Below are 55644 nucleotides of genomic sequence, written 5' to 3'. Positions count from 1 at the left end.
CTGAAGATGCCGCTCGGGCACCTCGTCGACCTGATCTGGCGGTTCAAGTTCCTGCTGGTCTACCTCGGGGCCGGGCTGATCGCGGCCAGCCTGCTGATCATGTATCTGCTCATCACCGATCCGGCCGGAATGGCGGCCGTGATGCCGATTGCGGCCTGGTATGTGCTCAGCGTTCTTCTCGCGCCCTGCGGCTATGTCATCCAGGACGCGGTGGCCGATGCGATGTCCGTCGAAGCCGTGCCCAGGTTTGATGCCCATGGCGAACCGATCCCCGAGGACAGCTCGAAGGCGATGCACACCACCATGCAGACCCTGGGCCGGTTCTCCCTGATCAGCGGCACCGTGGCGGTGGCGCTTCTGAACATCTTCATGTTTTCGGGGGCCGAGAATCTCGCGCAGGAGGAAAAGGCGGCCATCTATGCGCGTGTTTACCTGCTGGCCCTTGCGATACCGGTGATTTCGATCTCGGGCGTGGTTCTGGCCGGGGTGCAACGGCGCATCCTGCGCCGCAGGCTGGTGGCGATGGGAAAACCGGTCGGCGATGTCGAGATCGCGCTCGGGCGCTCCGAGGACCCGGTCAAGCCGAACCATTGGTATTTCACCGGCGGACTGATCTTCGTGGCGCTGACCCTGACGATCGGGTTGTCGGACGTGGCCTATGCGCAGGAGATCGTCTTCGCGGGGTCGATGGCGATCGTCCTGTTCCTGATGCGGCAGCTGATCTCGGTGCTGGACCGGGACAAGGCCCGCGCCCTGGTCGGGACGGCGATCATCATCTTCGTCTTTCGGGCGGTGCCCTTGCCGGGGCCGGGCGCGACCTGGTTCGAAATCGACGTGCTCGGGTTTGACGAACAGTTCCTGTCGGTCCTGTCGCTGATCACCTCCGTGCTGACCCTGGCGGGGATCATCCTGTTGCGGCCGATGATGGCGCGCCGGCCGATTACGAGCATCGTCATCCTGCTGACCCTGGTCGGCGGCATGCTGTCGCTGCCCAATATCGGCCTCTATTTCGGTTTGCATCACTGGACAGCCGCCATGACCGGGGGCGTGGTCGATGCGCGGTTCATCGCGATCATGGATACGATGGTCGAATCGCCGCTGGGGCAGGTGGCGATGATCCCGATGCTGGCCTGGATCGCCCGCAATGCGCCAGCGCATCTGAAGGCGACCTTCTTCGCGGTCATGGCCTCCTTCACGAACCTGGCCCTGTCGGCCAGCGCCCTGGCGACGAAATACCTGAACCATATCTACACGATCACGCGGGAAGTCCGCGACCGGACGACCGGGGTGGTCGAACTGGCGGCGGACTATTCGCAACTGGGGTGGCTGCTGATCACCGTGGCGGTTCTTGGTGTCGTTCTGCCGCTCGTGACCATCGCCGCCGTGCAGATGTCGCGGCTGCATACGACCGATTAACCGGGGACGCCCGCCACGAGAGTCAGCAGGATCGTGCATTCGGCGAGTTGCTGCGCCGCCCCCAGAACGTCGCCGGTCTGCCCTCCGATCTTTCTGCGGGCCAGAACCCCCAATGCGGCAACGCTGGCCGCGGCGCACAGCGCCGGGGTGACAATTGCGAGGCCAAGAACAGCCCAACCGAGCGCCAATCCCAGAATCATGGACAGCGCGGCGACGCCCGCCGCCGGCCGGCCGACGGAATGCGACAGACCCCCGGTGCGGGCGTGGGGCAGGGCCGCCATCAGAACCGGCAGACAGGCGCGGGACAGGACGGCCGCTGCCAGCACCGGCAGGACACCGGATGGAAGCAGAAACGCCAGCGCGCTCCAGCGCAGGCCCAAAGACAGGACCAGGGCGAGAACCCCATAACTTCCGATGGCGCTGTCCTTCATGATGTCGAGCCTTCGGTCCCGCGTCTGTCCGCCCCAGAACCCGTCGGCCGTATCCGCAAGCCCATCTTCGTGCAGTGCGCCGGTCAGGACGGCCTGGGCCCCGAGCACGAGACCGGCGACGACGACGGCGGGCAGTCCCAGCGCAAGGAACCCGAGTCCGACCCCGCCCGCGACCGCGCCGATGACGAGTCCGACCAGCGGAAACGCCCACGCGGCCCGTGCCTGACGGTCAAAGGCACGCTCCGGCAGGGTCGGCAGAGGCAGACGTGTCAGCAGCACCAGCGCCACCGGAAAATCGAGCAGCGCGGCCCGGATGCAGTCTTTCAGTCGCATGGCGGGGGATCTCCGGACTTGTGGCGGACGGCCTATCGTTTAAACACCGCTGACCCGACCCATGCAACGAGGCTTTGATGCTGCCGGACCTGACCGACCTGAACACATTCCGCAGCCTGCTGAAGCAGGCGCCCGGCCCGGACCGGGAAACGCTGCGCAACGCCGCGGATCGCAATGCGCAACTGACGAAGCCGCCCGGCGCCCTTGGGCGGCTCGAAGACCTGGCAATCTGGTATGCCGGCTGGCGGGGCGATGCACGCCCTTCGGTCACCGCTCCGCAAGTGGTGGTCTTCGCGGCCAATCACGGCGTTGCGGCGCAAGGCGTGTCGGCGTTTCCCGCCGCCGTCACAGGACAGATGGTGGCCAATTTCCGCGCCGGCGGGGCCGCCATCAACCAGTTGGCGCGGGCCTGTGGCGCGCGGTTGGACGTTCTTGCGCTGGATCTGGACAGGCCGACGGCGGATTTCACCCTGGCCCCGGCGATGTCCGGCGATGACTGTCTCGCGGCGCTGCGTGCCGGGTGGGGCAGTGTCGATCCCGCATCCGATCTGCTCGTCGTGGGCGAGATGGGGATCGGCAACACGACGTCCGCGGCGGCGATCTGCCATGCGCTCTATGGTGGCGAGGCCGCGGACTGGACCGGGCGCGGCACCGGTATCGACGACGCAGGCCTGCGCATCAAGACAGGGGTCGTCGCCCGTGGCGTGGCGCGCCAGGCGGCCGGTGCGGCGGATGGGCTGGATCTGCTCGCCCGGTTGGGCGGACGGGAAATCGCGGCCATGGCGGGGGCGATCGCCGCCGCGCGGGTCCTGCGTATCCCGGTCGTGCTGGACGGGTTCATCTGCTGCACAGCCGCCGCCTGTCTGCATGATGTCTGCGCGCGCGCGCTGGATCACGCGGTCGCCGGGCATCAGAGCGACGAGAGCGCCCATGCCGCGCTGCTGGAACGGCTGGGCAAGGCGCCGCTGCTGTCGCTCGGCCTGCGGTTGGGCGAAGGATCGGGCGGCGCCCTGGCCGTCAATATCGTGAAAGCCGCCGTCGCCTGCCACAGCGGCATGGCGACCTTCGACGAGGCGGGGGTGACGGGCGGCTAGACCGGTCGGGATCAGGCGGATTTCTTGTCGTCCCGGCTTTCGCGATTGAGCAGGGCGATTTCCAGTTCCTTTTCCAGCTCGCGCGCCCTTTCGATATAGGCGGTGTTCTCGCGGGCGGGGATGTTGGGGTTCCAGACCTCGGCCAGTTGCTGAACGGCATAGCGGTCATGGGCATAGAAGGTGCGTTCCGCGCTGTCGGCCTCGAACTCGCTCAACCCGACGTTCTCGAGAACATAGCGTCCGGCGCGAAGGCTGGCGTCAAAGGTTTCCCGCACGATATCGTCCGCGCCGGCCCGGTAGAGCTGGTAGACGTGGTTCCGGTCATAGGCGCGCGCGATGATATGCAGGTCCGGCCGTTCCCGCCGGGCGTAACCGACAAGCCGCGTGACCGCATCCTTGTCATTCATCGCCGCCACCAGCACCCGCGCCTTGGCCAGCCCCGCCGCCTTGAGCAGTTCTGGCCGAGTCGGGTCGCCAAGGAACCCCTTGAACCCGAACCGCCGCATGAGCTGGATGGTTTCCATGTCGCTGTCCAGCACCACCGTCTTGAAGCCGCTGGCCTGCACGAGGCGATTGACGATCTGCCCGAAACGCCCGATGCCCGCGATGATCACCGGCCCCTGTTCGTCGATGGCGTCGGCCTCGTGACGCGTGCCGCTGTCTTTCATCCGGCTCGAAATGAAATCGTAGATGATGAAGAGCAGCGGCGTGATCAGCATCGACAGGGCGATGATCAGCAGCAGTTTTTCGGAGATCGCAATCGGGATCACGCTTCGCTGCACGGAAAACGCGATCAGCACGAAACCGAATTCACCCGCCTGGGCGAGGCTCAGCGTGAACAGCCAGCGGTCGCGGCCCTTCAGCCTGAAGGCCCGTCCCAGAACGTAGAGAATCACCCCCTTGGCGACGATGACCAGAAGCGCGAGGCCGATCAGGTCTCCCGGTTCGGAAAAGAACATCGAAAAATTGATACCCGCGCCCACGGTGATGAAGAACAATCCCAGCAGGAGCCCCTTGAACGGTTCGAGGTCGCTTTCGAGTTCATGGCGGAATTCGCTGTTGGCCAGAACGACGCCGGCCAGGAACGCGCCAAGCGCAGGCGACAGGCCGACTAGCGTCATCAGGAAGGAAATCCCGACCACGATCATCAGGGCCAGCGCGGTATACATCTCGCGCAGGCGCGAAGCGTGGATGTAGCGGAAGACCGGCCGTGTCAGGTAGACGCCGGCGAGGACGACCGCACCCACCGCCGCGATCGTCACCAGCGTGACGCCCCAGCCCGGCAGGCCTTCCACGAGCGACAGGGAATGGCCGTGCCCGCCGTCGGCATGGTCGCCCGCCAGTTCGATCGACCCGTCGGTGTTGATCTTGGCCAGCGGGGCCGAGGCGAGTAGCGGCAGCAGCGCCAGGATCGGGATGACCGCGATGTCCTGCGTCAGCAGAACCGAAAAGGCCGAACGTCCGCCGCCGGTTTGCATCAGCCCTTTTTCCGACAGGGTTTGCAGGACGATGGCGGTCGATGACAAGGACAGGGACAGGCCGATCGCCAGTGAAACCGACCAGCTTTGCCCGGTCGCCATGGCCGCGGCCATCAGGGCGAGCGTGCTGACCCCGATCTGCAAGCCGCCGAGCCCGATCAACCTGTGGCGCATGTCCCACAAGGCGCGCGGCTCCAGTTCCAGGCCGATCAGGAACAGCATCACCACGACGCCGAATTCGGCGAAATGCTGCAATTCCCGGGTTTCGCTGCCGACAAGCCCCAGCAGCGGCCCGATGATGATCCCGGCGGCCAGGTATCCCAGCACCGACCCAAGCCCGAGCCGCGCCGCGAAGGGAACCGCAATCACCGCCGCCGCGAGGTAGATCGAAGCCTGATAGAGGAAGTTTTCCATTCAAGGGCGTCCTTCGGGATAGACTGGGTCAGGTTGGCAGCGGCGCGTCGCGTTTCAGTTGGTCCATGACGATCTGGCTGTGCACCCGTGCAACCGCAGGGTGCGGCAAGAGCACGTTGTGAATCAAGCTGTTCAGCGCCGGCAGGTCGTCACAAAAGACCCGGAGAAGGTAGTCCGCATCACCGGTCATGGTCCAGGCGCTGATTATTTCGGCGCGCGTCCGCACCAGCCGCGCAAAGCTGCTGGATTGTTCGGGGCCGTGGGTCGCAAGCTGAACCTGAACGAAGCCTTGGACCCGCAGCCCCAGCCGGACGGGATCGAGCCGGGCGCTGTAGCCTTCGATGTAGCCCTCGGCCTCCAGCCGCTGGCGCCTGCGCCCGGCCTGGCTCGGCGACAGGTTCAGGATTTCGCCCAACTGCTGCGCCGTCAGGTGGGCATCTTTTTGCAATGCAGCCAGCAGGCGTGTGTCCGTTGAATCCAGCATGCGCGGGATATCCTCGAAAATGATCCGGTTGCCGCTCGTTTTGCGCGCCGTATTTTCATAACAGCATCGAAAACGCGCAGAAACCGAGGGTTCTTTGTTCATATCTAGCAGAGCGAACAGGGTCATCAACAGGAGACGCGCATATGGGCTCTTTTTCGCACAACGCCCCCAGGTCGGCGATCAGCGAGGAAAACCCGGCTGGAACGGATGGTTTTGAATGCGTTGAATTCGCGCATCCCGAGCCGGGGGAACTGCGCTTGCTTTCCACCCGCATGAGCCATGCTTTGACGGCCCGTCGCATGACCGGCAATGTCGAACTGTGGCAGCAGGGCGGCATAACCTATGTGCTCAACGTCGAAAGCATCGAGCAAGAGCAGATCGAAAGTGGCGAAATCACTGTCGAACAGGTCCGGAAATGGCAGGCCGGCGGCCCTGGAGCCGCCGGAAGGAAAAGCGCCGCAGGTGTCGGACCTGCGGCGTTTTCATGCGGCCCGGTTCCGCCGCGAAAGCGGTCAGCCGCTCGGAATCTTGAGCGTCGTGTTCCGGCCGCTTTTCTGATAGCGCAATTCGCTGTCGCCGATCGCGACGATCCGCCCGCCGTCGATGCGGTCTCCGACCTTGACCTTCTGGTAGCGCCCGCTGGGCAGCCGGACCAGCGCGCGGCGGTTCGAGGCGGTGCCGTAGACTCCGATCAGGTTGATACGGCGCAGATTGATCGCGTTGTCCAACGTCGCCTGGCGCGCCACGGATGCCGAGGACGGAATTTTCGGGGTCACGGTGCGCGGCGCGATGGTCGCGGTCGCCACCTGTTCGGACGGACCGGCTTGCTCGCGCTGCGCCTTTTGCACCTTGCCGGCGAAATCCCGCGGCCGCGCGCTGGGCACGCGTGATCGGGCAACGGCCTGTGCGGTCGGAGTCTCGTCGATCTCGGGTTGCTGCTGAACGCCTTCCGGCCGCAGTTTCGGCCTGACCCGGCCCAGTTCTTCCAGCGTCAGGCCGCCCAGTTGCGACCGTTCCGTCTGTTCCACGAGGTCCTCGGGTCTGACGCTGGGACGCAACAGCGCCAGCCGGTCGCGCCGGATCTCTGCCTCTGCCTCTGCCGGCTCGGCGTCGAACCGCGTCGGGGTCGCGGGCGGCACCACGGGCGGGCGGCCCAGGTAGACGAGGATGCCGTCCGGATTGAGCGCCCCGGCTGCGGTGGGCTGCACCAGACCGTCATCGCCCAGTTCAAAGGCGGTTCCGGCGGCGGCGGGCGGCGACAGCGCGGCGAGCGTCTGATCGGTTGCAAAGCTGGTTTGCGGCGGGATCGCGATGGCGTCCTGCGCCAGATCCCTCCGATCGATCGAAACTTCGTACAGGTCGTCCAGCGAACTGGCGGCCGGCGGATCCATCGGCTCTGGCGGCTCTGTCCAGACCCCGGACTCCGCATAGTCCGCCGCTGGATCGGCGGTATCCGGTTCTCCATCGTCCTGCAAAGCGTCCAGAACGGCGGAATCAGTGTCGGTCAGCGCACGACTGGCCGGGGTGGTATCCGTTGTGACATCTTCGTCCGTCGGCTGTTCCGGGGCGGTCGTCAACGGCATTTGATCCGGGGTCGCGTTCTGCGCCGTCTCGGTAGTCTCGGATGTCCCGTCGTCCGTAGGCGACAGTCCGGGTGCCGTGGTCTGCACGTCCGGCGCGCGCGGAGGCGGTGCCGCTGCGGCCTGTTCGTTCTCGGGCGCGGGGTCGTCACGAACCGACACCGGTTCCCCCGTGAACAGGAGTGACCAGGCCGCCACCACGGCCAGGAAGAACAGAAGTCCCGCCGTCAGGATCAATCCGAGATGCCGGGGCTTGCCGCCAACCGCATTCCGTTGCCGGGCGCCGAAAACCGTCATGCGTTCGGTTTCGTCCCTGGTTTCAAATTCGGGCGCGGGCGCGGCAGGGGGAACGCGGCGTGGCTTCGGTTGGCCGCCTTCGCCCCGTTTCCTGCGTCGGCTCAGGAATTGCGTCACGGGATTCTTCTTGACGGCCACGGTCGCCGGGATTTCGGGTTCCGCGACAGGATCGTCCGCCGGCTCCGGCGTCACGGCGGGCTTGGAACCGGCCGGATCGGCGGTGGCGCTATCGGGTTTCCGCTCCGCGCGTTGCGGGGCTGGATCGCGCGTCGCGCCGGCCAGGGCCGGAGCGGCGGTGTCCTCGTCGGGTTTCCGGCGCCGACTCGCGAAACCGGCGCTTGCCGTGCCGGTCGGCGTCGCTGTTTCGGCATCCTGCTCAGCCGCCGCTATGCCCGTCTCCCCGGCATTGTCCGGTTCGGTGGATTCCGGCGCGGATTCTGCGGCCGCCGGGCGGTCGTCGGAAGACTCCGGCCCTGCCTGGGCGGCTTCGGGAAGATCCGGCTTTTTCGGGGTCTCGACGATCATTTCCGCAGGCTCTGCGGGGGCGTCAACGGGCACCGGCTTCGCCGGTCCGAAATCCGGCTCTCCGGCAAACGGCATGTCGCCGGGGCGGGCGAAGAACCGGAGGGGCTGGAAACCATGCGTCTCTGCGAAAGCTTCCGCCTCCTGAAGCGTTTCCCGCGCCACCGCAGCTATATGGGTCCGGTCGCCGTCAAAGGAGAGGTCGAAGACAAGATCGGCCACGTCGTAGGGGGTCGCCCCTTCCAGCGCGGCCCGCGCCATTTCTCGCCGGGTTTCGCCTTCGAACGATCCTGTCTCGACGGTCAGATAGCGGATCTGGTCGTTGGGAATGACGATCCCGCAAGCCACGCCATCCGGTGAAAGCGCCAGCGCCTTGGCGCGAAGCGCAGCAAGCGCCGCGTCCAGATCCTCGGCGTCGATATCCACATCGCCAATGCTGCGCCACCCTTCCGGTTCACGAAAGAGCAGGGAGATGCCCTCGAACGACAGGGAAAGCGCAAATTCGGGTTTCATTCAGCGATTGGTCCGTTCGAATTCTGACGCCGGCATGGCGTTTCCTGCGGCGAAGTCTAGAGCAGCCAACCGCCGAGGAAAAGGAAAAGCAAGGCGACCACTTGCAGAGCCGGCGGAAGCAGGCGCAAGATCGCGCAAGACCGAAGGAGGGCGTTTAACATGCAATCGAAAATGGGGCTGGCACTCTGTGCCGCGGCAATGACTCTGGCGCTGGCCGGCAACGGTTGGGCCGACGCGCCGCCACGGCAGATTACCGTGACCGGCGAAGGGCAGGTCGAAGCCGTGCCCGACATGGCGACGCTGACGCTGGGCGTCACGAACGAGTCGGAAGACGCCGAGGTCGCGATGGCGGCAACGTCGTCCGCCGTTGCGCAGATGCTGGAGCGGCTGACGGGGATGGGCATCGCGGCGCGGGATGTTCAGACGCAGCGTCTGGCGCTCAACCCGGTTTGGTCCAACCGCGGCGGTTCCGCCTCGGGACCGGCGAAGATCACCGGTTTCGTCGCCAGCAACATGGTGACGGTGCGTGTCCGCGACCTTGACGCGCTCGGTCCGGTTCTGGACGGTGTGATCTCTGACGGAGCGAATGATTTCAACGGGTTGCAGTTTGGCGTCCAGGAAATGGACCCGTTGCAGGAACAGGCCCGCGCGGCGGCCGTGAAGGACGCCATCGCCGCCGCCGGGTTGCTTGCCGAGGCCGCTGGCGTGACGCTGGGTCCGGTCGTGTCGATCGCGGAACATGGCGGTGGCGGCAGCCGGCCCATGATGATGAACATGGCCGCAGCGCGCGAAAGTTCCGTGCCGGTGGCGGCAGGCGAGATCACGGTGTCGGCCAATGTTTCGATGGTCTTCGCCATCGCCGACTAGCCCATGCCGGGGCCGCGCGGGGCGGCCCCGCGCTGTTTCAGGCGGTGGCCTTGCTCAGGGCCTGATCCAGATCCGCGATCAGGTCCGCCGGGTCCTCGATCCCGATCGAGATCCGCACCACGCCGGGGCCGGCGCCCGCCGCTTCCTGCTGTTCGGCATTCAATTGCCGATGGGTCGTGCTCGCCGAGTGAATGACCAGCGACCGCGTATCCCCGAGATTGGCCACATGGCTGAAAATCTCCAGCGCATTGACCAGCTTCACGCAGGCGTCATAGCCGCCCTTCACCGCGAAGGTGAACAGGCCTCCGGCCCCCTTGGGACAGATTGTCTTGACCCGGTCGAAATAGGGCGATGACTTCAGTCCGGCGTAGGTCACGTAATCCACGCGCGGATCGTTTTCGAGCCAGACGGCGACCTTTTCGGCGTTCTCCACGTGGCGCTGCATCCGAAGGCTCAGCGTTTCGATACCCATGAGCGTATAATGCGCCGCCTGCGGGTTCATCGTCATGCCCAGATCGCGCAGCCCGATGGCGATGCTGTGGAAGGTGAAGGCCAGCGGCCCGAAGGTTTCGTGAAATTTCAGCCCGTGGTAGGCGGGTTCGGGGGTCGACAGGGACGGGAACTTGTCGCTCGCGGACCAGTCGAACTTGCCCGAATCGACGATGCAGCCGCCCGTGACCGTGCCGTTGCCGGTCAGGTATTTGGTGGTGGAATGGACGACCAGCGTCGCGCCGTGTTCGATCGGGCGGCACAGGTAGGGTGTGGCGCTGGTGTTGTCCACGATCAGCGGAATTCCGGCGGCGTCGGTGATCGCGGAGATCGCGTCCAGATCCGTGATGTAGCCGCCGGGGTTGGCGATGGATTCGCAGAAGACCGCGCGGGTATCGTCGTTGATCGCGGCCTTCACCGCGTCCAGATCGTCGAAGTCGACGAAGGTGGCCGACCAGCCGAACCGCTTGATCGTCTGGCTGAACTGCGTGACCGTGCCGCCGTAGAGCCGCGTCGAGGCGACGATGTTCCGCCCCGGCTGCATCAGCGGGAACAGCGCCATGATCTGCGCCGCGTGGCCGGACGAACAGCAGACCGCGCCGACGCCGCCTTCCAGCGTCGCGACGCGTTCCTGCAGCACCGCGACCGTCGGGTTCGTCAGGCGCGAGTAGATGTAACCGACTTCCTGCAAATTGAAGAGCGCCGCCGCATGATCCGCGTCGCGGAAGACATAGGCGGTCGTCTGGTAGATCGGCGTCTGCCGCGCGCCGGTCGCCGGATCGGGGCGGGCGCCCGCGTGAATCTGAAGCGTGTCAAAGCCGTAGGTCGGGCTGTCGGTCATCTGAGGTCTCCCTGATTTTCTGTATTGCGCCCAGACCTATGCCATTGTCCTGGGTCTGACAACTGCCGCGCTTTTCCTTCCTTGTGCGCGAACGATTTTGGCGGCTTGGCCCGTCAACATAGTGTGCAACTATGTTGACGGGCCGGTTGGCCTGGAGTAAAGGAACATAGACTGAACAAAGGAGGCCCGTATGGTCCAGAATTCCGAGAAATCCGCCGCCGAGGAAACCCCCGCCGCCGGTGAAGCCGCCCCTGTACGGAACAAGGCGAAGATGGCGGCAAAACGCCTGGAGAAACGCAAACGTATCGCCGAGGCGAACAAGATGTCGTTCATTCTGGAAACCGGGGTGCGGAAATTCGTGGCGGCCGAAGCCAAGGCCGCCGGAATGGATGTCGCGCCGTTCCTGCAGAAGATCGTGGAAAACCACGTCATGGAGGCCGCGCCCGCCGGCAATCCGCTGGCCGAACGCCTGAAAGCCAAGCGCGCGGTTCTGGACTACGCGGTCAACCTGGCCCGGAAGGTCGATGCGGATGGCGATTTCGACGAACATTTCATCGGGAACGTGATGAAGAAGGCCGCGCAGGACGCAGAATTCAACAGTCTTTACCAGATGGCTGTCGGCGTTGCCGACGACAATCCGAAGCGGGCGTTCCGCGCGCGCGCGCCCTTGAACCAGCAGTTGGGCCGCCTGATCAAGCGCGCCGCCGGTGCGAAGAGCAAGCGCGACGATTCCGGCAAGATCATGCGTGCACAGGTGCAGGGCGAACTGCTGTCCACATACACCCTGCTGGCGAAAGCCGCCTGAACCGCATCCTGACGCGAGATGAAAGTATCAAGACCGCCGGTTCCGGCGGTCTTTTTCGTTCGCCGGGTCAGCGCATCCACAGGCCCGCGGACTTGATCCGGTTCCGGATCGCCTGTTCGCGCCGGGGCAGGTTGTCCCGGTCGAACAGCGCCCGCACCTTGGCCCCGCGGCCCTGATAGACCATCCGCTTGATCGGTTCGTGGGATTTCAGCACTTTCTTGATCCGGTTCGGTGCGGCGATCGCGTGCAAGACCTCGATCACATGGTCGCTCTCGCGTGCATAGAGCAAGGGAAAAAGCCGGTAGTGGCAGCTGATGCTTCCGTCCAGCAGGCCGTCGGGCAACGCGTCCCGGCCGCCGCCGAAGGAATGAATCACCAGCGGCAACGTGATCTGATCGAGCCAGGGGTCGAGGCTTTGGCAATCCAGTTCGGCCGGGGGAGAATCCCGGATCGACAGCGCGTATTCCAGATACCGTTCCCCGAATCGTCTGGGGCAGGCGCCGAAGAAAAACCCGGCATTGAAATAGAGATAGCGGCCCCAGAATTCGTCGGGCTGGTCGGGATCGAGGCTGGTCTCGAAGTCCAGCCCGAATCGGTCGTAGAGCGATTTCCAGATCGCGGCATAGCCCGGCCCGTAGAGCGTGGGTTTCGGCCAGGTGCCTTCCCGGCGCAGCGAAGCGCCGGGTTTCCGGAAATCGAAAGGCACCGACATGATGTCGCCGGTCAACAACGTGTCCGTGTCAAAGAACACGAAAGGTTCGTTCTCCGGCAGGGCCAGCAGCGCCTCGATCTTGTTGCCGTAGGGATAGCTCTGGCCGAAGGCATGATTGGCAAAGGGCAGGATTTCGGCCCCCAGATCGTTCAGGACGTCCAGAACCTCGGCGCTCTGAATGCTCGGATCCCTGTCCCACGCCGGTCCGGGCTGCGGGGTCGCGACGAAGAGGCGGCCCGGAAAGCCGGCGGACCCATGGCGCAGCGAGGCCGCGAACAGGACCGCCTCGTATTGCAGCCGCCCGGCCTGACCGATGACCATGATGTTGAACGGTTGGCGAGACGCCTGTTCCTGTGCCGTGTCCATTCCAGACCTGTCCTGCCGGGAACTCTACTGTAGGGCGAATGGCGGGGGACAGAAAGCCCGACATTTCCGCCGCGGGTGGGGCCAGATCGCGACTGAGGCAAAACCGTGCTACAGCACCCCCGGCCCTGTGCGGGAAACGCGGCCCCGGATCAGACCCGCAGTCCGCAGGTTTCGAAAGCCTGTCGGATCGTGGCCTTTTCCGCATCGGTCAATTGCAGCAGGGGCGGACGCACCGGTCCGCCCACCTGACCCAGAAGTTCCTGCCAGTATTTGCCGTGCGCCTGCGGTTTGCCGCCGGGTCGGGACGCCCCGAATGCGTCGCGCACGGGTTGCAGGCTTTGCGACACCGCGCGCGCCTCGTCGAATTTACCGTCCAACGCCAGTCGCGTGTAGTCGTTCATCCTCTGGTCCACCTTGCTCTGGATCTGGTAGGGGGGCGAAGAGCAGAGGTAGAGCTTCCAGTCCAGTTCGATGATGTTGTCGAGCCATTCGGCCTCGGACGCCGTGGAGACATGGATCTTGTCGCCGACGAGGCGGGTCAGCCGCACATACATCTCGCGCGGGACGGAATACTTGATCGCCACGATGTTGGGCAGTTCCGCCACGCGGGCGCACAACTCGGGCGACATCAGGTATCCGCTGTCCGGATGGCTCCACATGGCGATGCCGATATCGACCTGTTCGCAGATGGTCTTGTAGTAGTTGTAAACCGTGTCGTCGGGATCGGTCACGAAATGCAGCATCGGCGCATGAACGACGATGTAGTCGGCGCCGCAGGCCTGAGCATGTTTCGCAAGCTCGATGACCGTGTCGAAATTCTGATCCGAACAGGACATGATCGTGCCCGCCCTGCCGGCGCATTCGTCGACCGCGATCTCGAAATTGCGTTTGCGTTCAGGGACCGACATTGAAAAGAACTCGCCCTGCTTGCCGGCGATGAACAGCCCCTGGATGTCCAGATCGTCGATCCAGTGGCGGATGTTGGCGCGCAGGCCGTCTTCGTCCAGCGTGAAGTCCGGGCGGAACGGGTTGAGCGCGGCGGCCCAGATTCCGCGCATGTGGTCGCGGGCATGATCCTTGGCGTCGAGTCGGCTGTAGTTCATGTTCCTGATCCCGTTGAAGCATCTTGCATCGCCTGCCAGACCTTGCAGGGCGTCAGCGGCATGGTCAAATCGGTCACGCCCAGCGGCGCCAGCGCATCCAGCGCCGCGTTGAGAATGGCGGCGGGCGCGCCGATGGTGCCGGCTTCGCCGACGCCCTTGGCCCCGAGCGGGTTCATCGGCGACTCCGTCCGAAGGCTGTGGATGGCGATCGGGGGAATATCCGTGGCGCGCGGCATGGCGTAGTCCATGAAGGACCCGGTGAGCAGTTGGAAGTCCTCGTCGAAACGCAGGTCTTCCATCAAGGCTTCGCCCAATCCCTGCGCGATGCCGCCGAGAATCTGTCCCCGAACGAGTTCCGGGTTCACGACCGTTCCGGTGTCGTCCACACAGGTGATGCGCTCCAGTTTGACGTGACCGGTATCGCGATCGATTGTCAGACAAACGAGATAGGCGCCATATCCCCAGGCCTGGCCATCGTTTTCATAGCGGGTTTCGACGGTGATCGGCAGCGCCTCTCCCGAATCCCTGCGGTGCATCGCCTCGCGGCAGGCGACCAGGACCGCGCTGCCGCCGATGGGCGTACTGCGGCTCGCCAGGGCCCCGATGCCCGCCGGACAGGTCTCCGTGTCGCCATAGCGCACCGTCACCGCCGAGATCGGCAGATCGAGCGCCTGGGCCGCGATCTGGGCGAAGGCGGTCTTGCGCCACTGGCCCTGCGCGCTGGACCCGCTGGCGATCTCTGCCCTGTCCGCGTGCAGTGTCACCCGCGCGCTTTCCCAGCCTTCACCCGAAGGTTCGACATAAAAGGCGACGCCGACACCGGACAGATCGCCCCTGGACCGTGCCACATCGCGCGCGGCCAGCGCGGCGGCATATCCGCCCTTTTCCGCGAGCGCATCCAGAACCGCCGCGTAACCGCCGCTGTCGAGCCTGTTGCCCGTCGCCGTGTCATGCGGGAACCGGTCCGGCGCGAGCAGGTTCCTGCGGCGCAGATCGACGGGATCGAGTCCCGTAAGCCACGCCGCTTCGTCCACCAGCCGCTCCATCAGGGCATTGGCCTCGGGCCGTCCGGCCCCGCGATAGATGCCGCGCGGCGGATGCGGCGTGATCCGCGCCAACGTGGTCACGTCGATCTCTGCGATATCATAGCCACAGGGCAGCACCCGCGCCGCGTTCCAGGCCGGGATCAACCCGCTGTTGGGCACCCAATGGCCCAGCGGGGCCTCGATGGCGGCGCGCAGGGCGAGGAACCGTCCCTCCGCGTCGATGGCCAGCTCGCCGGTGCTGGTCAGTCCCCGGCCGTGAGTGGCGGACAGGAACTCTTCGGACCGGGTGGCGACCCAACGCACGTCGCGGCGATGGTGAAGGGCGGCCCAGACGGCCAGGATCTCTTCGGGATAGACGGATCCCTTCATGCCGAACGCGCCTCCGACATCCGGCGCTATGACGCGCAGTCTTTCGGGATCGATTCCGAGTATCTGCGCCAGGGCGGATTTGCTGCGGTGCGGTGTCTGCGTCGAATGCCAGACCGTGACGGAGCCGGTGTCGGGGTGGTAGCGCACGGCGATGGTGCGCGGCTCCATCGGGGACGGGGCCAGCACCGGATGGGCGACGCGCGCGCGAACCACATGCACGGCCTTGCCAAAAGCGGCGTCCGCTCCGGCGGTGGTCCAGTGTTGCCGGGCCACCGTCTGTTCGTCAATCCGCCGTGGTCCGGTGAAATCGACCTCGATCCGTTCGGCTGCATCGGCGGCCTGTTCCACCGTGTCGGCGAGGATCGCGGCAATCGGCTGCCCGACCGCCGCGACACGATCCGTCGCCAGGATGGGAAAATCCGGCACGTGGGCCAGGGGCAGAACCGGATTGACAGACAAATTCCCGAGAGTCTTCACATCGGTGCCCAGATGCACCGCATGGACGCCCGGCATCTGGGCAGCCTCGGCCACGCCGCCGATTTCGATCCCTTCCTGCGCCATCGGACTGCGCAGAAAATGCAGTATCAGCGGCATGTCCAGCGCGACATCGCCAGCGAACAGGCCCGCCCCGCGCGGAAGGCTGTCGCCTTCCTGGCCTGGCACCGCTTGTCCGATGAATTTGCGTCTGGCTGGCACGGGGTATCCTGTCGCTTTCGAAGCGAGTTGACCATGCGGCTGATATCAGAACAAATAGAAGCTCACGAACTGGGTATAGCGAAAAGGGATAACAGAAGATGCAGACCATCGCGGTGATCGGATACGGGGCCGTTGCAAGCTACGTGCGGATGGCGGCGACCTCTTCGCGTTTTCGCGTGGCCGCGGTCATCGGCCGGCCGGGGCGCGAGAATGCGGCACGGGCCGTGTTCGGAGAGGTTCCGTTCCTTGCCGAGGTTTCGCGGCTTCCCGTCGGGCTGGACGTGGTCGTGGATTGTGCCGGGCACGCTGGCCTGCGGGACCACGGGGCCGGGGTTCTGCGGCGCGGCCTGCCGCTTGTGACCGTGTCGATCGGCGCGCTCGCCGATGACGGCTTGCGGGCGGAACTCGCCGAGGCGGCTCGGGCCGGCGGCAGCCGCCTGCACCTGGCCAGCGGCGCGATCGGGGCGCTTGACGCGCTGTCCGCGGCCTCCGCCGGCAGGCTGGAAGAGGTTCGCTACACGGGCCGCAAACCGCCGTCCGGCTGGGCCGGATCGCCCGCCGAGAAGCGTCTGGATCTGCGGAACCTGTCTGAACCGGCGGTGCATTTCGACGGTTCGGCCCGCGACTGCGCCCTGACCTATCCAAAGAATGCGAATGTCGCCGCCAGCGTCGCCCTGGCCGGGCTGGGGTTCGACCGGACAGGGGCGCGGTTGATCGCGGATCCGACAACGACCCGGAACACCCATGAGATCAGCGCGCGCGGCGATTTCGGTGAACTGAACTTTACGATCGCGGGCAAGGGGATGCCGGACAATCCGAAGTCGTCGGCACTGACCGCGATGAGCGTCGTGCGCACGATCCTGAACCGCGAGGAAAGGATCGTCTTCGGATGAGCCGGAAACCGTCGCGCATTGTCGAACGGGTGCTGACGCGCCTGAAACTCAAGCAGTTGCGCCTGCTGATCGCGGTCGAACGGCACGGCAGCATCCTGCATGCGGCGCGCGAGATGAACCTGAGCCAGCCCGCCGCCACCAAGATGATCCAGGATCTGGAAACGGATTTCGAGGTGCAGCTGTTCACCCGCACCAATCGCGGCGTGGTTCCGACCATGTTCGGGGATTCCCTGATCCGCAACGGCAAGCTGGTGTTCGCCCAGATCGCTCATGCGGCGCAGGAACTGGACGATCTGGCCGAAGGCACTGCGGGCCGGGTCGTCGTCGGGACCTTGCTGGCGGCTTCGGCGCGTGTCCTGCCGATAGCGATAGAAACGATCCTGCGCGAGCGGCCCGATCTGGTTGTGAAGGTCGTCGAGGGCACGAACGAGGTTCTGATGCCCGCCCTGCGGGCCGGAGAACTCGACCTTGTCGTCGGACGCTTGCCGACCCATCGCTATCGCGGCGATCTGGACCAGATGACGCTCTACGAGGAAAGGATCGTCGCAATCGTCCAGGCCGGGCATCCGCTGGCGGCTCGGTCGGCCGTGACGGCAGAGGACATGGCCGGCTATGGCTGGATCCTGCCGCCCCCGGAAACCACGCTGCGCCGGCAACTGGACCAGTATTTCGACAGGTGGTCGGACACCGCTCCCAGGCGGGTGGTCGAATCCGTGTCCTACCTCACCAACCGGGCCCTGGTGCTGGCCAGCGATCTGATCTCGGTGGTTCCCAGCCATGTGGCGCGGGCTGATCTGGACTCCGGCGGGTTCGCCCAGCTGGCCTGGACGGTGCCCGTCGGCACCGGGCCGGTCGGCGTGTCCTTTCGCCGCCGCGGGTCGCTGTCGCCCGCGGCACAGGCGTTCATCCGGACGCTGGCTGATATCGGCGGCGCTCTCTAGATCAGCGCGGTGCTCAGGATCGGGAAATAGCTCAGCAGGATCAGGACCAGAAACACCGCGAGCAGGAACGGCCAGAGCGCCGCGAAAATCGTGAAGGGGCGCACGCCGGACATGGCCGAGGCGATGTAGAGCCCGACGCCGACCGGCGGGGTCAGCAGGCCGAGCACGAGGTTGAGGCTGATCACGACGCCGAACTGGAACGGGTCGATGTCATAGGAATTCATCGCGATCGGCAACAGGATCGGCGTGACCAGGATCAGCGCCGCGATGCCGTCGATCAGCATTCCGACGAACAAGAGGCACAGGTTGACGATCAGCAGAAAGGTGAACGGGTCCGAGGTGACGGTCGAAATGAACGCCGCCAGGGTCTGCGGCAGTTCTTCGTAGATCACCACCCATCCGAAGACATTGGCGGCGGCGATCATGAAAATCACCAGCGAGGAATTGGTCGCGGTGCGCATGAACATCGCCCCGAGATCCCGCGGGGTGATTTCGCGATAGACCAGCCAGCCGATTGCAAAGGCGATCAGCGATGCGATGGCGGCGCTTTCGGTCGGCGTGGCTATCCCGAAAAGAATGCCGCCGACAATCGCCAGGGGGATGAGAAAGGCCGGCAGGGCGTTGCGCAAGGCGCGCAGGGCGTCGGGCAGGGTCATCCATTCGCCTTTCGGGAACTGGCGGACGAGGCCGATGGCCGAGATGACGACAAGGAAGGCCAGGGCCAGGATCAGGCCCGGAATGATTCCGGCGATGAACAGGTCGCCAATCGGCAGTTGCGCCAGCACTCCGTAGATCACGAACAGCATGGATGGCGGAATCACCGGCGCGAGCAATCCCCCGGCCGCCGTCGAGGCGGCGGCAAAGCCCGGATCGTAGCCTTCCTTCGTCATCGCCGGGACCATCGCCCGGCTCATCACCGCGATCTGGCTGGCCGCCGATCCGATGATGGCGGCCATGAACATGTTGGCCAGCAGGTTGATATAGGCCAGCCCGCCGCGAAATCCGCCGACGAAGACTCGCGCCGCCTGCACCAGCCGCTTGGTCATGCCGCCTTCGTTCATCAACTCGCCGGTGAGGATGAACAGCGGGATCGCCAGCAATCCGTAATTCTCGACCCCGGCGAACATCTGTTGGCCGAAGCTGTCATAAAGCACCGTATTGCCGCTTTCGTGGATATACCAGAGCGCGGTCAGGGCCAGGACCAGCGCAATCGGAACCGAGGCGAACATGAGGATGACGAAGAGGAACGGGGTCATGCGGGCATGCTCCGGTCCCGCGACAGCAGGTTCGCGGCGGAATGCAGAAACGCGCCGAAGGTGAACAGGACCACCACCAGCCAGACCCAGACCTTCCTGATCCCGAGCGTATTGGTGGGTTCGGCATAGATGAAATTGAAGGTCGCCCCCTGGAACGTCTTCACGTCCCATCCCGCGCCGGCCAGTTCCAACGGCATGAACCAGCGCAGGCAAACCCAGATCATCAGGCAGGCGAAAACGAATGTCGCGAGATCGACGGCCCGGTCCATGATCCGGCGCAGGCCGGGCGGCACCAGGTCCGCGACGACCGTGACGGCGACGGAACTGCGATAGTGCAGCGCGGCGGACGCGGCGAGAAAGGTCATCCAGACCATCGCGTAGATCGCCGCCTCGTCGACCCAGTAGATGGCGTTGCCCGCGGCGCGCGTCACCACGTTGAACAGGATCAGCCCGGTCACGGATGCCGCGAGCCCGGCGGCGCAGACGATTTCGATCCGCGCCCAGATCCGTGATGCCTGATACAGCATGTTCTGAAACCCCGATGCGGAAAGCGGGCCGGAGTCACCGGCCCGCCGTCCTGAACAGTCCTGTCGGTTACTTGAGCGCCGCGGCCGTTTCACGCAGGGCGGGCAGGGACGGGGCCTTTGCCGTCCAGATCTCTTCCCACTGGCCGATGGCGTCGCCGAAGAATTCCGCTCCGACCGTCTTGGTGGTCTTTCCGACCCCCATCAGGTTCTCGGTCCAGACCGGCTCCTTGGCGGTGTAGGTGTCCAGCGTGCTGTCCACATGCTTGGCCATCAGTTCGGCGATCATGGCCTTGTCCTCGTCGGACAGGCCGGCATAGACCCGCGCCGAGATCAGGCCGACCATCGGAAACATCATGTGGTTGGAAAACAGGATGGTGTCGGCATGTTCGTAGTATTTCAGCACGTCGATCAGTTCGACGTCCATGTCGATGGCATCGACCTGTCCGTTGGCGAGCGCGTCGTATACCGCGGGCAGGGGCATCGGCGTCGGGGCCGCCCCGATGGCCTTGTAGAAGTCGAGATTGGCGTCAAACGGCGTGATGCGGATCTTCAGCCCGGACAAGTCACCGACCTCGTTGATTTCGCCTCTGCTGACGATCTGGCGCAATCCGGCGCTGCCATAGCCGACCCCGACGACCCCGGCTTCCTGCGGCAGAACCTCGAGCATTCCTCGCGCCGTATCCGACCGCAGGATAGCGGCGGCATGGCCGATGTTCTCGGCAAGATAGGGCGCGTAGAAAGCGCCCATGTCGGGCACGCGGTTGCTCACCTCGGCCACGGTCATGAAGGCCATGTCAAGCGCTCCGGTCTGAAGCTGCTGAAGCATTTCGGCCTCGTTGCCCAGCTGCTGCGCAGGGAACACGGCGACCGAATGGGCGCCGCCGGATTTTTCGGCGAGTTCCGCCCCGAAGGCTTCGGCGGCCTTGGTCCAGACATGCGGCGGCGGCGTGATCAGGCCGAGCCGGAAATCCTTGGCCGCCACCGGCGCGGCGGCCAGCAGAAGCCCTGCGGTCGCGGCTGCGGCGAAGTCCTTCATCGTCAGTTTCATTCTGTTCTCCCTGATAGAATCATTGTTTTGCGAAAGCTTACGGCAGGATCAGAGTTTCACCCAGCCCTCGGGCGGCTCTTTTCCGGGGTGCACGGTCCCGCAGTTCGGACAGGTGCGTGCCTCGGTTGAGGCATAGAAGGTTTCGTATACGGGAGGCAGATCCCGGACGATGCTTTGCAGTTGCAGTTCCGCCCGGTGCACCAGGGTTCCGCAGTCAAAGCAATACCATTCGATCGCGTCCTTGGCGCCTTCTGGCCGCTTGGGTTCGATCACCAGCCCGACAGAGCCCTGCTGCGGGCGCTGCGGGGAATGGCGCACATGCGGCGGCAGCAGGAAGATCTCGCCTTCGCGGATCGGCACGTCGTAGAATTCCTCGCCGTCGAACAGTTTCAGCAGCATGTCGCCCTGAAGCTGGTAAAAAAATTCCTCGACCGGGTCGTCGTGATAGTCGGTCCGCTTGTTCGGACCGCCGACGACCGTGACCATCAGGTCGGCGTCCTCCCATATCTGCTGGTTCCCCACCGGCGGTTTCAGCAGGTGCCGGTGTTCGTCGATCCATTTCTGAAAATTGAACGCGGACAATCGTGCCATGTGGTCTTCTCCCCTGGTGTGTGATGCGAAGCGTCGGGCCAAGCGCCGGTTCAGGACAAGGAGTTTGTCCGAAATCCGGTATTATTTTTTTGGATAGCCAGTCCGGTTGCCATCACCGCAGCCGGCGTCAATCGGGCGCTTGCCGGTGTTCCGGGGAAACGGAAATCGCGCCTTCGGGCCACAAGTTCGTGAAGCCCGTTCCAGAATCCGCGGAAACCGTCATGCTGGGCGCGCGCAATCGCGTGCATGGCAAAGGAGGCGAGCTATGAAATTGAACGCGGATTTCAGCCGGCGCGTTGCAGTGCATTTCAACGACACCGATTGGGTCGCGTCGCCGGCCGCCGGGGTGGAACGCAAGATGCTGGACCGGATCGGAGACGAGGTGGCGCGTGCGACGACCATCGTGCGGTTCGCGCCTGGTAGCGCCTTTGCCGCGCATACGCATGGCGGTGGCGAGGAATACCTGGTGCTGGACGGGGTGTTTCAGGATGAAAGCGGCGATTTCCCGGTCGGCAGCTATGTGCGCAATCCTCCGACATCGCGCCATACGCCCGCAGCGGCGGAAGGGGCCACGATCCTGGTGAAACTGCACCAGTTCGATCCGGACGACCGCAGGCAGGTCCATGTGAATGCTCAGACGCGGACCGAACCGGTCGTGCCCCTGTTCCGGGATGGCACCGAAGATGTGCGGATCGAGACATGGGCGCCGGACGCGCCGGTAAAGGTCGATGCGGATGGCGGTTGCGAGGTCTTCGTGATCGAGGGCGGCTTCGTCGAGTCCTCCGAGTCCTTTTCGCGCTGGGACTGGCTGCGGTTGCCGCCCGGATCGGTTCTCGGCGGGCGCGCCGGGCCTGAAGGCGCCAGGGTCTGGATCAAGACCGGGCATCTGAAATCCATGGTCTGACCGGATCGGCGGGGTTGGCGGCGCCGGATCGCGGGGCATTTCCGCAACCTGAAGTATTTTTGACCATCCGGTAAAAAACAATTGCTAATGCGCCCAGATGTGGCAGTCTGCAGAAAAGGCCACCAGCTTCAGGGAGACGGCAATGGCGAAGGGTCAGATGGAATCGGGCATCGTCGCCGGGCGCTTGCCCGCGGAGACGATCGAACGGAATTTCGGCGACCTGCACCCGCCCCTTGCCCCGCACGAGGCCGCCGTTGCGGCGGATCGCTGTTATTTCTGCTATGACGCGCCCTGCGTGACGGCCTGTCCGACGACGATCGACATTCCGCTGTTCATCCGGCAGATCCAGACCGGCCATCCCGAAGGGGCCGCCCGCACGATCCTTGAACAGAACATCCTGGGTGGCATGTGCGCCAGGGTCTGCCCGACCGAAACCCTGTGCGAAGAGGCCTGCGTGCGCGAAGCGGCCGAAGGCAGGCCGGTCGAGATCGGGCGGTTGCAGCGCTATGCCACGGACAGCGCGATGGCGGCGGACGTGCATCCGTTTTCGCGCGCGGCACCGACAGGGCGGACAATCGCCGTCGTGGGGGCGGGGCCGGCCGGGCTGTCCTGCGCCCATCGCCTGGCCATGCTGGGGCATGATGTGGTTATCCACGAATCGCGCGGAAAGCCGGGCGGTCTGAACGAATTCGGCATCGCCGCCTACAAGTCGACACAGAACTTCGCCGAGGCCGAAGTGGATTGGCTGCTGCGGATCGGCGGGATCACGATCGAGACCGGCTCGGCGCTGGGGGAAGGGATCACGCTGGACGGATTGCAGGACAGCTATGACGCGGTGTTCCTGTCGATCGGCCTGGCGGGGGTGAACGCGCTGAAGGCGCCGGGCGCGGACAAGAACGGCGTGCGCGATGCGGTGGATTTCGTCGCCGACCTGCGTCAGGCCGGGGATCTGTCCGCCCTGCCGGTCGGGCGGGACGTGGTGGTGATCGGCGGCGGCATGACCGCGGTCGATGCGGCGGTGCAGGCCCGGCTGCTGGGCGCGCAGAACGTGACCATCGCCTATCGCCGCGACCGGGACGCGATGGGAGCGAGCCGTTACGAGCAGGACTTGGCGGCCTCGAAGGGGGTGCGGATCCTGACCAACGTGCAACCGGTGGCGGTGCATGGCAACGGAACCGTGCGCGAGATCGAACTGGAATACACGACGAGCGAGGACGGACGCCTTGTGGCAACGGGCGAAACCCTCCGGCTGAAAGCGGACCAGGTGTTCAGGGCGATCGGACAGACGCTGTCCGGAGCGCCCGGCGGACTGGCCCAGGGCGGCGGCAAGATCGCGGTCACGGGTCCCGGCCGGACGTCGGTCAAGGGTGTCTGGGCGGGGGGCGACTGCGCCAGCGGCGGCGACGACCTGACCGTGACCGCCGTGGCCGAGGGACGGGATGCGGCGATGGACATCCATGCCAGCCTGCGTGCGGGGTGATGGCCGTGATCGCCGTGAGTATTTGCGCAAAGATGAAGCCCATCAGGACAGGAGGGCCCGCGACATGGCGGATTTGACGACGAATTTCCTGGGGATTGCCTCTCCCAACCCGTTCTGGCTGGCGTCGGCGCCGCCCACGGATAAGGAATACAACGTGCGCCGCGCCTTCGAGGCCGGCTGGGGGGGCGTGGTCTGGAAGACCCTCGGCGAGGAAGGACCGCCGGTGGTCAATGTGAACGGCCCCCGTTATGGCGTGATCCATGGCGCGGACCGGCGATTGCTGGGCCTCAACAACATCGAGCTGATCACCGACCGGCCCTTGCAGACCAACCTCGAGGAGATCGCGCGGGTCAAGGCCGATTATCCGGATCGTGCGCTGATCGTGTCGATCATGGTGCCCTGCGAGGAAAGCGCCTGGAAGGCGATCCTGCCGCGTGTGGCCGAGACCGGCGCCGATGGAATCGAGCTGAATTTCGGCTGTCCGCACGGGATGAGCGAGCGCGGCATGGGCAGCGCCGTCGGTCAGGTGCCGGAATATATCGAAATGGTCACCCGATGGTGCAAACAATATTATGACAAGCCGGTCATTGTGAAGCTGACGCCCAATATCACCGACATCCGCTACCCGGCGCGGGCGGCGCATAACGGCGGGGCGGATGCGGTGAGCCTGATCAACACGGTGAGTTCGATCACCTCGGTCAATCTCGACACGATGAGTCCGGAGCCGTCCATCGACGGCAAGGGCAGCCATGGCGGCTATTGCGGACCTGCGGTGAAGCCGATCGCGATGAACATGGTGGCGGAGATCGCGCGCGACCCGGAAACCCGCGGTCTGCCGATCAGCGGCATCGGCGGCGTGACCACCTGGCGCGACGCGGCGGAGTTCATGGCGCTCGGCTGCGGCAATGTACAGGTCTGCACGGCGGCGATGACCTACGGTTTCCGCGTGGTGGAGGAAATGAAGGCAGGGCTGTCGCGGTGGATGGACGACAAGGGCTACACGCGGACATCGGATTTCGTCGGGCAGGCGGTTCCGAATGTGACGGACTGGCAATATCTCAACCTGAACTATGTCGCCAAGGCGAAGATCGATCAGGACGCCTGTATCAAGTGCGGGCGGTGCTATGCGGCCTGCGAGGACACCAGCCACCAGGCGATCTCGATGAGTCCGGATCGGGTGTTCGAGGTGATCGACGCGGAATGCGTCGCCTGCAACCTGTGCGTCGATGTCTGCCCGGTCGAGGATTGCATCAGCATGGTGCCGATGCGGCCCGGCGAGGTCGATCCCCGGACGGGCAAGGTCGTGCAGGCGGACTATGCCAACTGGACCATGCATCCCAACAACCCCGCGGCGCGCGCGGCCGAGTAGCCGCGCGGCGGGGTGTCCGATCGGACCCGGTGTCAGTCGAGCAGGAACAGCGACATGTCGAGCGTGTCCAGCGAGGTGTTCTGCAGCACGATGACGTTCTGTCCGTCGCCGAGGTGGTCGTAGATCACGGATGTGCCGGATTGGACGAGCGCGGCGGACAGCTGGGCCTGGGTGGTGGCTTCGCCCGGCGCGGTGATCCGGATGCGGTCGCCGTCGTAATCCGTGACCCTGTCGGTTCCGAACTCGGCCGCGCTGAAGACGAAGGTATCGCGCCCTTCGCCGCCGGTCAGCGTGTCGTCGCCCCTTCCGCCATCGATCCGGTCGCGCCCCTCCTGCCCGAGCAGCGTGTCGCGCCCGTTGCCGCCGAACAGCCGATCGGAGTCGGCGCCGCCTTCGAGTCTGTCGGCCCCCGCATTGCCGGCGAGCCTGTCTTTGCCGCTGTCGCCCAGGAGCGTGTCGTTGCCCGCGCGGCCATTGATCCGGTCGTCGAATGCAGTGCCGTCGATGCTGTTGGCGTCGCCGGTGCCCTCTATGCGTCCGGCCCCGTCCGGGTCGGATTCGCGTCCGAACCACACGTGGTAGATTCGCCCGCCATAAGTGCCGACGGTCGGGTCGATCTCGACCCCGATGCCGATGGAATTCCAGGTCTGGCTGGCCCAGGTGCCGAGGTTGAGGATCACCGCGTCATGCCCGGGCGAGTTCTGCCAGCCCGCGAGGGCGCTGTCGATCGTCGGATACCCGGCGGCCGAGATCTCGAACCCGTAGCCGGGATAATCGGTGCCGATCCGTTGCGGCGCGGTCCACATCACCGAAGGCTGGCTGTGATCGGAATAATAGGGCGCGTCGGACCAGCTGTGCAGGTTGGCGCCGTCGGGCAGGGCCAGACCCGGTTCCCAGATGTTGTAGAGCGTGTCCGCCGCATGCCGCCCGGCCGTGGTGGTCAGGTTCAGCGACAGCGGGATCGGGTCGAGCCCATTGGCGGCACGGTAATCCATCAACTGGTGATAGAGATCGAGCTCCATCAGGCTGAGCTGGTCCGAGGCGGTGGGGCGGGTATTGTCGAATGTCATGGAAGAGTCTTCTGTGGTTGCGTGCCGGCGCGGGATAGCAGCGAAACCGGTCGATGTGGCGGAAATATGGTCGCGGCCCCCGAACTGGCGCAAATCCGCCGTGTCCCCGCCGGCCGGCCGTCGGCGCGTCAGGCGGGGGTGAGCAACCGCGTGTAGAGTGTCTCGATGAAACCGGAGGCACCCTCGAACGGGTCCTCGGTGCCGAGCACGGCACGCACCTGCACATCGAAATCGGCATAGTGCTGGGTCAGGGACCAGATCGAGAAGATCAGGTGATAGGGATGCACCCGCGCGATCCTGCCTTCTTCGATCCAGCCGGAGATCACCGCGCATTTCTCGTCCACCAGCTGCTTGAGATCGCCGGACAGCGCATCGTGGATACGGGGCGCGCCCTGGACGATTTCATTGGCGAAGAGGCGGCTTTCGCGCGGGTAGTCCCGGCTCATCTCCAGCTTGCGCCGCACGTAGGCGAGCAGTTCCTGCAACGGGTCACCATCGTCGCGCAACGTTCTGAGGGGGGCCAACCAGAGATCCAGCAACTGTTCCAGGAGCGCGTTGTGGATCGCCTCCTTCGAGGGGAAATAGTAGAGGAGATTGGGCTTGCTCAGCCCCGCCGCCAGCGCGATCTGGTCTACGGTCGCGCCGCGAAACCCATGCGCTGAAAAGACATCCAGCGCCGCTTCGAGAATCGAGGCGCGGTTGCGCATCTGGATGCGGGTCGTCGGGGAAGAGGCCGTCATCGTCCTGCCCTGCCGTGTTTTTGGTCGGTGCTGCCGGAATTGGCGCGGCGCAGTCCGGCAGCTTCTTGACTGCGCACCCTGCCGTGATAGCGTCGGTTTGACCGAATGGTCAAATCAATCTCGGAAAAGCGGATCCAACCGCAGGGGGGACGGACATGGTGGCACCGGCGCAGAATCTCAAGATCAACGGCGAGCGTTTGTGGGACAGCCTGATGCAAATGGCCCGGATCGGCCCTGGCGTGGCGGGCGGCAACAACAGGCAAACGCTCACCGACGCGGATGCAGAGGGCCGCGCCCTGTTCCGCAAATGGTGCGAGGAGGCCGGGTGCAGCATGGGGCTGGACCAGATGGGCAACATGTTCGCCCGCCGCGAGGGCTCCGACCCCGACGCGCTGCCGGTCTATGTGGGCAGCCATCTGGACACCCAGCCGACGGGCGGGAAATACGACGGGGTCTTGGGGGTGCTCGGCGGGCTGGAAATCCTGCGCACCCTGAACGACACCGGGATCCGGACCCGGCACCCGATCGTCGTGACCAACTGGACCAACGAGGAAGGCACGCGCTTCGCGCCGGCGATGCTGGCCTCGGGCGTGTTCGCGGGCATCCACACGCAGGACTGGGCCTATGCGCGCGAGGACGCGGAGGGCAAGCGGTTCGGCGACGAATTGCGGCGCATCGGCTGGTGCGGCGAGGAGGAGGTCGGCGCGCGCGAGATGCGGGCGTTCTTCGAGCTGCATATCGAGCAGGGTCCGATCCTGGAAGCCGAAGGCAGGGATATCGGCGTCGTCACCCACGGGCAGGGGTTGAGCTGGACGCAGGTGACGATCACCGGCAAGGATGCCCATACAGGGTCGACCCCGATGCCGATGCGCAGGAATGCGGGGCTGGGCATGGCGCGGGTGCTGGAGAAGGTTGAGGAGATCGCCCTGAGCCATGCGCCCCACGCTGTCGGCGCGGCGGGCCATATCGACGTCTATCCCAACTCGCGCAACGTGATACCGGGCAAGGCGGTGTTCACGGTGGATTTCCGCAGCCCGGATCTGTCGGTGATCGAGGACATGGAGGCGCGGCTGCGCATCGAGGCGCAGGCGATCTGCGACGGGATGGGGCTGGACGTCGCGTTCGAGAAGGTCGGCGGGTTCGACCCGGTCGCCTTTGACAAGGGCTGCGTGACGGCGGTGCGCGATGCCGCCGAGCGGCTGGGATACAGCCACATGAACCTGATTTCCGGCGCCGGGCATGACGCCTGCTGGATCAACCGCGTGGCGCCGACCGCGATGGTGATGTGCCCCTGCGTCGACGGGCTGAGCCATAACGAGGCGGAGGAAATCTCGCCCGAATGGGCGGCCGCCGGGGCGAATGTGCTGTTTCACGCGGTGGTGGAGACGGCGGAGATCGTGGGCTAGCGCCGGGGGCTCTGCCCCCGGACCCCCGGAGTATTTTCGCAAAGATGAAGAGGGCGCCTCGCCGCGCTTGAGATAGGGAGAACGACATGTCGACAGTGATCAGGAACGGCACCGTGGTGACGGCGGATCTGAGCTATGAGGCGGATGTGCTGATCGAGAACGGGGTGATCGTGGAGATCGGCAAGGGGCTGAAAGGCGACGAGGAACTGGACGCCACGGGCTGCTACGTGATGCCGGGCGGGATCGATCCGCACACGCATCTTGAGATGCCCTTCATGGGCACCTATTCCAGCGACGATTTCGAGAGCGGCACCCGCGCGGCGCTGGCCGGGGGCACCACGATGGTGGTGGATTTCGCCTTGCCCAATCCGGGCGAGGGATTGCTCGATGCGCTGAAGCGCTGGGACAACAAGTCGACGCGGGCCAATTGCGACTATTCCTTCCACATGGCGGTGACCTGGTGGGGCGAGCAGGTGTTTGACGACATGAAGACTGTGGTGCAGGAGCGCGGCATCAACACCTTCAAGCATTTCATGGCCTACAAGGGCGCGCTGATGGTGAATGACGACGAGATGTACGCGTCATTCCAGCGGCTTGCGGAACTGGGCGGCATCGCCCTGGTACATGCGGAGAACGGCGATGTGGTGGCGGAACTGTCGGCCAGGCTGCTGGCCGAGGGCAATACAGGCCCCGAGGCGCATGCCTATTCGCGCCCGCCGCAGGTCGAGGGTGAGGCGACCAACCGGGCGATCATGATTGCCGACATGGCGGGGGTGCCGCTTTATGTGGTGCATACCTCCTGCGAGGACAGTCACGAGGCGATCCGCCGGGCCCGGATGCAGGGCAAGCGGGTCTGGGGCGAGCCGCTGATCCAGCATCTGACGCTGGACGAGAGCGAGTATTTCAACCCGGACTGGGACCATGCGGCGCGGCGGGTGATGAGCCCGCCCTTCCGCAACAAGCAGCATCAGGACAGCCTGTGGGCGGGGTTGCAGTCGGGATCGCTGAGCGTGGTGGCGACGGATCATTGTGCTTTCACCACCGAGCAGAAACGCTTTGGCGTCGGGGATTTCACCAAGATCCCCAACGGCACCGGGGGTCTGGAGGACCGGATGCCGATGCTCTGGACCCACGGTGTGGCGACCGGGCGGCTGACCCCGAACGAATTCGTCGCGGTCACATCGACAAACATCGCCAAGATACTGAATTGCTATCCAAAAAAGGGTGCGGTCCTGGTCGGGGCAGACGCGGATCTTGTGGTCTGGGACCCGGAGAAGGAAAAGACCATCAGTGCGGAAAGCCAGCAATCGGCGATCGACTACAACGTGTTCGAGGGCAAGCAGGTCAAGGGCCTGCCGCGGTTTACCCTGACGCGGGGAAAGGTCGTGGTGCATGATGGCGAGATCCGCACCGAGGAGGGTCATGGCAGGTTCGTCAAGCGCGAGGCCAACACCACCGTGAACAAGGCGCTTTCCACCTGGAAGGACCTGACCGCGCCGCGTCCGATAGAGCGGACGGGGATTCCGGCCACCGGCGTATGAGATGATTGGAGGAAGATCATGAAAAGGAAGAATAAAATGAATCTTGGCGCAAGGATGATCTTGCCATTGGCCCTTGCGGGCACTCTCCTGGGGTGCACGACCCCGGACCCGGTGACGGTACCTTTGCGCGGTCAGCTCGCGGACGGGTCCGAAACCTTTTCCGGCAGCGCGACGGGCGATCTCAATGGTCCCGGCAGACTGCATCTTGTGAGCAATCGCGGGCGGACCTGTGAGGGGACGTTTGTCAAGGTTTCGGACCGGGCCGGCGAAGGCACGCTGACCTGCGATGATGGCGCAAGCGGACCGCTCCGGTTCGTGGGCGCGAACCGGAGCGGCACGGGGACGGCGACGCTGAACGGCAAGACGATTACCTTCCAGTTCGGGTAGGGGCAGCGCGTCTTGGATAACCATGAAGAGGTCATTCGGGCGGATCGGCTCGACTTGACCTTCCAGACCAATGACGGGCCGGTACATGCGCTGCGCGACGTGAACCTCACGATCGACAAGGGGGATTTCGTCAGTTTCATCGGACCGTCGGGCTGTGGCAAGACCACGTTCCTGCGCTGCATCGCGGCGCTGGAAACGCCCACGGGGGGTATGCTCAGCGTCAATGGCATGACTGCGGACGAGGCGCGGCGGGCGCGGGCCTATGGCTATGTCTTTCAGGCCGCGGGGCTGTATCCGTGGCGCACCATCGCGGGCAATATCAGGCTGCCGCTCGAGATCATGGGGTTTTCCCGCGATGAGCAGGTCCGGCGCGTGAACGATGTTCTGCAACTGGTTGATCTGGAAGGGTTTGGCGGCAAGTATCCCTGGCAGCTGTCGGGCGGCATGCAGCAGCGGGCCAGCATCGCTCGGGCGCTGAGTTTCGATGCCGACATCCTGCTGATGGACGAGCCCTTCGGGGCGCTGGACGAGATCGTGCGCGACCACCTGAACGAGCAGCTTCTGGCGCTGTGGGCGCGCACCGGAAAGACCATCGGCTTCGTGACCCATTCGATTCCCGAGGCGGTCTATCTCAGCACCAGGATCGTGGTCATGAGCCCGCGCCCCGGACGGATCACCGACGTGATCGAGAGCCCGCTGCCGCGGGAGCGGCCGCTGGATATCCGCGAGTCGCCGGAGTTCATCGAGATCGCCCACCGGGTGCGGGAAGGGTTGCGGGCGGGGCATGGCGATGTGTGATCCGGAGGCTGTGCACCGCGTGCAGACCGCGTGCATACGCCGTGCATACGGTGATGCCGACCGCCGGGTGGCGGCGTGAGGTCGGTGCTCCCGGTTCTGACGGTCGTGGCGGTGATCGTCGCGCTCTGGTATGCGGCCTGTGTGCCGATGAACATCAAGGGCGTGCTGACCGAGGCCGAACGGGCCGGCGCGGCGGTGCAGCCGGAGGGGGCCGGGGCGCGGCGGGACCTGCCGGCGCTGCGGCTGGCGATCAACAACGGCTTCGCCGTGCCCGCGACCTGGGCGCAGGACCGGCCGCGGCTGCCGGCGCCGCACCAGGTGGCGGCCGAGCTCTGGGACACGACGGCGATGAAGAAGATCACCAGCAAGCGCAGCCTGGTCTATCACGGCTGGGTGACGCTGAGCGCGACCCTGCTGGGCTTCGCCATCGGCACCGGGCTGGGGATTCTGCTGGCGGTCGGGATCGTGCATTCGCGGGTCATGGACATGAGCGTGATGCCCTGGGCCATCGTCAGCCAGACGATCCCGATCATCGCCCTGGCGCCGATGATCATCGTGGTGCTCTATTCGATCGGGGTGCAGGGGATCCTGCCAAAGGCGGTGATCTCGGCCTATCTGAGCTTTTTCCCGGTGGTCGTGGGCATGGTCAAGGGCCTGCGCAGTCCGGACGCGATGCAGCTCGACCTGCTGCGGACCTACAATGCCGGCAAGGCGCAGGGGTTCTGGAAACTACGCCTGCCCGCGTCGATCCCCTATCTTTTCGCTTCTCTGAAGATCGGCATCGCGGCGTCGCTGGTGGGGGCGATCGTGGGCGAGCTGCCGACCGGGGCGGTGGCCGGGCTGGGGGCGCGGTTGCTGGCGGGGAGCTATTACGGGCAGACGGTGCAGATCTGGGCGGCGCTGTTCGCGGCGGCGATCCTGGCGGCGGTGCTGGTCGGGCTGCTGGGGCTGTTGCAGCGCCTGGTCCTGACCCGGATGGGCATGGCATGAGGCGGGCGGGCGACAGAAGGGGGCCAGCCCCCGTCTTCGTCGCGATCGCTGCGCGACTCCCCCGGAGTATTTCCGCAAGGATGAAGCCGGGAGGGCGCGGGCGATGATGCTGGTGGCGCTGGCAGCGCTGGTCTGGGGCCTTGGCTGGTGGATCAATCTCCGGCTTGCCGCCGGGCCGTCGGCGCAGTCGCGCGGCGTGCGGCTGGCGGTGCCGGTCATCTTCGGCGTGACGGTGCTGGCGGTCTGGGAATTGCTGGTGCGGGGGCTGGATGTGCCGCTGGTCATCCTGCCCGCGCCGAGCCTGATCGCGGCGCGTTTCGCCGCCAGCCTGCCGGTCCTGTGGGCCGATTTCGTGCAGACCATCCTGAAGGGGGCGCTGGGCGGCTATGTGATCGGATGCGGTGCGGCGATCCTGACGGCGGTGCTGGTGGACCGCAGCGATTTCCTGCGCCGCGGACTGTTGCCGGTGGGCAATTTCGTCGCCGCGCTGCCGATCGTGGGAACCGCGCCGATCCTGGTGATGTGGTTCGGCTTCGACTGGCAGAGCAAGGCGGCGGTGGTGGTGGTGATGGTGTTCTTTCCGGTGCTGGTCAACACCGTGGCCGGGCTGCGCGAGACCACGGCAATGCAGCGCGACCTGATGGAGACCTATGCCGCGAGCTACTGGCAGGGGTTCTTCAAGCTGCGCCTGCCCGCGGCGCTGCCGTTCATCTTCAACGGGCTGAAGATCGCGACCACGCTGGCGCTGGTGGGGGCGATCGTCGCCGAGTTCTTCGGCTCGCCCACGGTGGGAATGGGCTTTCGCATTTCGACCAGCGTCGGGCAGCTGGCGCTGGACATGGTCTGGGCCGAGATAGTTGTGGCGGCGCTTGCGGGATCGGTGTTTTATGGCGCCGTGGCATGGGTCGAGAAGGCGGTGACATTCTGGCATCCGTCGCAACGGGCGTGAGCGGGCGGGCCGGGCCTGGCGATCCGGAGAACCACGGAAATTCAATGCAACAAGGAGTATGGACCATGAAGAAGACGATAACCGGAGCCGCCGCGGCGCTGGTGATTGGGGCGCTGCCCGCACTGGCGGCGGACGAGGTGAAGCTGCAACTGAAATGGGTGACGCAGGCGCAGTTCGGCGGCTATTACGTGGCGCTGGACAAGGGGTTCTACGAAGAGGAAGGGCTGGATGTCACGATCCTGCCGGGCGGGCCGGACATCGCGCCGCCGCAGGTGATCGCGGGCGGCGGCGCCGACGTGGTCGTCGAATGGATGCCGGCGGCGCTGGCGGCGCGGGAGAAGGGGCTGCCGCTGGTCAATATCGCGCAGCCGTTCAAGAGTTCCGGCATGATGCTGACCTGCTGGTCGGACGTGGGCATCGGGAAGCCCGAGGATTTCCCCGGCCACACCCTGGGGGTCTGGTTTTCCGGCAACGAATTCCCGTTCCTGAGCTGGATGAACACCCTGGGCGTTCCGACGGACGGCAGCGATGCGGGCGTCACGGTGATGAAGCAGGGTTTCAATGTCGATCCGCTGCTGCAGCGGCAGGCGGACTGCATTTCCACCATGACCTACAATGAATACGGCCAGGTTCTGGATGCGGGGGTTTCGGCGGATGAGCTGATCACCTTCAAATACGAGGACCAGGGCGTGGCGACGCTGGAGGACGGGCTCTATGTGCTGGAGGAGAACCTTCAGGATCCGGCCTTTGTCGACAAGATGACCCGCTTCGTGCGGGCCAGCATGAAGGGCTGGAAATACGCCGAGGAGAACCCGGAGGAAGCGGCGGGGATCGTGCTCGACAACGATGCCAGCGGTGCGCAGACCGAAGCGCATCAGGTGCGGATGATGGGCGAGATCGCCAAGCTGACCGCGGGCAGCAATGGCGCGCTGGACCCGGCGGATTACGAGCGCACGGTGGCGACGCTGCTGGCGGGCGGATCGGACCCGGTGATCACCAAGGCGCCGGACGGGGCCTGGACCCATGCGATCAGCGACGCAGCGTTGAACTGAGCGGCTTCACGGTGTCACGGAAGCGCGGCGCGGTCCCTTTCGGGGCCGCGTTTTTTCATGCCGGATCCTGCGGCGGTTTGTCCGGTTTGATGGGATGACAGTCCGCGCGTTATGTGACAATCTTCGCGAAACTTCCAGAGTTTGGGAAAAATCCAGAAATTATGCAGGGTTTCGCGCAAGAATTCACCATGGCGATGGGTTTGATTCTGTCAGGCGATCCGGAGTTGTGGGCGATCGTGTTACTGTCTTTACGAGTTTCGCTGATGGCGGTTCTGATCGCCGCCGCCATCGGCATGCCGATGGGCGCGGCGCTTGCCGTGGGGCGGTTTCCGGGGCGGCGGGTGGCGATCGTGCTGCTCAATGCGCTGATGGGGCTGCCGCCGGTGGTCGTCGGGCTGATGGTCTATCTGATGCTGTCCAGGTCCGGGCCGCTGGGGGTGCTGGAGCTGCTTTACACGCCGACGGCGATGATCGTCGCGCAGGTGGTTCTGGTGACGCCGATCATCGCGGCGCTGACCCGGCAGACGGTCGAGATGCTGGATGCGGAATATGCCGAACAGCTGCGCAGTCTCGGCGTGTCGCGGCTGGCGTCGGTGCCGACGCTGCTCTGGGACGGGCGGGTGGCGCTGCTGACCGCGCTGCTGGCCGGGTTCGGCCGCGCCATCGCCGAGGTCGGGGCGGTGATCATGGTCGGGGGCAACATCAACCATGTGACGCGGGTGATGACGACGACCATCGCGCTGGAAACCTCCAAGGGCAACCTGGCGCTGGCGCTGGCGCTGGGGACGATCCTGATCGGGATCGCCATCGGCGTCACGGGGACGGTCAGCCTGCTGGGCGCGCGCAACGGCCAGCAGGAGATGCGCCATGCGTGACCTGCCGATCCTGGAAAGCCATGACCGGCCGTTCCTGCGGGCCGAGGACCTGGTGATCACGCGCAACGGGCGGCGCCTGCTGGATGTGGCGGACCTGGCCCTGGGCGGCACCGGACCGACACTGTTCCTGGGTCCGAACGGTGCGGGCAAGAGCCTCTTGCTGCGCTGCCTGCACGGGCTGATCGTGGCGGACCGGGGGCGGGTGACTCAGGACGGCCAGCCCATCGGCGCGGAACAGCGCAGGCGCCAGGCGATGGTGTTCCAGACTCCGGTGCTGCTGCGCCGGTCGGTGGCGGCCAACCTGGACTATGTGCTGAAGCGGCGCGGGCTGGCGCGCGGCGCGCGGCGGGCGCGGATCGCGGGTTTGCTGGAGGAGGGCGGGTTGTCCGGCAAGGACCGGCAGGCCGCGCGCAGCCTGTCCGGCGGCGAGGCGCAGCGGCTGGCGATCCTGCGGGCGCTGGCCTGCGACCCGGAGATCCTGTTCCTGGACGAGCCGACCAGCGCGCTGGACCCGGCGGCGACGCAGGATATCGAAACGATGATCCTGCGGGCGGCCCGGCGCGGCACGCGGATCGTGATGATCACCCATGACATCGGGCAGGCGCGGCGGCTGGCCCATGACATCGTGCTGATGCAGGGCGGGACGGTGGCCGAGTCCGGCCCGGCCCACGATTTCTTCGATGACCCCCAGAGCCAGGCCGGACGCCGGTTCCTGGCGGGGGGGCTGGTTTTGTAATCCCTTGAACATGGAGTAGCGGGAATGATCGGAACATGGATCCGGGCGGCGGTGCTGTCGCTGGGCGTGGGCGTCACGGCGGTGGCGGCAGAGGATTTCATCGTGGTGCAGTCCACGACATCGACCCAGAATTCGGGCCTGCTGGATGCGATTCTGCCCGAGTTCAGGAGTGAGACGGGAATCGAGGTGCGGGTGGTCGCGGTCGGCACCGGGCAGGCGATCAAGAACGCCATGAACGGCGACGGCGACGTGCTGCTGGTGCATGCGAAACCGGCCGAGGAACAATTCGTGGCCGATGGCTGGGGCGTGCAGCGCTATGACGTGATGTACAACGATTTCGTGCTGATCGGACCGGAAGCCAACCCGGCCGGGGTCGGCGGTCAGGACGTGGAGGCGGCGCTGGCGAAGATCGCCGAGGCTCAGGCCCCGTTCGCGTCCCGCGGCGATGACAGCGGCACCCACAAGGCCGAGTTGCGGCACTGGTCCTCCGCCGGGGTGGATGTGGCGGCGGCCTCGGGCACCTGGTATCGCGAAACCGGCTCCGGCATGGGGGCGACGCTGAACGCGGCGGCCGGAATGGGCGCCTATGTGCTGAGTGACCGCGCCACCTGGATCGCCTTCGGCAACAAGGACGGGATGAAGATCCTCGTGGAAGGCGATCCGAAGCTGTTCAACCAGTATGGGGTGATTCTGGTCAATCCGGAGAAGCATCCGGGGGTGAAGGCGCCGCAGGGGCAGATCTTTATCGACTGGCTGACCGGGCCGAAGGGGCAGGCGGCGATTGCCGATTTCAAGCTGGACGGCCAGCAGCTGTTCTTTCCGAACGCGCAGTAGCCGCCGTTCTCAGTCGCTGGCGCCATTGTGGTGGATGGTGCCGAGACCGGAAAGATCGTAGCCCGGCAGTTCGGCGGCGCGCGCCGCGCAGGCGTCCGACGCAAGGAAGGCCATCAGTTTCTGCATCGGCGGGTCGAACCAGGCCCGCCGCCATACCGCCAGGTCGAACCGTTCGACGGTGAGCGGCACGAAGGTCAGACCGTAAAGACGCGCCAGCGCGCCGAGGCCGAAGCCGGCCTCGGCCTTGCCGTCATGCAGGGCGATGGCCAGCTCTTCCTCGGTGCGGGCGCGGGTCGGCAGGGCCGAGATGTCGTCGCGGGTCAGCCCGGCGGTTTCGAGCTGGGTTTCGAATTCGCGCTGGCTGGCGGCGCTGTCCTGGCGCAGCACGACCCGGCGGCCGGTCAGGTCGGCGATGCCCGCGATGTCGCTCAGGCCGGGGGCCAGCAGCAGGCCGCGCTGGCGGCGGGCGATTTCCACCAGCACCACGGGCGCTTCCCCCAGGGTTTCGCGCAGGGTGTCGCGGTTCCAGCCGTCCGGTTCGCGGATGTGCAGGCCCGCCGCCTGGGCGCTGCGCGCCGCCAGCCGGTCCAGCCCGTCATAGGAGCCGTCATAGAAACTCGCCAGCCCGGAGCGGCTTTCGCGCAGGGCCCAGTCCAGCAGCGGGTCGTGGCTGCCGGCGAGGATCGGCGGCAGCGGCGGGGCGGCAACGTTCGGGCCGCTGCGCGAGGCGGCGAGCCAGGCGGTGATGTCGGCGCGCGGGAACAGCAGCTTGCCCACCGCCCGCACGCAGGGCACTTCGCCCGAGGCGGCGAGGTCGTAGACCTTGCGTTCGCCGATCCGCAGCAGATCGGCCAGTTCGCGGGTGGTCAGGTAGTCGGGCACGCCTAGTCCAGTCGCACGTTAGCGGGGTCGCTGGCCCGGTCCGCGGCGGAAAAGCCAAGCTCGCCCAGCCCGTACCACGCGACGACGGAAATCGCGATCATCGCGGCGAAGGCGGTCCACATGGCTTTCATCGGGTCTTCTCCTCAACGGTACTGGTGGCCTGCCGCAGAAATTCGATCAGGTCAACACGATCGTCCGGGCTGGTGATGCGCTGCATCGGCATCTTGCTGCCCGGTATATAGTGGTCCGGGCCGAGATCGAACAGCGCGTCGATGGTCGCTTCGGTCCAGACGATGTCAGACCCGGCGAGCGTGTCGGAATAGAGATAGTCGGGCACCATGCCCGCGGGACGCCCGAACAGCTTGTGCAGGGTCGGCCCGGCGCGCCGCGCGCTGCCCGGCGTCAGGCTGTGGCAGATCGAGCATTTGCGCTGGAACTGGCGTTCGCCGTTTTCCATTTCGGCGGGGTCGCGCAGGAAGCTGCGTTCGCCCGTGGTCATCTGCCGGTGTTCGTCCAGCGTCGCCACCGGCCAGCTGTACATCGCGTCGTCCAGACCGGCGGCATGGATGTTCCGACCGTCGGCGGAAAAGGCCAGCGCCCAGACCGGGCCGCGCAGGGTGGCGCGGAAATCGCGGGCGATCCGCCAGTCGCGCGTGTCGATCACCATGATGTAGCCTTCGCCGTCGCCGACCGCGAGCTGGCCGCCGTCCGGCGACAGGGCAAGCGCCAGGATCGGGCGGCGGTCGAGGGTGAAATCGGTGATCCGGGCGCCGGTTTCGGCGTCGATCACGCGGGTGACGCCATCGACCGCGCCATAGGCGAGCCATCCGGCGCCGGGGTTCAGCACGATCCGGTTGATGCCGAACCCGTGGCGCAGAAGCTGCTGGATCTCGGTGCCGGTGGTGACATCCCAGAGCCTGAGCGTGCCATCGCTGCCGGCGGAATAGAGGCGGCGGCCATCGGCGGAAAAGGCGACGGCGTTGACGCCCGACGTGTGCCCGGTGAGCCGCCGGGGCGCGCCGCCGTCCAGCGGCCACAGCCCGATGCTGCCGTCCCAGCTGGCGGAGGCGATCAGGTCCGGTGTGGCGGCGAGATCCATGACCTTGCCCTTGTGGGTTCCGATCACGTCGCCGCCCGGCCAGCGGCGCAGGGTGAAATCGGCGCCGGCGGAATACAGCTTGTCCCCGGCGAAGAGCACCGCGTTGACGGCGGCCTCGTGACCGTCCTGCCAGTCCGGGCGTCCGTCGGTCCACAGGCCCACGGAATTGTCGAAGCTCGCGGTGGCGATCCGCCCGTCCGGGGCCACGGCGATGTCCATGACCGGGCCGCCGTGACCCTTGAGGGTGAAGAAATCCTGCGCGGCCGCGACCGGCGGGACGAGCAGCAACAGCAGGGCCAGGGCCGGACGCATGGCTATTCGGCGGGGGTCGCCGATCCGGCGGCGGCCTGTTTTTCCTCGACTTCCCTGACCCAGAGACCGTGGTGTTCGCGCGCCCATTGTTCTTCGACCTCGCCCGTTCCCATGGCGTCGAACGCGCCTTCCATGCCGACGCTGCCGAGATAGATATGCGCGAAGATCATCGCCATGAAAACGAAGGCGACGATGGCATGCCAGAGCTGGGCGAACTGCATTTCCTCGTGCGGGGCGAGCTGTTCGGGCAGGGGGGCGAAGCCAAACCAGCCCGGCACGCCGATGTCGTTAACGACGGCGAAGGTCTTGGCGAACATCGGCAGTTCGAAGGGAAACAGCAGCGACAGGCCCGAGACGCTGATCGACAGGCCGAGGACGACGCATCCCCAGAAGATCATCTTCTGGCCGGCGTTGAACTTTCTCGCCGGAGGGTGGACGTTCTTGGAAAACAGCCCGCCGCCGACCGCGAGCCATTTCAGGTCGTGCCGGTTGGGAATGTTGTGGAGCGTCCAGTTCAGGATCACGATGAGCAGGCCGAGCATGAAGGCCCAGGCGATGTTGTTGTGAATCCACTTGGAGGCCACGGCGACGGTGGAGAACGCCTGGTGGCCGAAGACCGGGATCAGCACCGTGCGACCGAAGAGGGTGATCAGGCCGGTCGCTGCGAGCACCAGGAAGCTGCCGGCGAACAGCCAGTGTCCGAAGCGTTCAAACGGAGTGAAGCGCAGGATCGTGCGGCCGGTTTTCGGCCCGTCGATGCGGATCTTGCCGCGCAGCAGGTAGAACAGCGCCAGCGCCACCAGCGTGCCGCCGAGCAGCCAGGCGCCGTAGGTGGCCAGCGGTCCCTTGCGGACCTGGAGCCACCACATGCCGCCGTCCTGGATCAGCACGCCCGCCGCCGGGCTGCTGCTGGTGGTGGTCACATCGGCGGTGCCGTACCGCAGGGCGCGGAAGACCTCGCTGTCGGATGCGCCCCCCAGCGTGCCGAGCTGTGCCGCGATGGCGGCGGCATTGCCGCCGTCATTGCCCTGCGCGCGATGGGACAGGTCCACCTTTTCGCCCCGCTGGCGGGCCATGATGTCTTCGAGGGTCGTGGCCCCGCCGGTGGCGGCGCGCGGGCCTTCAGCCTCGGGCGAGGCCGTGGATTGCGCCAGCGCGGCGAAAGAAAAGGTCAGCGTCAGGATCAGTGCAAGCAGTGCGCGCAGCATGTGGTCAGGCCCCAGTCAAACAGGAAATGGGACGGCCCGACATGGCAGGCCGTCCCGGAAGCGGGTGGTCAGGGCGGTGTCAGCCGTCCTGTTTGCCGTAGGCGCTGCCCCAGCCCCAGGCGCCGGAGCCGAAGCCGCGGGCGACGACGCGTTCGCGGTAGATCGCGGACACGACATCGCCGTCACCGGCCAGCAGCGCCTTGGTCGAGCACATCTCGGCGCAGATCGGCAGCTTGCCTTCCGCGATTCGGTTGCGGCCGTATTTGGCGAATTCGGCGGTGGAGTGGTTTTCTTCCGGGCCGCCGGCGCAGAAGGTGCATTTGTCCATCTTGCCCCGGCTGCCGAAGTTGCCCGCCTGCGGATATTGCGGCGCGCCGAAGGGGCAGGCGTAGAAGCAATAGCCGCAGCCGATGCACAGATCCTTGCTGTGCAGCACCACGCCTTCCTCGTTCTGGTAGAAACAGTCGGTCGGGCAGACCGCCATGCAGGGCGCATCGGAGCAATGCATGCAGGCCACCGAGATCGACCGTTCGCCGGGGCTGCCGTCGTTGATGGTCACCACCCGGCGGCGGTTGATGCCCCAGGGCACCTCGTGTTCGTTCTTGCAGGCCGTCACACAGGCATTGCATTCGATGCAGCGTTCTGCGTCGCAAAGAAACTTCGCTCTTGCCATTGGTCGTCCTCCCTTACGCTGCCCAGATCTTGCAGAGAGTGGCTTTGGTCTCCTGCATCTGGGTTACTGAATCATAGCCATAGGTCTGCGCGGTGTTGGAACTTTCGCCCAGAACGTAGGGATCGGCGCCGGCGGGATACTTGTCGCGCCGGTCTTCGCCCTGGAAGTGGCCGCCGAAGTGGAAGGGCATGAAGGCCACGCCCGAATTCACCCGTTCCGTGACCAGGGCCATGACCAGGACCTTGCCGCCTTCGGGGCCTTCGACCCAGACCTGCCCGCCGTCGCGGATGCCGAGGTTGTTGGCGTCGCGCGGATTGATCTCGACGAACATGTTCTGCTGCAATTCCGCCAGCCAGGGGTTGGACCGGGTTTCCTCGCCGCCGCCTTCGTATTCCACCAGGCGCCCCGAGGTCAGGATGATCGGGTAGTCCGCCGAGAAATCCTGATCCTGGATCGACTTGTACATCGTCGGCACCCGCCAGAACTTCTTGTCGTCATAGGTGGGATAGTCGGCCACCAGATCCCGGCGGTTGGTGTAGAGCGGTTCGCGGTGCAGCGGCACCGGGTCCGGGAAGGTCCAGACCACGGCGCGGGCCTTGGCGTTGCCGTAGGGGGCGCAGCCATGCTGGATCGCCACCCGCTGGATGCCGCCCGAGAGGTCGGTCTTCCAGTTGACGCCTCCCACCTTGTCCGGCGCGCCCGCGACGGCCTCGATGGAGGCGCGCTCCTCGGCGGTCAGGTCGCCGTCCCAGCCCAGGTCCATCAGCATCTGCATGGTGAATTCGGGATATCCGTCCTGGATTTCCGAACCCACGGGGTAGACGCCTTCGGCCAGCAGGTTGTCGCCGTCCCGTTCGACCCCGAAGCGGGCGCGGAAGCCCATGCCGCCTTCGGCCACCGGGATCGAGATGTCATAGAGATTGGCCGAACCCGGATGGTTTATCTCGGCGGTGCCCCAGCAGGGCCAGGGCAGGCCGTAGGTGTCGCCATCCGCCGGTCCGCCCAGCGCCCGCAGCGAGGTGCGGTCGAACGTGTGCTGGTTGGCCATGTGCAGCTTCAGCCGCTCTGGCGACTGGCCGGTGTAGCCGATCGTCCACATGCCGCGGTTGAATTCGCGGGTGATGTCTTCGACGTTGGGTTCCTCCCCATCCATCGCGATGTTGCGGAACAGGCGGTCGTCGAAGCCGAACTTCTTGGCGAACTTGGCCATGATCGTGTGATCGGGCAGGCTTTCGAACAGCGGCGCCATGATCTGGTCGCGCCATTGCAGCGACCGGTTGGAGGCCGTGACCGAGCCGCGCGTCTCGAACTGGGTGCTGGCCGGCAGCAGGTAGACGCCGTCGGTCCGGTCTTGCAGCACCGCCGAAACCGTCGGGAACGGATCGACCACGACCAGCATGTCGAGTTTTTCCATCGCCGTCTTCATCTCGGTCATCCGGGTCTGCGAGTTGGGCGCGTGACCCCAGAGCACCATGGCGCGGGTGTTGGCGGGCTGGTCGAGGTTCTCGGGCGCCTCGAGCACGCCGTCGATCCAGCGGCTGACCGGAATCCCGTTGAGATTCATCATCTTGGTGTCGCCGAAACTCGCGTCTGAGAAACGGCCCTTGAGCCAGTCGAGATCTTCTTCCCAGACCCGTGCCCAATGCGCCCAGGACCCGTCGCTGAGCCCGTAATAGCCGGGCAGAGTGTCGGCCAGGACGCCGAGATCGGTCGCGCCCTGCACGTTGTCATGGCCGCGGAAGATGTTGGTGCCGCCGCCGGCGGTTCCCATGTTCCCCAGCGCCAGCTGGAGCACGCAATAGGCGCGGGTGTTGTTGTTGCCGTTGGTGTGCTGCGTGCCGCCCATGCACCAGATCACGGTGCCGGGGCGGTTGTTGGCCAGGGTGCGCGCGACGCGCCGGAGCTGGCTGCCCGGCGTGCCGGTGACGCGCTCGGTTTCCTCGGGGGTCCACCTGGCCACCTCGGTCTTGATCTCGTCCATGCCCCAGACGCGGGTGCGGATGAACTCCTTGTCTTCCCAGCCGTTCTCGAAGATGTGCCAGAGAATGCCCCAGATCAGCGCCACGTCGGTGCCGGGACGGAAGCGGACGTATTCGTCCGCATGGGCCGCGGTGCGGGTGAAGCGCGGATCGCAGACGATCACCGGCGCGTTGTTCTGTTCCTTGGTCTTCAGCAGGTGCAGCAGGGACACCGGATGCGCCTCGGCCGGGTTGCCGCCGATGATGAAGACCGCCTTGGAATTGTGGATGTCGTTGTAGCTGTTGGTCATGGCGCCGTAGCCCCATGTGTTCGCAACGCCCGCGACGGTGGTCGAATGGCAGATCCGCGCCTGGTGGTCGACGTTGTTGGTGCCCCAGTAGGCGGCGAACTTGCGGAACAGGTAGGACTGTTCGTTGCTGTGCTTGGCGGAGCCGAGCCAGTAGACGCTGTCAGGTCCGCTTTCCTCGCGGATCGTCAGCATCTGGTCGCCGATCTCGTCGATGGCCTGGTCCCAGCTGATGCGCTTCCATTCGCCGCCTTCCTTCTTCATCGGATACTTCAGGCGGCGTTCGCCATGGGCGTGTTCGCGCACCGCAGCCCCCTTGGCGCAATGGGAGCCGAGGTTGAACGGGCTGTCCCAGCCGGGTTCCTGGCCGGTCCAGACGCCGTTCTGCACTTCGGCGATGACGGTGCAGCCCACGGAGCAGTGGGTGCAGACGGATTTCACGGTTTCCACCGCGGCCGCCGCGGCGGTCTGGGCGCTGGCCGGGGAGACGGTGCCCCCGGTTGCGCCGATCGCGGCCAGGCCGCCGATGGCAAGGCCGGATCCGCGCAGGAACGCGCGGCGGTCGACGGTTTTTGCGGCGACTTCGGACAGGATGCCGGTCCGCTGAGAGCGACGCGCAACCCCGTTGGTCTTTTTCCTAAGCATGTTTCGTTTCCTTCCGTGCTGGCCGGGACGAGCCGGCTGGCTGGGTGAGTTTCGACTTCCGGGGTCAGGGCGTCACGCAACCGTCGTCCGGGGTTGACTGCGTCCGGGGGTCAGAACCGGGCGGAGTCCAGATAGGCGCGGGTGTGCGCGGTGTCCTGCATGCGGGTCTCGTCCACCGGCAGCGCGGCGGCTTCGGCCTCGGTCCCGCCGAGGGCGGCGGCGGCCACGGCAGCGGGGGCCGCGGTGCCGGCCAGTTTCAGGAAATCGCGGCGACTGGTGCCTTCATCCTGTTTCTTGCTCATCGGATGTCTCCTTTGTCCGTTTCGCAGTATACCTTGAAAAACAAGGCGTTGATTGGCGAAGTCAATCCGCCGTCATTCGAAAGCCCTCGCGTTCGATCTCCATGAACGTCCGTCCGGCGGCGCCGACGGAAGCATAAAGGACCGAACTGGCGGCGGCTTCCAGATCCGTGAAGAAATGCCCGGCCCAGGGGCCGATGTGGCGCGACCAGAAGGTTTTCTGGTCCGCCAGCGGAGCGGGGCGGCCGAACCGGCCGACGATCATGCCGGCCATCATCTCCATCAGGCTGGCGATATTGTCTTCGGGGTCATAGACATTGGCGGCGCGGGCGATGCCGCGGGCGGCCATGTCGCCGCGCAGTTGCGCCAGCGGTTTCTCGTTCAGGAATCCGGTCAGGTAGTAGCTGGCGTAGGGCAGAAGCTCGCCGCGCCCGAGGCCGATGAACAGCGCGTTGAATTCGCGTTCGGCGGCGGCGGGTTTCGTGACCCTGGCGACACGGGCCATGCCCTGGATCGCCTTGCCGAATTCGGTGTCGTCGCCGCGCAGCCCGGCCATCTGGTCCAGCCTCAGCTGGTCCGGCGGACCGGCGAGCAGCAGGCCGAGGAAATTGTAGAAATCCGCGCGCAGGCGGTCCTCTGGCGTGATGTCGGTGGCGATGTCTGCAGTCTGGGTCATCTATGTCCTCCGGGCGTCCGGGCCGAAATCGAACCGCATCCGGCGCGGGACCGGGGCGGCCGGTTGTTCGTCCTCTGCCGGGCGGTCGTCGTCGAATGCCACGGCGTCGTCATCGTTCAAGGCCGGCGCCGCGTCGTCCTGCGGCGGTTCGGATTCCCTGGCGTCCAGGGGGGGGGTGGGAACAGTGGCCGCGTTGTCCCGTTCGGCGGCCTGCCGGGCCATTTCCTCCACATGGGCGAGCAGGCCCTTGCCGACCTGGTAGGTGGTCTGGAGCGTTTCGCCAGCGGTGGCGTGGATAGTGTAATCCTCGCCGTAATCCACCAGTCCGTCGAGATTGGCCAGCACCGGGTTCAGCCGCCACAGGCGGCGCAGCGCCCGGTTGCGCAGGCGGACCGGGACGGCCTTGGACATGAAGCCGCGAATGTCGTCGCCCATGGCCAGGAGATCCGGATCCGGGAGGTCGAGTTCGGCCAGGATCTCGGCATCGCTGCGCTCCTCCGCCTCGGCCTGTTCCGCCTTGGCCAATCGGGCGGCGGCGGCCCGCGTCTCGGCGTCCTGCTCGGCGCGCACGGCGGCGCGGCGGTCGGACCAGAAATCGCGCGTCCGGGTCATGTCATCACCCGTTTGGGCGCGCGGAACACGTCGGACTGCTGCCGGATCCGGGCGTCGCCCCGGCCGTCCTCGACCAGGTCGACGCGTATCCGGTCGCGCCGCCGCTTGATGAATTCTTCCTGTTCGTGGTTCCGCACCGCGAAGTCGCGCACCCAGGCGACCAGCCCCTGCGGCATCGGCACCTTCTCGACGATGTCGTCGCCGTTGTCGCAATAGTCCTGGCTTTCATACGGCGAGGCGGTCGCCAGCACGACATCCAGCGGGCGGCTGTCGTCCGGCCCCTTGCGCATCACCACGTAGATCGACGGGACCTGATCGGCGAGGTTGACCATGTAGGCTTCGGTTTCCACCGCCCAGAGCGTCAGGGGCAGGGTGGCCGCATGATATTCCACGGCTTCGCCTTCCCGGCGCAATTCCTGCCAGTCGGCCGGTCCGGCGCCGGGCAGCACCGCGACGGCGGTCCAGTTCCATTTGGCCCAGCGGGTGACACCGGGCACTTTTCGGACCACGACCCCAAGGGGCATGGTGATTTTCAGACCTACCGTGTGAGCCACGTATCCTCCCCAGCGGTTTTCCTGAAACCCGCCGCTGCAAGAAACTATGGGACAGAAAACACGGTTCGCCAAGAGTTTTCGGAACGGAGTTGTATCGTTTGGCGGACCGGAGCCCCGGATTCCGTTGGCCCCGGCGATGCGGCGCTGGCGGAAACAATCGGCGGGCGGCGAAAAACATGCGGCTTAGTTGCGCCTTTTTGGCGTCGGCGGCATTGATCGGCGAGGGGAGTCGCGCGACCTGCGGGCTTTACCTTGCCGGGACCTGTGCCTAGGGTGCCTGCGCAGCGTCCGGCCAGCGGACGGTGCGAGGGGGGAAGGAACGATGGTCAAATCCTTGATATTGTGCGATTGCATGGGCAGCCAGGCGATCGATGCGGACCGGATCGGCGGTGCCGCCGGGCTGGCCTGTTCCCGCGTGCACAGCGCCCTGTGCACCACCCAGATCGAATCCGCCGCCCAAGCGATCGGGGCGGGCGACGCGATCATCGCCTGCCAGCAGGAACGCGCCCGGTTCGAGGAACTGGCGGCGGAACTGGACCTGCCGGTGCCGGGTTTCGTCGACCTGCGCGACCGGGCCGGGTGGTCCGATCAGGGCGCGGCGGCGGCGGCGAAGATGGCGGCGCTCGCCGCCGAGGCGCTGATCCCGGCGGTCCCGGTGCGCAGCCTCGACGTGGTGTCCGAAGGGGTCTGTTTCGTCTTCGGGCCGGGCGCGGCGGTTCTGCCGCTGGCGGCGCTGCTGGCGGATACGCTGGCGGTGACGGCGCTGGTCACGGACGATGAGGACGCTCCGCCCGACCGCCGGTTCGACACCGTGCGGGGCCGGATGAAACGGGTGACCGGCGCGCTGGGCGGGTTCGAGGTCGTGATCGACGCCTTGCAGCAGGTCGAGCCGGGCGGGCGCGGCGCCTTCGCGATGACCGCGCCGCGCGATGGCGGGACGTCGCGCTGCGACATGGTGATCGACCTGTCCGGCGGCGTGCCGATGGTGCCGTCGCCGCGCAAGCGCGAAGGCTATCTGCGGGCGGACCCGCGCGACCCGCTGGCGGTGCAGCGGATCGCCATCGAGGCGATGCAGCTTGTCGGCACTTTCGAGAAGCCGCTCTATGTGGGGATAGAGGAGAGCCTCTGCGCCCATTCCCGCGCCGGGCAGGCCGGGTGCAGCAAGTGCCTGGATATCTGCCCGACGGGGGCGATCACGCCGGCCGGCGACAATGTTACCATCGATCCGATGATCTGCGCGGGCTGCGGCAGTTGCGCGGCGCTGTGCCCCTCGGGCGCGATCACCTATGACGACCCGCCGGTGGCGCATCTGGTGCAGCGCATGCAGGTGCTGGCCGAGGCGTTCCGCGCCGCCGGCGGCGCCGCGCCGCGCCTGTTGGTGCATGACGCGCACGGGGCGGAGATGATCCGGCTGGCGGCGCGTTTCGGCCGGGGGCTACCCGCCGATGTGATCCCGCTGGAGCTGGAGGTGATTTCCGGCTTCGGCCATGCGGAGATGCTGGCGGCCCTGGCGCATGGCTTCGCCGCCGTCACCGTCCTGCTGGCCCCGACGACCGAACGCGACGCTTTGCATCGCGAACTGGCGCTGGCCGGGGCCATCGCCGGGCCGGGGCGGCTGGCGCTGCTGGATGAAGCCGATCCGGACCGGATGAGCGATGCGCTCTATGACGCTGAAACCATGCCGCCTTTGCAGGACCGGGTGCTGCCGATGGGCAGCCGCCGCCAGATCGCGCGGCTGTCGGCGCGGGCGCTCAACCCGCAGGCCGAAGCGCCGCTGCCCCTGCCGGAGGGCGCGCCCTATGGCGCGGTTCTGGTGGATACGGACGCCTGCACCCTGTGCCTGTCCTGCGTGTCCCTATGCCCGTCCGGCGCGTTGATCGACAATCCGGACATGCCGCAGTTGCGGTTTCAGGAGGACGCCTGTCTGCAATGCGGCATTTGCGCGACGATCTGCCCGGAAACCGCGATCACGCTCAGGCCGCAGTTCGACCTGAGCGACGCGGCGCTCGGCCAGCGGGTGCTGAACGAGGAGGAACCCTTCGCCTGCGTTGAGTGCGGGGCGCTGTTCGGCGTCCGCTCCACCGTGGAGCGGATCATGGAAAAGCTCGCGGGCAGCCATCCGATGTTCGCCAGTTCGGACCAGGCCCGGATGATCCAGATGTGCGACGATTGCCGCGTCAAGTCGCAGTTCGCCCGCGGCGACAACCCGTTCCAGGGCGGCGAGAGGCCGCGCGTGCGCACCAGCGAGGATTACTTTTCCGAGCGCAAGGATCACTGAGTTTGCAGCGGCGCCCCCAGGTCGGCGGCGTCGGTCGCCGCGACGAAGGCCAGGATCGCGTCGAGATCCTGAAGCGTCATCCGCACCGGCGCGATGGGCGGCGGGCGTTCCGGGTCGAACGGCGGCGTCACCTCGGCGATCTGGGTGAAGGCGGCATGCGGGTTGCGGACATAGAATTGCCGGAACCGGTCGGTCCAGTCCGCAAGGCTGCGCAGCACCGCGAAGGACGGGGTCGATCCCAGCCCCTTCATGCGGTTCTGTGCGCCGACCACATGGCAGCGGCCGCAATGGGCCAGCGACAGGGCGGCGCCGCGCGCGGCGTTGCCGTCGAACTCCTCCGCCTCCTCGGTTTCGACGGTCTCGAATCTGGCGGAAAACGGCTCTCCGGAGTCCGGCTGAAAGCTCTCGATGGTGTTCTTTCCGATGTCCGACAGCATCCAGTCGCGGAACCGGATCTGGTCCTTGCCGTCCTCGATGCGCAGGAAATAGGTGGTGCCGGCACGCCGGAACACCGCGACGCCCGGTTCCTGCGTCGCCAGCCGCATCGGACCGGCGGGGTTCACGGTGACGCGAACCGACGTCTTGAGCGAGAAGCGCGGAAGAATGTGTTTCAGAAGGCCGCTCGCCAGGACGGGCTCCGGCGCGGCCAGGCCCAGGGCCTGCCGGGCGATGGCGGGGCTGGCGTTCAGCAGCAGAGTCAGGCAAACAAGCAACACACGCATCCTGTCAGGTTAGAAGGGCCGGGCCGGCTGCGTCAAACGGATTGAAATCGGAGGAAGACGAGAAATGAGCGATGACTTCAACATGTCGATGCGCAAATTCCTGAAACAGGTCGGCGTGACCAGCCAGCAGGCGATCGAGGAAGGCCTGCGCAAGGCGGGCGACACCGCGGGCAAGTCCTATGAAGCGAAGGTGGTCCTGACGATCGACGGGCTGGACATCGACCATGTGGTGACAGGCACCATAAAGGGAAACAGCTAGAACATGGCGACGCGGGACGCCGTCCTGGCCGAACTGAAGAAGATAGCCGATCCGGCGAGCGGGCAGGACATCGTGGCCGCCGGTCTGCTGCGGGCGCTGACGGTGGAAGACGGATCGGTGCGGTTCGTGCTGGAAATCGATCCGTCGCGGGCGCAGGCGATGGAGCCGGTCCGGGCCGAAGCGGAATCGCGGGTCCGGGCGCTGGACGGGGTTGCCAGAGTGTCGGCGATGATGACCGCGCATTCCCAGAAAGCCCCGCCGCCAGACCTGAAGCCGGCGCGGAAGGCCGAACCGCAGGGGCCGCAGAAGGTGCCCGGCGTGGACAGGGTCATCGCCATCGCCAGCGGCAAGGGCGGCGTCGGCAAGTCCACGGTCGCCGCCAATCTCGCCTGCGCGCTGGCCGCGGAAGGCCGCCGGGTCGGTCTTCTGGACGCGGATGTCTACGGGCCGAGCCAGCCGCGGATGCTGGGGGTGTCCGGGCGTCCCGCCAGCCCCGATGGCAAGACCATCCTGCCGATGCGCAACCACGGGGTCACGATGATGTCGCTGGGGCTGATGACCAACGAAGACCAGGCGGTCGTCTGGCGCGGCCCGATGCTGATGGGCGCGCTTCAGCAGATGATGATGCAGGTGCAGTGGGGCGCGCTCGACGTGCTGCTGGTCGACCTGCCGCCCGGCACCGGCGACGTGCAGCTGACCCTGACGCAGAAATTCGCCGTCGATGGCGCGATCATCGTCAGCACGCCGCAGGACGTCGCGCTGCTGGATGCGCGCAAGGGCATCGACATGTTCAACCAGATGAAGACGCCGATCATCGGCATGATCGAGAACATGTCCACGCATATCTGTTCCAACTGCGGCCATGAAGAGCATGTGTTCGGGCATGGCGGCGTGGTGGCCGAGGCCGAAAAGCTGGGCGTGCCGCTGCTGTCGGAAATCCCCCTGCATCTGGACATCCGCCTCGCTGCGGATGGCGGCGCGCCGATCGTGGTCAGCAAGCCCGGCAGCCCGCAGGCGGAGGCCTTCCGCCATGTGGCGCGCAACCTGATCGCCAAAGGCCTCGCGTGAGCGACGCGCCGACCTTTCCGCCGCTTCTGGCCGGAGAGCCGGTGACGGGCCGCGACGATCCGTTCGACAGGGCCTGCGCCCTGGCGGCGCTGGGCTGCGATGGCGGCACCGTCGTCTACAACGTGCAGGCCGACCGGCTGCGCGCCGCGCTTGTCGTGGCGCCGGAGGTCCCGCTGGAGGACGCGATGACGATGCAGGTGGTCTGCGGCATCGGGTTCCAGAACGCGCTGGGCGCGCTGGCGCCGCCCGAAGTGGCCGTTCACCTGACCTGGGACGGCGAGATCCGGGTGAACGGCGCGGCCTGCGGGCGGATCGCGGTGGCCGGGCCGCCCACCGCTGCCGACGCGGTGCCCGACTGGATGGTCGTCGGCCTGGACGTCGTGCTGATCCAGACCCGCAGTGATCCGGGTGAAACCCCGAACGTGACCGCGCTTTTCGAAGAAGGCTGCGCCGATGTCGGCGCGGTTGCGCTGCTGGAAAGCTGGGCGCGGCACAGCCTGCTCTGGATCAACCGCTGGGAAGAGGACGGCAACGCGCCCCTGCACGCGGAATGGAGGGGGATTGTCCAGGGGATCGGCGATCCGGTGACGCGGGGCGGCCTGTCGGGCCGTTTTCTCGGCGTGGATGACCGTTTTGGCATGCTCATCCGGGATGATACCACGACCCATCTGGTGCCGATGAGCACCCTGCTGGAGACAAGACCATGAAGCTGGCCCGCGCGATCCATTTCGATGAAAGCGATCGGAACGTGTTTCACTCTCCGGCTCGCACCGGGGAATGGTGCATTTCCGGCGGGTTCGAGTTTTCCAACTGGACCGAGGCCGACCTGACCGGCAAGGCGCGGCAGGCCTTTGCCAATGGATGGCTCGGCGTCGAAACCTTTGGCCGGGTCACCTTCGTCGCCGTCACCCAGGTCGAACCGGCGGAGGTCGACGCGCTTGGCCAGGCGCTGGCCCGGCATTTCGTCGATCTGTACGGCGCGCCTTCGGCGGAGGCGGCGCTGGGTGTCGCGCGGGACGAAATCGCCCAGATGGCGGATCTCTGCGAAGACCATGATCCCAACACGCTGATCACGGTCGCGCGCGAGCTCACAGGGGCGGGGGTGCGGGAAACCTATCGAACGATCGCGGCGCGGGCCGCCGGGATCGACCAGTTCGCGATTCACGGTTCGCTGGACGAATGACCGCAGGAGCGGCCCGGATCAATCGGTCGCGGCGAAGGTGCCGTAACGGCCGCGCTTGTGAATCAGCCCGTGGCCGGAGCGATGCGCGGCGCGCAGGACCTGGCCGACGATGATCGTGTGATCGCCCGCGCCGTGCAGCGCGCTTTGCCGGCACTCGAACCGGGCGAGACAGCCGTCGAGGATCGGCACGCCCTCGTCGTTCGGCCGCCAGAGGACGGGCGCGAAATCCAGCCCGCTGCGCGCGAAATGCAGGGCAAGCTGCTTCTGGTCGTCGGCGAGGATGTGGATCGCGTAATGGGCGGCGTCGGCGAAGGCCGGGTAGCGCTGCGAGCGCTTTGACGCGCACCACAGGACCATCGGAGGGTCGAGGGAGACGGAGGCGAAGGAATTGGCCGTCATGGCCAGCGGCCCGTCCGGCGACATGACCGTGATCACCGTGATCCCGGTTCCGAAACAGCCCAGGGCATCGCGATAGGCGCGCTGCGTGTCGGGGCCGGGAATGACGAGAGTTTCGGACATGATCCTGCGCGTTTGTTGGTCTGGTGCGCTCGGTGCCACGCCGGGCCTGTTTTGTCCATGATCTGCGGGTTTGTCCAGCATAGTCTGTCCTGTCTGCCAAGACTGGTCAGATAAGGCCTTCCTCCCGCGGAGCAAGGGGTCAGTTCAGATCTTCCAGCAGCCGGCCGTGCTTGCGGGTCTCGGCGATCACGTCGCCGAAGGTCTTCATCCCGCGCGCCTGCAACATCGGCAGCATCTTGCAGAGCACCTCTGCGGTGGCCTGCGCGTCGCCCAGGGCCGTATGGCGCAGCTCCGCGGGGATGGTGACGCCGAGCCGGCCGCACAGGGCGTCCAGCGTATGCGTCTCGGATGCGCCGAAGACCACGGCGGACACCAGCACCGTGTCCAGGATCGGATGATCCCAGGCGACGCCCATCGCGGTGGCGTGACGGCGCAGGAACGCCATGTCGAACGGGGCGTTATGGGCCACGATGACGGAATCCCGCGCGAACTGGTGAAACAGTCGCCCTGCCTCGTTGATACCGGGCGCTCCGGCGACCATGGCGTTGCTGACCTTGTGAACCCTGGTGGACGCCGCCGGAATCGGTATGCCCGGATCGACCAGCGTGTCCAGAACCTCGCCTGGAATGATGCGCCCGCGCAGGACGCGCACGGCGCCGATCTGCACGATTTCGTCCTTGTGCGGCAGAAGGCCCGTGGTCTCGGTGTCGAAGACGACGAAACAGAGATCCGCCAGCGGCCGGTCCTCGAAGGCGTCGTCCCCCGGCGTATCGAGAAGATCGAAATCGTAGACCAGGGGCCGCGCCGCATCCGGCGCCATCCGCGCCTCGCTGGCGTCGAAGATCAGCATGTAGCCCGGCGCATGTCCCATCGGTTTCAGGCGGACGTCATAGGTCTGCAGCCCGTCGGCGCTGACCGCCTTGCAGGCCACCTCGGCCCCCGCCGCCAGCAACTCGGCATAGGCGGACTCGATCTCCGCGGGTTGCAGGTATTCGAACAGCGACGCCTGCAGCCGCGGATGCGTGACCTGCGCCAGCACGGCGGCGGCCTGTCCGTCATAAAGCACGATACGGTGCGCGGGGTTGAGGATCACCATCGCCATCGGGATCTGCGTCAGCAGGGCGGTCAGCCGGTCCCTTTCCGCCGACAGCCGCGCGGTTTGCGTCGCCACGGCTTCGGCGGTCATCATGGTGGAGTCGCTCAACTGTCCGGCCACCGCCTGCGCCGCCGGGGCCAGATCCCCGAGATAGCGCGCCGCGCTCAGGTCCATGTTGCCGGTCACGCCGGCATGGGCGCGGGCGCGCATTTCGGCGGCGAGCCGGTCGATCGGCTTGGCGATGTTCTCGTCAAACAGCAGCCAGACGCCGGCGATCATCCCGAGCAGGGCGAAACCGCTCAGGAGGCCGGAAAACACGAAGGCGTTGAGCATGTCCGGGTCGTCCGCCCGCTGATACCCGACGACCAGGGCGCCGGTGGTCACCGCCAGGCCGCCCAGGGCCAGCAGGCAGAAAAAGAGAAAGATCCGCAGGCGAAGGCTCAGCCGCGTCAGCATCACGACACCCCGCAGGCCGACGCCAGAACCGCATCCCGGTCATCGACATGCACCCAGTCCGGGTCGATGACCTGCCCGCTGTCGTCAAACGTTGCGCCGTCGATGAGGGTGGCCATCCGCCCCTCTGCGCAGTCAAAGAGGACCGGCACCCGTTTCAGAGGCGCCCAGCGGCCGAAGAAATACAGATCGGCCATCCGCTGATCCGGCAGGTCCGCATGGCGCCGGACCGACAGGGAATCCACCGCCACGAACCGGTCCACATAGGGCACCACATAGGTCCAGGGCTGATAGAAACGCGCCTTCTCGATGGATTGCGCGACAAAGACGCCTTCCGGCAGGGTGGCGGTCGTTCGATCGAACCAGCTGTATTCCATGAACACCGTCATCGACAGCATCCCGAAACCTGCCGCCACCGGCGCGGACCAGCGCGGCAGGCGGCCACCGGTGAGCCGGTTGACCAGCATCACCATGCCCGCCAGCGCAACCCCGGCAAAGATCGTTCCGATCAGTTCCAGAAACATCGCCGCTCCTCCCTCCGGGACCGGCCGGCGAACCGCGCCCCTGTCTTCATCTTTGCCCAAATACTCCCGCCGGAGGCTCCCTCACGCTCCGCCGGGAGGGACGTCAACTCAACATGCCACGGCCATGACCGATCGCCGACTGCATGGTCTTGACCACCACGAAGGCGTCGCGCAGATGGCTGCGCTCGAAATCCGACAACTGGCCTGGGGCCAGGAAATTGTCCGGTCTTTCTCCGGCATTGACCAGGGCGACCTGGTGCTCCAGGCGCGTTTCAGCGATCAGGTCGTAGGCATCCAGCAGATCGCGCCCCCCCGATTGCGACACCACGCCGGCGGCTTGCCCGGCGACCAGCCGGGCGCGGGTGTTCACTTCGTTCAGACGGCCCTGCAGCGCGTAGATCCGCCCCAGGTCGACCACCGGCACCACGCCGTTCAGCTTCAGGTCCAGCGTGTTGCGGTGCTCGCCCGAGCGGATCGTGGCAAAGCCGCGCAGCAGCCCCAGCGGCGGCGTGTGCTTCAGCGAATTGCTGATCATATGCGCCACGAAGATCGAATTCGCGCTGGCGGCTTTCAGGGTGGTTTTCTGCAACTGGCCGAACAGCGAGGTGTCGCCGCCGATCGGGCGCAGGTCGAACATCACGCTGGCCAGCATCTGCGCCTCGGGATTTGGCTTGGCGATCCAGCCGTCGAAATACTGTTTCCACACCCGCACCGGCTGACACCAGCGCGGGTTGGTCGCCATCATGTCGCCGGGGCAGTAGAAATAGCCGCAGGCGTCCAGCCCGCCCGTGACGTATTTCGCGAGGTCGGCGAAATACGGCATCTGGTCCTCGGTGACCGCATCGTCGAGAAACAGGCAATTGTCCTGATCGGACACGCCGGTCTGTTCCTGCCGGCCCTGAGATCCGCAGGCGAGCCAGAGATAGGGAACCGGAGGCGGGCCGAATTCGGCCTCCGCCAGTCTGAGCAGGCGCCGGGTGACCGTATCGGCGATGTCGGTGATCAGCCGGGTCACGACCTCGTGCCGGTTGCCGCCGGCGACGAGCTGCACCAGGAGCCGGGGGATCTCGGCGGTGACCTTCGCCATCTGTTCGGCCGTATCGGCGCGCGCGATGGCGCTGACCATTTCCGCCGAACTGACGGCCTGAAAACGGGTCAGGTCGGTCTGGGTGACGATGCCGACCAGCTTGCGGCCCTTCACGATCGGAATATGGCCGATGCGGTTTTCCATCATCGCGTGCAGCACGTCCGAGCCGATGGAGGAGGACGACAGGGTCAGCGGCGCCGGCGTCATCACCTGCGACACGGGGGTCGTCGCGGGCCGGCCCTCGGCCAGCACCTTGCCGGACAGGTCGCGCGTCGTCAGGATCCCGACCAGCCCGGCGTCATCGACGACGCAGAGCGAAGAAATGCGGTGTTCCCGCATCAGCCGCGCGGCGTCCTGCGCGTTGGTCTGCCCGGAACAGGTCACCGGATTGGCGGCCATGAAGCTCTCGACCCGGCTGGTCGCCAGATCGCTGCCGCGGCGGGCTTCGCTGCGCCGGCGGTCAAAGAACTTCGCCACCCGGGGCTGGGCGTCCATCAAGGCGTCGAAATCCGCCTTGGGCAGCATCAGGAGCATCGCGTCGGCGGTAGCGCGGGCCGAGGTGACAGCGAGGCCGTCCCGCGTCAGGCCCCGTTCGCCAAAGGAATTCCGTGGCCCCAGCAGGGACACGGGGATGTCGTTCTCGTCGCGCACTTCGATTTCGCCGTCGCGCACGAGGTAAAGCCCGTCCAGGACATCGCCGCGCGTGTAGACGGAGTCGCCGGCGGCCAACTGCACGATCCGGAAACGGAGCGCCAGCGCGTCGAGAACCTCGGCTTCGAGACTGTCGTAGGGATGAACCGATGTGAGGAACCGACGAAGATCCTGGGATGAGATGGTCATGGAACACCGGCTGCACAAGGGAAAGCGTCCCGCCCGGTGACTACGGGGCGGGACCGGGGGCGGGGGGGGGGCCCGGGGGGGGGCCCCCCCCGCCCGGGGCGGGGTGCGCGGCCCCCGGGGCCGGGGCCCCCCGCCCCCCGCCGCGG

Annotated in this window: 53 protein-coding genes and 1 pseudogene (1 of these 54 only partly in view); 25 read left to right on the top strand and 29 right to left on the bottom strand. The window is 66.2% G+C overall.

Annotation, left to right across the window (positions count from 1 at the left end; genetic code table 11):
• Nucleotides 1–1416, top strand: the 3' portion of a protein-coding gene (locus QO034_RS07900; protein ID WP_284485108.1) for an MFS transporter. The gene continues 207 nt to the left of window position 1, outside the view; the window shows 1416 of its 1623 coding nt (coding positions 208–1623); its start codon lies beyond the left edge, outside the window; its stop codon occupies nucleotides 1414–1416.
• Here the strand turns inward: QO034_RS07900 and cobS are convergent.
• The gene (gene cobS / locus QO034_RS07895; RefSeq protein ID WP_284484969.1) at nucleotides 1413–2180 is read right to left on the bottom strand and encodes an adenosylcobinamide-GDP ribazoletransferase; all 768 of its coding nucleotides are present in this window, start codon (nucleotides 2178–2180) and stop codon (nucleotides 1413–1415) included. The two genes, QO034_RS07900 and cobS, sit on opposite strands and share 4 nt — an antisense overlap.
• A 77-nt stretch (nucleotides 2181–2257) precedes the next feature.
• Here cobS and cobT point away from each other — a divergent pair, with 77 nt between their 5' ends.
• Nucleotides 2258–3274 carry a nicotinate-nucleotide--dimethylbenzimidazole phosphoribosyltransferase gene (gene cobT / locus QO034_RS07890; protein WP_284484968.1) on the top strand — a complete coding sequence of 339 codons (1017 nt, stop codon included), beginning with the start codon at nucleotides 2258–2260 and terminating at the stop codon, nucleotides 3272–3274.
• Between the two features lie 11 nt (nucleotides 3275–3285).
• Here the strand turns inward: cobT and QO034_RS07885 are convergent, their stop codons facing one another.
• Together QO034_RS07885 and QO034_RS07880 are read right to left on the bottom strand one after the other, a co-directional pair.
• A complete protein-coding gene (locus tag QO034_RS07885; RefSeq protein ID WP_284484967.1) occupies nucleotides 3286–5166 on the bottom strand; it encodes a monovalent cation:proton antiporter-2 (CPA2) family protein in 1881 nt (626 codons plus the stop codon).
• A gap of 28 nt (nucleotides 5167–5194) precedes the next feature.
• Complete coding sequence (locus QO034_RS07880; RefSeq protein ID WP_284485107.1) at nucleotides 5195–5650, bottom strand: Lrp/AsnC family transcriptional regulator; 456 nt, start codon at nucleotides 5648–5650, stop codon at nucleotides 5195–5197.
• Between the two features lie 143 nt (nucleotides 5651–5793).
• Here QO034_RS07880 and QO034_RS07875 point away from each other — a divergent pair.
• A pseudogene (locus QO034_RS07875) lies at nucleotides 5794–6009 on the top strand (4-hydroxyphenylpyruvate dioxygenase); the annotation flags it as partial.
• A 153-nt stretch (nucleotides 6010–6162) separates the two neighbouring features.
• Here the strand turns inward: QO034_RS07875 and QO034_RS07870 are convergent.
• A complete protein-coding gene (locus QO034_RS07870; RefSeq protein WP_284484966.1) occupies nucleotides 6163–8562 on the bottom strand; it encodes a hypothetical protein in 2400 nt (799 codons plus the stop codon).
• A 159-nt stretch (nucleotides 8563–8721) separates the two neighbouring features.
• Between QO034_RS07870 and QO034_RS07865 the strand changes: the two genes are divergently transcribed.
• A complete protein-coding gene (locus tag QO034_RS07865) occupies nucleotides 8722–9429 on the top strand; it encodes an SIMPL domain-containing protein (RefSeq protein WP_284484965.1) in 708 nt (235 codons plus the stop codon).
• A 37-nt stretch (nucleotides 9430–9466) separates the two neighbouring features.
• Here the strand turns inward: QO034_RS07865 and QO034_RS07860 are convergent, their stop codons facing one another.
• Entirely contained in the window at nucleotides 9467–10759 is a 1293-nt protein-coding gene (locus tag QO034_RS07860; protein WP_284484964.1) for an O-acetylhomoserine aminocarboxypropyltransferase/cysteine synthase family protein, read from the bottom strand.
• Between the two features lie 190 nt (nucleotides 10760–10949).
• Here QO034_RS07860 and QO034_RS07855 point away from each other — a divergent pair, with 190 nt between their 5' ends.
• Nucleotides 10950–11564 carry a hypothetical protein gene (locus tag QO034_RS07855; protein WP_284484963.1) on the top strand — a complete coding sequence of 205 codons (615 nt, stop codon included), beginning with the start codon at nucleotides 10950–10952 and terminating at the stop codon, nucleotides 11562–11564.
• A 67-nt stretch (nucleotides 11565–11631) separates the two neighbouring features.
• Here the strand turns inward: QO034_RS07855 and QO034_RS07850 are convergent, their stop codons facing one another.
• From QO034_RS07850 to QO034_RS07840, 3 genes are all read right to left on the bottom strand, one after another.
• Entirely contained in the window at nucleotides 11632–12642 is a 1011-nt protein-coding gene (locus QO034_RS07850; RefSeq protein ID WP_284484962.1) for a hypothetical protein, read from the bottom strand.
• Between the two features lie 149 nt (nucleotides 12643–12791).
• Nucleotides 12792–13745 (bottom strand): dihydrodipicolinate synthase family protein, encoded by a 954-nt coding sequence (locus tag QO034_RS07845; protein ID WP_284484961.1) that lies wholly within the window; start codon nucleotides 13743–13745, stop codon nucleotides 12792–12794.
• A complete protein-coding gene (locus QO034_RS07840; RefSeq protein WP_284484960.1) occupies nucleotides 13742–15856 on the bottom strand; it encodes a xanthine dehydrogenase family protein molybdopterin-binding subunit in 2115 nt (704 codons plus the stop codon). The genes QO034_RS07845 and QO034_RS07840 overlap by 4 nt, the downstream gene beginning before the upstream one ends.
• Before the next feature lie 98 nt (nucleotides 15857–15954).
• Between QO034_RS07840 and QO034_RS07835 the strand changes: the two genes are divergently transcribed.
• Entirely contained in the window at nucleotides 15955–16749 is a 795-nt protein-coding gene (locus QO034_RS07835) for an aspartate dehydrogenase (protein WP_284484959.1), read from the top strand.
• Nucleotides 16746–17690 carry a LysR family transcriptional regulator gene (locus QO034_RS07830; RefSeq protein WP_284484958.1) on the top strand — a complete coding sequence of 315 codons (945 nt, stop codon included), beginning with the start codon at nucleotides 16746–16748 and terminating at the stop codon, nucleotides 17688–17690. Before QO034_RS07835 ends, QO034_RS07830 begins: the two co-directional genes overlap by 4 nt.
• Here the strand turns inward: QO034_RS07830 and QO034_RS07825 are convergent.
• The 4 genes from QO034_RS07825 to QO034_RS07810 form a co-directional block, all read right to left on the bottom strand.
• Nucleotides 17687–18946, bottom strand: coding sequence for a TRAP transporter large permease (locus tag QO034_RS07825; RefSeq protein WP_284484957.1), 1260 nt, complete (start codon nucleotides 18944–18946; stop codon nucleotides 17687–17689). The genes QO034_RS07830 and QO034_RS07825 overlap by 4 nt on opposite strands.
• On the bottom strand, nucleotides 18943–19473 hold the full coding sequence (locus tag QO034_RS07820; protein WP_284484956.1) for a TRAP transporter small permease: 531 nt from the start codon (nucleotides 19471–19473) through the stop codon (nucleotides 18943–18945). Before QO034_RS07820 ends, QO034_RS07825 begins: the two co-directional genes overlap by 4 nt.
• A 67-nt stretch (nucleotides 19474–19540) precedes the next feature.
• The gene (locus tag QO034_RS07815; protein WP_407696734.1) at nucleotides 19541–20521 is read right to left on the bottom strand and encodes a TRAP transporter substrate-binding protein; all 981 of its coding nucleotides are present in this window, start codon (nucleotides 20519–20521) and stop codon (nucleotides 19541–19543) included.
• A gap of 48 nt (nucleotides 20522–20569) precedes the next feature.
• Complete coding sequence (locus tag QO034_RS07810; RefSeq protein ID WP_284484955.1) at nucleotides 20570–21112, bottom strand: 3-hydroxyanthranilate 3,4-dioxygenase; 543 nt, start codon at nucleotides 21110–21112, stop codon at nucleotides 20570–20572.
• Between the two features lie 265 nt (nucleotides 21113–21377).
• Here QO034_RS07810 and QO034_RS07805 point away from each other — a divergent pair, with 265 nt between their 5' ends.
• From QO034_RS07805 to preA, 3 genes are all read left to right on the top strand, one after another.
• Nucleotides 21378–22016: a cupin domain-containing protein gene (locus QO034_RS07805; protein WP_284484954.1), complete on the top strand. Its 639-nt coding sequence runs from the start codon at nucleotides 21378–21380 to the stop codon at nucleotides 22014–22016.
• 142 nt (nucleotides 22017–22158) lie between these two features.
• Nucleotides 22159–23496 carry an NAD(P)-dependent oxidoreductase gene (locus QO034_RS07800; protein WP_284484953.1) on the top strand — a complete coding sequence of 446 codons (1338 nt, stop codon included), beginning with the start codon at nucleotides 22159–22161 and terminating at the stop codon, nucleotides 23494–23496.
• Nucleotides 23497–23560: 64 nt separating this feature from the next.
• Nucleotides 23561–24865, top strand: a complete 1305-nt coding sequence (gene preA, locus QO034_RS07795; protein WP_284484952.1) for an NAD-dependent dihydropyrimidine dehydrogenase subunit PreA — start codon at nucleotides 23561–23563, stop codon at nucleotides 24863–24865.
• Nucleotides 24866–24897: 32 nt separating this feature from the next.
• Here preA and QO034_RS07790 read toward each other — a convergent pair whose 3' ends face one another.
• Nucleotides 24898–25935 carry a hypothetical protein gene (locus QO034_RS07790; protein ID WP_284484951.1) on the bottom strand — a complete coding sequence of 346 codons (1038 nt, stop codon included), beginning with the start codon at nucleotides 25933–25935 and terminating at the stop codon, nucleotides 24898–24900.
• A 128-nt stretch (nucleotides 25936–26063) separates the two neighbouring features.
• Nucleotides 26064–26675 carry a TetR family transcriptional regulator C-terminal domain-containing protein gene (locus QO034_RS07785; RefSeq protein ID WP_284484950.1) on the bottom strand — a complete coding sequence of 204 codons (612 nt, stop codon included), beginning with the start codon at nucleotides 26673–26675 and terminating at the stop codon, nucleotides 26064–26066.
• Between the two features lie 155 nt (nucleotides 26676–26830).
• Between QO034_RS07785 and QO034_RS07780 the strand changes: the two genes are divergently transcribed.
• The 10 genes from QO034_RS07780 to QO034_RS07735 all read left to right on the top strand — a co-directional run bounded on the left by QO034_RS07780 (nucleotide 26831) and on the right by QO034_RS07735 (nucleotide 36243).
• Complete coding sequence (locus QO034_RS07780) at nucleotides 26831–28081, top strand: Zn-dependent hydrolase (RefSeq protein WP_284484949.1); 1251 nt, start codon at nucleotides 26831–26833, stop codon at nucleotides 28079–28081.
• Between the two features lie 86 nt (nucleotides 28082–28167).
• Complete coding sequence (gene hydA, locus QO034_RS07775; protein WP_284484948.1) at nucleotides 28168–29622, top strand: dihydropyrimidinase; 1455 nt, start codon at nucleotides 28168–28170, stop codon at nucleotides 29620–29622.
• A gap of 18 nt (nucleotides 29623–29640) precedes the next feature.
• Nucleotides 29641–30009: a hypothetical protein gene (locus QO034_RS07770; protein ID WP_284484947.1), complete on the top strand. Its 369-nt coding sequence runs from the start codon at nucleotides 29641–29643 to the stop codon at nucleotides 30007–30009.
• A 12-nt stretch (nucleotides 30010–30021) separates the two neighbouring features.
• The gene (locus QO034_RS07765) at nucleotides 30022–30807 is read left to right on the top strand and encodes an ABC transporter ATP-binding protein (RefSeq protein ID WP_284484946.1); all 786 of its coding nucleotides are present in this window, start codon (nucleotides 30022–30024) and stop codon (nucleotides 30805–30807) included.
• 75 nt (nucleotides 30808–30882) lie between these two features.
• A complete protein-coding gene (locus QO034_RS07760) occupies nucleotides 30883–31797 on the top strand; it encodes an ABC transporter permease (RefSeq protein ID WP_284484945.1) in 915 nt (304 codons plus the stop codon).
• A gap of 103 nt (nucleotides 31798–31900) precedes the next feature.
• Nucleotides 31901–32746, top strand: a complete 846-nt coding sequence (locus QO034_RS07755) for an ABC transporter permease (protein ID WP_284484944.1) — start codon at nucleotides 31901–31903, stop codon at nucleotides 32744–32746.
• A gap of 65 nt (nucleotides 32747–32811) precedes the next feature.
• Nucleotides 32812–33798 carry an ABC transporter substrate-binding protein gene (locus QO034_RS07750; protein ID WP_284484943.1) on the top strand — a complete coding sequence of 329 codons (987 nt, stop codon included), beginning with the start codon at nucleotides 32812–32814 and terminating at the stop codon, nucleotides 33796–33798.
• Between the two features lie 161 nt (nucleotides 33799–33959).
• Nucleotides 33960–34673 (top strand): ABC transporter permease, encoded by a 714-nt coding sequence (locus QO034_RS07745; protein ID WP_284484942.1) that lies wholly within the window; start codon nucleotides 33960–33962, stop codon nucleotides 34671–34673.
• Nucleotides 34666–35409 (top strand): ATP-binding cassette domain-containing protein, encoded by a 744-nt coding sequence (locus QO034_RS07740; RefSeq protein WP_284484941.1) that lies wholly within the window; start codon nucleotides 34666–34668, stop codon nucleotides 35407–35409. Before QO034_RS07745 ends, QO034_RS07740 begins: the two co-directional genes overlap by 8 nt.
• Before the next feature lie 24 nt (nucleotides 35410–35433).
• Complete coding sequence (locus tag QO034_RS07735; RefSeq protein ID WP_284484940.1) at nucleotides 35434–36243, top strand: substrate-binding domain-containing protein; 810 nt, start codon at nucleotides 35434–35436, stop codon at nucleotides 36241–36243.
• A 9-nt stretch (nucleotides 36244–36252) separates the two neighbouring features.
• Here the strand turns inward: QO034_RS07735 and QO034_RS07730 are convergent, their stop codons facing one another.
• The 10 genes from QO034_RS07730 to QO034_RS07685 all read right to left on the bottom strand — a co-directional run bounded on the left by QO034_RS07730 (nucleotide 36253) and on the right by QO034_RS07685 (nucleotide 45439).
• Nucleotides 36253–37125 (bottom strand): helix-turn-helix transcriptional regulator, encoded by an 873-nt coding sequence (locus QO034_RS07730; protein WP_284484939.1) that lies wholly within the window; start codon nucleotides 37123–37125, stop codon nucleotides 36253–36255.
• Nucleotides 37126–37127: 2 nt separating this feature from the next.
• Nucleotides 37128–37256: a hypothetical protein gene (locus tag QO034_RS07725; protein ID WP_284484938.1), complete on the bottom strand. Its 129-nt coding sequence runs from the start codon at nucleotides 37254–37256 to the stop codon at nucleotides 37128–37130.
• Nucleotides 37253–38536 carry a WD40 domain-containing protein gene (locus tag QO034_RS07720; RefSeq protein ID WP_284484937.1) on the bottom strand — a complete coding sequence of 428 codons (1284 nt, stop codon included), beginning with the start codon at nucleotides 38534–38536 and terminating at the stop codon, nucleotides 37253–37255. Before QO034_RS07720 ends, QO034_RS07725 begins: the two co-directional genes overlap by 4 nt.
• A 2-nt stretch (nucleotides 38537–38538) precedes the next feature.
• A complete protein-coding gene (locus tag QO034_RS07715) occupies nucleotides 38539–39744 on the bottom strand; it encodes a formate dehydrogenase subunit gamma (RefSeq protein ID WP_284484936.1) in 1206 nt (401 codons plus the stop codon).
• A gap of 79 nt (nucleotides 39745–39823) precedes the next feature.
• Nucleotides 39824–40417: a formate dehydrogenase FDH3 subunit beta gene (fdh3B, locus tag QO034_RS07710; protein WP_284484935.1), complete on the bottom strand. Its 594-nt coding sequence runs from the start codon at nucleotides 40415–40417 to the stop codon at nucleotides 39824–39826.
• A 13-nt stretch (nucleotides 40418–40430) separates the two neighbouring features.
• Nucleotides 40431–43328 (bottom strand): formate dehydrogenase subunit alpha, encoded by a 2898-nt coding sequence (locus tag QO034_RS07705; RefSeq protein ID WP_284484934.1) that lies wholly within the window; start codon nucleotides 43326–43328, stop codon nucleotides 40431–40433.
• 110 nt (nucleotides 43329–43438) lie between these two features.
• Nucleotides 43439–43630 (bottom strand): ubiquinol-cytochrome c reductase iron-sulfur subunit N-terminal domain-containing protein, encoded by a 192-nt coding sequence (locus QO034_RS07700; protein WP_284484933.1) that lies wholly within the window; start codon nucleotides 43628–43630, stop codon nucleotides 43439–43441.
• A 61-nt stretch (nucleotides 43631–43691) separates the two neighbouring features.
• Nucleotides 43692–44303, bottom strand: a complete 612-nt coding sequence (locus QO034_RS07695) for a TorD/DmsD family molecular chaperone (protein WP_284484932.1) — start codon at nucleotides 44301–44303, stop codon at nucleotides 43692–43694.
• Entirely contained in the window at nucleotides 44304–44915 is a 612-nt protein-coding gene (locus QO034_RS07690) for a DUF3306 domain-containing protein (protein ID WP_284484931.1), read from the bottom strand.
• Nucleotides 44912–45439 carry a DUF3305 domain-containing protein gene (locus tag QO034_RS07685; protein ID WP_284485105.1) on the bottom strand — a complete coding sequence of 176 codons (528 nt, stop codon included), beginning with the start codon at nucleotides 45437–45439 and terminating at the stop codon, nucleotides 44912–44914. The genes QO034_RS07690 and QO034_RS07685 overlap by 4 nt, the downstream gene beginning before the upstream one ends.
• A 352-nt stretch (nucleotides 45440–45791) precedes the next feature.
• Here QO034_RS07685 and QO034_RS07680 point away from each other — a divergent pair, with 352 nt between their 5' ends.
• Complete coding sequence (locus QO034_RS07680) at nucleotides 45792–47747, top strand: 4Fe-4S binding protein (RefSeq protein WP_284484930.1); 1956 nt, start codon at nucleotides 45792–45794, stop codon at nucleotides 47745–47747.
• Here QO034_RS07680 and QO034_RS07675 read toward each other — a convergent pair.
• Nucleotides 47741–48469, bottom strand: coding sequence for a c-type cytochrome (locus QO034_RS07675; RefSeq protein ID WP_284484929.1), 729 nt, complete (start codon nucleotides 48467–48469; stop codon nucleotides 47741–47743). The genes QO034_RS07680 and QO034_RS07675 overlap by 7 nt on opposite strands.
• Before the next feature lie 64 nt (nucleotides 48470–48533).
• On the opposite strand from QO034_RS07675, the gene QO034_RS07670 reads away from it, so the two are divergent.
• The 4 genes from QO034_RS07670 to QO034_RS07655 are packed head-to-tail and all read left to right on the top strand — an operon-like array spanning nucleotide 48534 to nucleotide 50979.
• Nucleotides 48534–48728 (top strand): DUF6494 family protein, encoded by a 195-nt coding sequence (locus tag QO034_RS07670; RefSeq protein ID WP_284484928.1) that lies wholly within the window; start codon nucleotides 48534–48536, stop codon nucleotides 48726–48728.
• Between the two features lie 3 nt (nucleotides 48729–48731).
• Nucleotides 48732–49796, top strand: coding sequence for an Mrp/NBP35 family ATP-binding protein (locus tag QO034_RS07665; protein ID WP_284484927.1), 1065 nt, complete (start codon nucleotides 48732–48734; stop codon nucleotides 49794–49796).
• Nucleotides 49793–50503, top strand: a complete 711-nt coding sequence (locus QO034_RS07660; RefSeq protein WP_284484926.1) for a biotin/lipoate--protein ligase family protein — start codon at nucleotides 49793–49795, stop codon at nucleotides 50501–50503. The genes QO034_RS07665 and QO034_RS07660 overlap by 4 nt, the downstream gene beginning before the upstream one ends.
• The gene (locus tag QO034_RS07655; RefSeq protein WP_284484925.1) at nucleotides 50500–50979 is read left to right on the top strand and encodes a DUF6505 family protein; all 480 of its coding nucleotides are present in this window, start codon (nucleotides 50500–50502) and stop codon (nucleotides 50977–50979) included. Before QO034_RS07660 ends, QO034_RS07655 begins: the two co-directional genes overlap by 4 nt.
• An 18-nt stretch (nucleotides 50980–50997) precedes the next feature.
• On the opposite strand, the gene QO034_RS07650 is transcribed toward QO034_RS07655, so the two are convergent.
• The 4 genes from QO034_RS07650 to QO034_RS07635 all read right to left on the bottom strand — a co-directional run bounded on the left by QO034_RS07650 (nucleotide 50998) and on the right by QO034_RS07635 (nucleotide 55498).
• Nucleotides 50998–51498, bottom strand: coding sequence for a flavin reductase family protein (locus tag QO034_RS07650; RefSeq protein WP_284484924.1), 501 nt, complete (start codon nucleotides 51496–51498; stop codon nucleotides 50998–51000).
• A 139-nt stretch (nucleotides 51499–51637) separates the two neighbouring features.
• Complete coding sequence (locus QO034_RS07645) at nucleotides 51638–53050, bottom strand: 3'-5' exonuclease (RefSeq protein WP_284484923.1); 1413 nt, start codon at nucleotides 53048–53050, stop codon at nucleotides 51638–51640.
• A complete protein-coding gene (locus tag QO034_RS07640; protein ID WP_284484922.1) occupies nucleotides 53050–53571 on the bottom strand; it encodes a hypothetical protein in 522 nt (173 codons plus the stop codon). Before QO034_RS07640 ends, QO034_RS07645 begins: the two co-directional genes overlap by 1 nt.
• A 103-nt stretch (nucleotides 53572–53674) precedes the next feature.
• Nucleotides 53675–55498: a DUF294 nucleotidyltransferase-like domain-containing protein gene (locus tag QO034_RS07635; protein ID WP_284484921.1), complete on the bottom strand. Its 1824-nt coding sequence runs from the start codon at nucleotides 55496–55498 to the stop codon at nucleotides 53675–53677.
• Nucleotides 55499–55644: the final 146 nt, after the last annotated feature.

Origin of the sequence: Sedimentitalea xiamensis, from assembly GCF_030164465.1 — a bacterium.
In the GTDB taxonomy this organism is placed as follows: domain Bacteria; phylum Pseudomonadota; class Alphaproteobacteria; order Rhodobacterales; family Rhodobacteraceae; genus Sedimentitalea; species Sedimentitalea xiamensis.
The sequence above is the reverse complement of the archived record's forward strand: the minus strand, read 5'-3'. Positions and strand labels throughout refer to the sequence as shown.

Excerpts from the sequence above, each read along its gene's own strand:
- QO034_RS07750 (WP_284484943.1), top strand. The coding sequence starts at position 32,812 with ATGAAGAAGACGATAACCGGAGCCGCCGCGGCGCTGGTGATTGGGGCG.
- QO034_RS07845 (WP_284484961.1), bottom strand. The coding sequence starts at position 13,745 with ATGAACTACAGCCGACTCGACGCCAAGGATCATGCCCGCGACCACATG.
- QO034_RS07725 (WP_284484938.1), bottom strand. The coding sequence starts at position 37,256 with ATGAAAGCCATGTGGACCGCCTTCGCCGCGATGATCGCGATTTCCGTC.
- QO034_RS07790 (WP_284484951.1), bottom strand. The coding sequence starts at position 25,935 with ATGACATTCGACAATACCCGCCCCACCGCCTCGGACCAGCTCAGCCTG.
- QO034_RS07850 (WP_284484962.1), bottom strand. The coding sequence starts at position 12,642 with ATGGACACGGCACAGGAACAGGCGTCTCGCCAACCGTTCAACATCATG.
- QO034_RS07785 (WP_284484950.1), bottom strand. The coding sequence starts at position 26,675 with ATGACGGCCTCTTCCCCGACGACCCGCATCCAGATGCGCAACCGCGCC.
- QO034_RS07675 (WP_284484929.1), bottom strand. The coding sequence starts at position 48,469 with ATGCGTGTGTTGCTTGTTTGCCTGACTCTGCTGCTGAACGCCAGCCCC.
- hydA (WP_284484948.1), top strand. The coding sequence starts at position 28,168 with ATGTCGACAGTGATCAGGAACGGCACCGTGGTGACGGCGGATCTGAGC.
- QO034_RS07825 (WP_284484957.1), bottom strand. The coding sequence starts at position 18,946 with ATGACCCCGTTCCTCTTCGTCATCCTCATGTTCGCCTCGGTTCCGATT.
- QO034_RS07735 (WP_284484940.1), top strand. The coding sequence starts at position 35,434 with ATGATCGGAACATGGATCCGGGCGGCGGTGCTGTCGCTGGGCGTGGGC.
- QO034_RS07880 (WP_284485107.1), bottom strand. The coding sequence starts at position 5,650 with ATGCTGGATTCAACGGACACACGCCTGCTGGCTGCATTGCAAAAAGAT.
- QO034_RS07655 (WP_284484925.1), top strand. The coding sequence starts at position 50,500 with ATGAAGCTGGCCCGCGCGATCCATTTCGATGAAAGCGATCGGAACGTG.
- QO034_RS07820 (WP_284484956.1), bottom strand. The coding sequence starts at position 19,473 with ATGCTGTATCAGGCATCACGGATCTGGGCGCGGATCGAAATCGTCTGC.
- QO034_RS07665 (WP_284484927.1), top strand. The coding sequence starts at position 48,732 with ATGGCGACGCGGGACGCCGTCCTGGCCGAACTGAAGAAGATAGCCGAT.
- QO034_RS07645 (WP_284484923.1), bottom strand. The coding sequence starts at position 53,050 with ATGCTGACGCGGCTGAGCCTTCGCCTGCGGATCTTTCTCTTTTTCTGC.
- QO034_RS07870 (WP_284484966.1), bottom strand. The coding sequence starts at position 8,562 with ATGAAACCCGAATTTGCGCTTTCCCTGTCGTTCGAGGGCATCTCCCTG.
- fdh3B (WP_284484935.1), bottom strand. The coding sequence starts at position 40,417 with ATGGCAAGAGCGAAGTTTCTTTGCGACGCAGAACGCTGCATCGAATGC.
- QO034_RS07635 (WP_284484921.1), bottom strand. The coding sequence starts at position 55,498 with ATGACCATCTCATCCCAGGATCTTCGTCGGTTCCTCACATCGGTTCAT.
- QO034_RS07805 (WP_284484954.1), top strand. The coding sequence starts at position 21,378 with ATGAAATTGAACGCGGATTTCAGCCGGCGCGTTGCAGTGCATTTCAAC.
- QO034_RS07640 (WP_284484922.1), bottom strand. The coding sequence starts at position 53,571 with ATGTTTCTGGAACTGATCGGAACGATCTTTGCCGGGGTTGCGCTGGCG.
- QO034_RS07835 (WP_284484959.1), top strand. The coding sequence starts at position 15,955 with ATGCAGACCATCGCGGTGATCGGATACGGGGCCGTTGCAAGCTACGTG.
- QO034_RS07650 (WP_284484924.1), bottom strand. The coding sequence starts at position 51,498 with ATGTCCGAAACTCTCGTCATTCCCGGCCCCGACACGCAGCGCGCCTAT.
- QO034_RS07690 (WP_284484931.1), bottom strand. The coding sequence starts at position 44,915 with ATGACCCGGACGCGCGATTTCTGGTCCGACCGCCGCGCCGCCGTGCGC.
- QO034_RS07700 (WP_284484933.1), bottom strand. The coding sequence starts at position 43,630 with ATGAGCAAGAAACAGGATGAAGGCACCAGTCGCCGCGATTTCCTGAAA.
- QO034_RS07815 (WP_407696734.1), bottom strand. The coding sequence starts at position 20,521 with ATGAAACTGACGATGAAGGACTTCGCCGCAGCCGCGACCGCAGGGCTT.
- QO034_RS07745 (WP_284484942.1), top strand. The coding sequence starts at position 33,960 with ATGCAGGGTTTCGCGCAAGAATTCACCATGGCGATGGGTTTGATTCTG.
- QO034_RS07885 (WP_284484967.1), bottom strand. The coding sequence starts at position 5,166 with ATGGAAAACTTCCTCTATCAGGCTTCGATCTACCTCGCGGCGGCGGTG.
- QO034_RS07715 (WP_284484936.1), bottom strand. The coding sequence starts at position 39,744 with ATGCTGCGCGCACTGCTTGCACTGATCCTGACGCTGACCTTTTCTTTC.
- QO034_RS07695 (WP_284484932.1), bottom strand. The coding sequence starts at position 44,303 with ATGACCCAGACTGCAGACATCGCCACCGACATCACGCCAGAGGACCGC.
- QO034_RS07755 (WP_284484944.1), top strand. The coding sequence starts at position 31,901 with ATGATGCTGGTGGCGCTGGCAGCGCTGGTCTGGGGCCTTGGCTGGTGG.
- QO034_RS07685 (WP_284485105.1), bottom strand. The coding sequence starts at position 45,439 with ATGCCCCTTGGGGTCGTGGTCCGAAAAGTGCCCGGTGTCACCCGCTGG.
- QO034_RS07670 (WP_284484928.1), top strand. The coding sequence starts at position 48,534 with ATGAGCGATGACTTCAACATGTCGATGCGCAAATTCCTGAAACAGGTC.
- QO034_RS07800 (WP_284484953.1), top strand. The coding sequence starts at position 22,159 with ATGGCGAAGGGTCAGATGGAATCGGGCATCGTCGCCGGGCGCTTGCCC.
- QO034_RS07810 (WP_284484955.1), bottom strand. The coding sequence starts at position 21,112 with ATGGCACGATTGTCCGCGTTCAATTTTCAGAAATGGATCGACGAACAC.
- QO034_RS07770 (WP_284484947.1), top strand. The coding sequence starts at position 29,641 with ATGAAAAGGAAGAATAAAATGAATCTTGGCGCAAGGATGATCTTGCCA.
- preA (WP_284484952.1), top strand. The coding sequence starts at position 23,561 with ATGGCGGATTTGACGACGAATTTCCTGGGGATTGCCTCTCCCAACCCG.
- cobS (WP_284484969.1), bottom strand. The coding sequence starts at position 2,180 with ATGCGACTGAAAGACTGCATCCGGGCCGCGCTGCTCGATTTTCCGGTG.
- QO034_RS07740 (WP_284484941.1), top strand. The coding sequence starts at position 34,666 with ATGCGTGACCTGCCGATCCTGGAAAGCCATGACCGGCCGTTCCTGCGG.
- QO034_RS07860 (WP_284484964.1), bottom strand. The coding sequence starts at position 10,759 with ATGACCGACAGCCCGACCTACGGCTTTGACACGCTTCAGATTCACGCG.
- QO034_RS07855 (WP_284484963.1), top strand. The coding sequence starts at position 10,950 with ATGGTCCAGAATTCCGAGAAATCCGCCGCCGAGGAAACCCCCGCCGCC.
- QO034_RS07680 (WP_284484930.1), top strand. The coding sequence starts at position 45,792 with ATGGTCAAATCCTTGATATTGTGCGATTGCATGGGCAGCCAGGCGATC.
- cobT (WP_284484968.1), top strand. The coding sequence starts at position 2,258 with ATGCTGCCGGACCTGACCGACCTGAACACATTCCGCAGCCTGCTGAAG.
- QO034_RS07705 (WP_284484934.1), bottom strand. The coding sequence starts at position 43,328 with ATGCTTAGGAAAAAGACCAACGGGGTTGCGCGTCGCTCTCAGCGGACC.
- QO034_RS07830 (WP_284484958.1), top strand. The coding sequence starts at position 16,746 with ATGAGCCGGAAACCGTCGCGCATTGTCGAACGGGTGCTGACGCGCCTG.
- QO034_RS07780 (WP_284484949.1), top strand. The coding sequence starts at position 26,831 with ATGGTGGCACCGGCGCAGAATCTCAAGATCAACGGCGAGCGTTTGTGG.
- QO034_RS07720 (WP_284484937.1), bottom strand. The coding sequence starts at position 38,536 with ATGCGTCCGGCCCTGGCCCTGCTGTTGCTGCTCGTCCCGCCGGTCGCG.
- QO034_RS07865 (WP_284484965.1), top strand. The coding sequence starts at position 8,722 with ATGCAATCGAAAATGGGGCTGGCACTCTGTGCCGCGGCAATGACTCTG.